The following is a 57,671-nucleotide window of genomic DNA, read 5'->3' as shown; positions in this document are numbered from 1 at the left end:
TTTCAAAAAATCCAAAAAGATAAATTACCTATAAATATCAAAGAATACATTATTCCATATTTTTGGGGAAAACTAGGTTTTTTATATAATAAACAAAAAATTACTAAAGACCAAATCAGCAAACATTGGACACAATTATTACAAAATAATGATTATAAAGTAGCATTATATAATAACCCTTTTGAAGGAATATTTATTGGATTAAAAGCAACCCAAGGTAATATAAGTCAAGCTAATCCAACAGAAATTAATAAAGCTAAAAATTGGTTATTAAATTTAAAACAAAAAAATAAAAATTTATTTTTTGTTACAGATCAAATTTTAGATAATATGCGTATAGCAAATCAAGAACGTTACGATATAGCTGTTACTTATTCAGGAGATGCTAGATATCTAATGCAACAAAATCCGAATCTTGAATATTATGATTTCAATGATCACGAAAATAATATTTATCAAACAAATATTTGGGTAGATAGTTTAGTTTTACCCAAAGGTAGTAATACTAAAGGAGCATATGATTTTATCAATTTTTTATTAAAAAATGATAATCTCAAACAAAACACTTCTTTTGTAGGATATGATTCTCCTTACCAAAACATAAACGAAAATAATAACTCATTAAAAATAAATATAAACGACAAAGACAATATATATAAATATAATGTCCAAACTAAAAAACAAATCAATGATGCTTGGAATGAAGTTTATGCCTATCCTAGGCCACAAGATAAATATTTATTATTATTATGTTTTTTAATTATCATAATTTGTCTAATAATAAAATTCAAAATAAATTGGCCTAAAAATAATAAATTTTTAATCAATAAATATAAATAAATTAAAAAAAATAATCTCTAAAATTTTAATATAAAAATCAAAATTATATTTTTAATTTTTTATAATTTTAAAGATTCCTTAATTTTTTTTAAATCACTCAATTTTTTCAAAATTTGCTTCGCTTCATTAAATAATTTGTAAAAATTAAAACATTTATTATACATATTATTAATAAACTCTAAATCTCTATAAACTTCTATAACTTTAGAATGTTGATAAGTATAATATACCAAAAAAAAAGCTTTATCCGCATTAGAACAATAAAGTTGAGCTTGAATTTGCGCATAATAAAATTTTGGTATTTTATCATTTAAAAAAAATTCTTTCCAAGAAGCAGTATCGCAGGAAATAGGACATTTAATCTCTAAAATACTTCGAGATTCAGAATTCCAACCATCTAAAGAAGCAGACATAAATTGTTTTACAAAAACAGCTGGAACAAAATTCATTTGACGAACTGAATTAAAAAAAAATCTAGCTTCAGGTTCTAAACGACGTCCACGACGCATAGCTTCATTTACTTCTATTTTCTCTTGGAATAATTTTCTTTTAAATAATAACTTAACACTTTCAAAAGGATTTAAACCCATTATAGCCGCTACTTCAGAAGCATTAATATAATTATTTCTATGTTCATGCCAAGATATAGAATCTTGTTGAATATCTATTAATTTACTTGAATCATCTGACATATAAAAATTAATATCCTTCTCTTTTATAAACTTAAACAAATAGTAACCTCTAAAATTGATAATTATAATTTATCAATTAAAAAAAGATTTTTAGCGTTCTGAGTTGTTTGTTGAACGACATCAGAAAAACTTATTTGTCGTAAAAAAGCAATTTTTTCAGCAATAATTTTTAAATAAGCAGGTTCATTACGTTGTGTTTTTTCCAAAGGAAAGGGTGTTAAAAACGGAGAATCAGTCTCTAATAATATTTTTTCTAATGGTATTTTTTGAGCTATTTCATGAGCTATCAAAGCTTTATTATAAGTAACAATACCACCAATACCTACATAAAACCCCAAATCAACAGCCTTTTGGGCCTCTTCTAAATTATTAACTAAACAATGAAAAACCCCTTTAATTTTATTTTTATAAGGTAATAAAATTTTATAAACTTCTTCGAAAGCTTCTCTGGCGTGCAAAATAACAGGTAAATTATATTTAATTGCCAAATCTAATTGAATTTGTAAATTTTTTTTTTGAATAGGTAAAGAAGTTTTATCCCTATATAAATCAATACCAATCTCACCTACTGCTACAACTTGTGGCAATCTTAAATATTGTTGAATAGTCATAGGATCTTCATCATGCCAATAACAAGGATGTATACCGACTGCAATTTTAATGCATTCATATTCTAAAGCTAAATGAAAAGCCTTAGCATTAGTTTTAGAATCTAAACCTGGAACAACAAAATATTTAATTCCTTGATGATGTGCTTTAGCGATAACTTCGTTTAAATCCCCTTCATAGTCATTTAAATTCAAGTGCGTATGAGTATCAATTAATAACATATTTTTAATCACAACACTCCCATTCCCTTGTTTTGCAAATTCAAAAAATAATACAAAACTCACCAAATATAAATTTTTATAATATTTAAAATTAAACTTAACAAAAATAAACCGATCATCCTCAAAAAGATCCAATGCCTAATATTTTGTTAAAATTAACTTTTGTAAATGCGATATAAAAAAATTAAACATTCCGATATTTATTGTTTAAAATATTTCAATCTAAAAAAATATAATTTCGAGTTTTTCCTTAATATTTATATTAACAATATATATAATAATGATACAAATTAAATTTTATGTTTAAATAAATCTAAATTATTATAATCAAATAAATTTTTTGGTAAAGTTATCTCATCAGTTTATAATTTTAAAAACCAACAGTAATCCTTTTAAATTTCTATTTATAAAACAATTTCATAAAATCGATCCTTAAACTTATACCACGGCTAATTAATAATATTTTATTTAAAAAATAATTCGCTGATATATAAATGAAATATTAACAAAAATATATTATAAAATTTTTATATGAATTGAATTTATTATAAACAATTTTTCCAAGAAATTTAATAAATAAACCTGATAATATTAAAATGACTTAAATAAACATTATAATTCTTAAAAATTATTACTATTTAAATTATTCAGGAGGGATTTATTAATCCCCTGAAAATATAAAAATTATTTTAAAAAACAAACATTTATCATTTATAAATGAATAGGTTTATCAACGGCCCCTAAAAAAGTTTCTAAATTTAATTCTGCTAAGGTAGGATGAGGATGAATTACTTCCATAGCATCATATGCTGTGCCATTAAATGCCATTAAAGTACCGCTTTCAGTAATTAATTCTGTAGCATTATAAGCATAAATATGCATACCTAAAATTTTAAGTGTATTTTTTTCAACAATTAACTTGGCAAAACCTTCTAAATCGCCATCAGCATGAGCTTTACCTATAGCTTGAACAGGCATTTTGGATATTTTATAATTTAAATTACGTTCTTTAGCTTGTTGTTCTGTACAGCCAATAGAAGCTATTTCAGGAAAACTATAAATACACGAAGGAACATGTTCATAATTAATAGGTTTTATTTTATCCTGTAAATTTAAAGCATGATGTGTAGCTATAATACCTTCGTGACTTGCAACATGAGCTAACATATATTTACCATTAACATCTCCAATAGCATATACATCCGGTATAGACGTTTGTAAAAAATTATCAGTTAAAATACCATTTCTATCCATAGTTAATTTCAATTTATCCAAACCTATTAAATTTGGTTTGGTTCCCACAGCCATCAAAATAATATCTGTTGTATCGTGATATATTTTTTGTTGATATTCATAATAAACAATATTTTTATCAATTTTAATTACATTAGCTTCTGTCATAATCTTAATATTAGCATTTTTAAGATTTTTAGTATAAGCGGTTATAATATCACTATCCATAGCACTTATAATGGATTTTTGTTTTTCCAAAATAATTACTTCAGCTCCAAATTTATTAAAGATAGTTGCAAATTCGACGCCTATCACTCCTCCACCTATAATAATTATTTTTTTAGGAAAAGTCTCTAATTGCACTAACTCTTTACTAGTATACAAATATTTATCCAAATACGATTCTTTAGCGCCAGGTATAGGAGGTATAAAAGCATGAGAACCGGTTGCTATAATCAGTTTTTTAGTATTCAAAATTTGATTATCTACAACCACTTGATAAGCATTTACAACTTCTGCTACACCTGAATAAAAATCAATTAATTTATTTTTTTTTAAAAGGAAAGCTATACCATTAGTTAAATTTTGAACAATTTTATCTTTACGTTGTAAAATAGATTTCCAATCAAAAGATATTTCGCCTATATTATTCAATCCAAATTTACTAGCATTTTTGCATAAATCCCAAACTTTAGCACTTTTTAAAAAAGCTTTTGTAGGTATACAACCATAATTTAAACAAATACCACCTACTTTATGTTTCTCGATTAAAGCTACTTTAGCACCTAATTGAGCAGCTTTAATAGCCGATACATAACCGCCTGGTCCTCCACCTATAACTAAAATATCATATATTTGTTGCATATCATTAAAAACTCGCTTTACAATTAAAAATAATTTTTTTTGTTTAAATAAATTTAAAAAATCCATTAACGACTATTAACTTGATATTATCATAAAACTAAAAATTACAAAAACATACAAACTAGGATTTTTTAAAAAATTATTAATTTTATAATTCATAAAATTAAAATAAATTTTGTAAAAATTAATAAAAATAAAATATATTAAATATTTTTTATTCAATTAAATTCGATGGGTTGTTAAATAAATCTTTAAAAGCATTTAAAAATCTAGATGCTATACCACCATCTATAATACGATGATCAAAACTCAAAGATAAAGGTAACATATAAGCTTTTCCAATATTACCATCTTCTAAAACAATAGGTTTTAATTTCATTAAACCCATACCTAAAATAGCTACTTGAGGAAAATAAATCACGGGAGTACCATAAGAAACTCCAAAAGTACCCCAATTACTTAAAGTAAAAGTTCCATCATTAATATCTTTATAAACTAATTTTTTATCACGAGTACGCTGAGATAAATCTTGAATCGATTCTGCAATCTTCCAAATATTTAAACTATCAGTGTCTTTAATATTAGGAACAATTAAACCGTCATCAGTATCTACAGCTATACCCAAATTAATATATTTTTTAATTATAATTTCGTCCTTTTGATCATCAAAAGTAGAATTGAAGATAGGAAATTTTATTAATAATTTAACTAAAGCTTTGGCAACAAAAGCTAAATAAGTAAGTTTTATGGTTGATGTTGGATTTTGCGATTTCAAATCTTGTCTCAAATCCACAACTTTATTCATATTAAATTCTTCCATTAAAGTAACATCTGGAATAATAGCTTTGGCGATAGACATTTGCTTTGCTATAGTTTTACGTAAATTAGAAATTTTCTTAACTTCGATTTTTTCAAGATCTTTAATTGTGTTATTTTTTTTATCTAAATCTTGCATATATTTTTATCCCTTTTATATTGTTTATTTTATAAATATTATATTTATTCTTTAACTTCTATCTCTATAACGGCTAAAACCTGATCTAACTCTACTTGATCAGAAGGAGAACATTTTATTTCTAAAATAACACCATCTACAGGAGATAATAATGTATCAGATAATTTATCATTTTCAATTTCGAATAATCCTTGACCTTCTTTAACTATATCTCCAACTTTACAAAGGCATTTGGTAATAGTTCCTTCGTGTAAACCTTCACCTAAATCATGAAATTTAAATTCATATTTTTGTATTTTTTTATGTTCCATAATAAATAAACCTACTTTTTTTTCTTGAATTTTTTTATATAAATATAACTATAATAATTTCTCTTTTATATTATAAAGAAAACAAAATACTAATAATAATTAAAGTTAGAATTATTTATTCAATTTATTAAACATCTTTTTAATATAATAAATAATTTTAGCAGGATTTAAAATTTGATGATATTCTCCTCTAGCTAAAGGCGTTATAATATCATAACCAGTAATACGAATAGGAGCAACTTTTAAAGCATCGAATGCATATTCATTTATTAAAGTAATTATTTCTCCTGCTGGGCCATAAGTTTTAGTAGCTTCATGAGCTACTACTAATCTACCAGTTTTTTTAACAGATTGAATAATAGTTTCTTGATCTATAGGAGTAATACTTCTTAAATCGATTAATTCCACAGAAATATTATTTTGTTCTAAAGATTCAATAGCGGTTTGAATAACCGGAATAGCAGATGACCACCCTACTACAGTCACATCAGAACCTTCTTTAACTACTCGAGCTTTACCAATTTCTATTTCATAAGGTTCTACAGGAACTTCTTCTCTACGGGAACGATATAAAACTTTTGGTTCTAAAAAAATTACAGGATCATTAGATTTAATAGCGGATAACAATAACCCTTTAGCGTCAATAGGATTAGAAGGTACTACTACATGCAATCCTGGGAAAGAAGCTAACATACCCTCAATAGATTCAGAATGATGTTCTAAAGCTTTAATATTTCCTTGTATTGTAGTTCGAACTACCATAGGAACTGTAAATTTTCCACGAGTACGATTACGTAATCTAACAGCATGACAAAATAGATCTTGTAAAGCTGGAAAAATAAAACCTTCAAATTGTATTTCTGCTATAGGACGGAAACCAGCTAAAGCTAATCCTATACCGCTACCTAAAATACTAGATTCCGAAATAGGGGTATTAAAAACTTTTGAAGATCCGTATTTACTATACAAACCTTTAAGAACTCTAAAAACACCACCTAAATTTTCTACATCTTCCCCGAATAAAACCACTTTTGGGATATTTTCTAAAGCATAATCTAAAGTATGATTAATAGCTTCTAACATATTCATTTTCATAAAAGCCATAATTTTATTTCCCTTCTTCTGTTGATTTTAAAAATGATTCATAATCATGCAACTGCATTTTTAATTGAGGAGTCATTGTTTCATAAGTATGTTCAAAAACCTCTTTCGGTTCAACTATATTAGCATAAGTTAAAATACGTTTATGAGCTTCTTTAATTTTATCAATCACATTTTGTTTAATTTTATTTATCAATTCATCTGTTAAAATATTTTTATTTATTAAATATTTTTGAAATCTTGAAATAGGTTCTTTTTTAAACCATTCTTCTTCTTCAGACTTAGAACGATATAAAGAAGGATTATCATTAGTAGTATGCCCTAATAAACGATATGTATATAATTCTAATAAAGAAGGACCATTACCATTTCTCGCAGATTCAATAAAATGTTTTGCAGCGGTATAAACTGCTAAAATATCATTACCATCAACTCTTATTCCAGGTATACCAAAAGCAATAGCTTTTTGGGCTAAACTTTCAGCATAACAAGCTACTTTTCTAGGTGTAGAAATAGCATATTGATTATTTTGAATAGCGACTACTAAAGGAACTTGAAAAACCGCTGCATAATTTAAACCTGCTGCAAATTCTTCACTTGCAGTACCGCCATCTCCGATAGTTGCTATTGTAACATCCCTTTTATTATCTAATTTACTAGCTAAGGCTAATCCGGCACCTATATTAATAGAACTACCGATAATAATATTAACAGGTAAAATACGTTTTTGAGCTTCTATTGCTGAACCTCGTTCGTTACCATACCAATAAAGTAAAATATTTTCTACAGAAACGCCACGATACAAAAACATACCTAAATCACGAAAATAAGGAGAAATCCAATCGTTATCCGCGCAAGCTGCTGCAATACCTATTTGACAAGCTTCATGACCTGTATTCAAAACATAAGAAAGCATTCGTCCTTGACGCTGATATTGAAAAGCTGCTGTATCAGTCTCTCTAGTGAAAACCATAAATTCATAAATTTTTAACAATTCTTCATTTGATAAATTAGGCTCAAACTCAGAATTAATTACAAAACCTTGTTCATCTAAAACTTGAAACATAGGTTTTTGTTCTACATTATACAAAAAATCATCTATTTTTTTTGACAAAATTATAACTCCTTTATTTTTTTTCAATAACTTAAAATATTCATTTTTAAAAAATTTTTAATTTTAAACCATTTATATTAAACCTTGAATAAATTACACAAAAACCTTGAGTTATCTAATCAAAATTTGAGATAAATTAACTTCAATTAATTGGTTGGTTTCTATTTTGTAATCAATAATTTTTTGTTTTAATTCATCAGAGTTCAAAACCGGTATAACACCGAAATACAAAGACAACCAAGATGCTTCTTTAATATTATCAACTATAGCTAGTATTGGTACTGCAGAATGGAACTTCGAAATAATACAAGCATCTATAAAACTATTTACTAAAATAGCTTTAGTATCTGTAATATTAGCTAACTCAATAGCACCTAATAAAAATTTTTCTCGCCAAGCTTTAGGTTCATAATAATTTAAAAAAACATCATAATCTAAAAATTTTTCCGCACTTTTATTAATATTATACATATATTGAACAGATTCTACAGGATAATTCCCTGAAGCACTTTCGCCAGATAACATAGTAGCGCTTGTACCTTCTCGAACCGCATTGAAAACATCTGAAATTTCAGCTTTAGTTGGACGAGGATTTTTTTGCATAGATTCTAACATTTGAGTGGCTACAATTACCAATTTACCTTTTTGAAGACATTTATCAATAATTTCACTTTGATATAACGGAACTAAAGTACCATCAACTTCAATACCCAAATCACCTCTAGCAACCATAACACCATCCGCAATAGATGAAATTTCATCTATATGATCAATACCTTCTTGATTTTCTATTTTAGCAATAATTTTAATATTATCACATTTATTCAATTCCAAAAGATCTCTAATATCTTGTATATCTTGGGCACTACGAACAAAAGAAGCTGCAATATAATCATAATTTTGTTCAATAGCAAACAAAATATCTTGTTTATCTTTTTTTGATAAAAAAGGGATATTTAATTTAACACCAGGAACATTAACACCTCTACGAGATTTAACTAAATGACTATTTTGAGCTTGCGTAATTAATTCTTTCTTAAGATTATCTTTTTCGATAACTTGTAAAGATAAGTAACCATCGTCAATGTTAATAAAATCGCCTATATTTAGTTCATTATAAAAATTAGGATAAGTTACAGAGAAAATTTTACTATTACCTAAAACTTCCGTTGAAGCAATTCTCACTAAAGAATCCTTTTGTATTAAAACATCACCATCAAAATTATGAGTTCTAATTTCGGGACCTTTAGTATCTAACATTAACGCTACATATCTGTTTAATTCTTGATTAATAGCTCTAATAATAGAAATTATTTTTTTACTCATATCATAATCAGCATGAGAAAAATTAAATCTAGCAACATTTAAACCGCTCAAAATCATTTTTTTCAAAACTGCTTCAGAATAACATGAAGGCCCTAAAGTGCAAATAATTTTTGTTTTATTCATAAATAACTATATCCCGCTTTACTCCAATTTAAATTTAATTTTAAAATTGATTTAAAATTTAAAATTTTGTATTAAAAATTTTAAACACAATTATGATTAAAAACCGATCGTTACTTTAATAATTCAATAAAAATTAAAATTACTACTATATTATAAATCTTTTTTTATTATTTGCAAATCTATTTAAATAGTATATTCTTAAAAAAATAAAAATACTTTACAAAAATTATTTCTAACGAAATATTAACTAACAATCATAATTTAATAAATAATTAATATGATGACATTTAACATAAATTTTTTTTATTATTGAAATAAAGAAATTAAATTAACCACCAATATTAAAATTACAAAAGAAAAAAAATATTTAGTAATAATAAAATTTCTCATATATTTATAACGTAATAAATCTATCCAAAAAGAAATAAATATAATAATTCCATCTATAAAAAACAAAATATAACGCAAATTAAAATTAAATTTTTGATTTAATAGTAAAAATATAATATCAGTGCCACCAGTAGAAGAACCACTAGAAAAAATTAAACCACAACCAATCCCTATACATAAACTTATAATTAAAGAAATAATTGAAAGTTTTAAAACATGATTTTTTTTAATACAAACAGGAAATAAATTGATAAAAAAACTTTTATTTATAGAACATTTAGACAAAAATTTAATAGACCAAGTAAACACTAAATTAAATAAAATAGTAGTAAATAAAAAAAAGAAAGTATTAGGTAACCAAAAACCGCATAAAAACATAATAATTAAACGAGAAATTATAATACCTAAAGGATTGCTAAAAAAATAATTTTGTTTATTTTCCGAACGATTGTAAAAAAAAACTTTATCTAAAAAAAGTAAATTACTTTCTAAACCGCCGACTATAAATTCTTCAGATAAAATAAAAAAATAAACACTAAAAATCAATAATAACAAGCCCAATATAATTTTCAAAATTAAATATATATATAAAAAAAACATATCTTTTAACATCGATTTATAAAAAAAAGATAAACATAACATAATCAAACTAAAAATACATAAACTAACAATAATTTGTATAAATTTACTATTTTTTTTCATTTAAATATATTCAAAACCTACCTTTCTTTTACGTAAATTAATAATTAGATTACTAAAATTATTCGTATTATGGCCAAAATAATTAAACCATAAATCAATATTCTATTTTTTTATCAAGATACTAAAAAACGAATAAATAAATACAAAAGTGACTAATATTAAAAAATATTAGTCACTAAAATGCCTATTTTATTGAAAATTAAATAAAATATATAAAAATAAATTTAATTTTACAATTTATCATCAAAAATATATAAGAATAATAAAAAATGTATTATTTTTAAAAAATAAATTAATTCAATGCATAGCGTAAAATTAAAAATATACTTATATAAAAATCTAAAATAAAATATATTTAACACAAATTAATCGTATCCGATTAAAAAAAATTATTATCAAATAATATTGAAAATAATTCCTTTTTAACTAGTAACATAAAGCTATATTAATTTCAAAGCTACTTTTTATCGTAACTTAAAAAAAAAAAAAATGCAAATATTATAAATAAATGATACTAAAAAACATTAAATCAGTTTTAAATATAATTTAATTATTTTCCTTATAATTTTAAAAGTTCTTTATAATTTTAAAAATAATTAAAAATAACCTTAAAATAATGCAAAATAAACAGTTCATATTATTAAAAAATATTTAAAGAATATATTAAGAAAAATAATAAATCATTATTGTTTATAAAATTACAATTAGAAAATTTAAATTTTTAAATTATAATGTGCAACACAATTATAAATTGTACGTCTGATTTTTATCGATATTTATTCATAAAATTTATTAATTTATATATTTTAAAAATAATTGTTAATATGTTTATAGATTTATAAATTTTTAATATATTAATCAATTATCGAAAACCATAAATTATTTTAAATAATAAAAAAATCTCATACTTTACATTATTTAAAATAATTTAACATAAATAGAATTAATTCCTAGCTAAAATAAAATATTAATATTTTATTAATCAATATTTTAAATCATTTTTATTAATTATAATTAATCTATAAAGACAAATAAATGTTAATAATAAATAGAAATATATAATGTTAACATAAATCAAAAAGGATTGCTTTTTTTATGTTACTGAACAAAATACAAAAACAGCTTACTGATAAAATTATTAAAGTTTTTGATAACCAACAAACTACTTTACTTGTAGCTCCAACAGGCTCAGGAAAAACAATTATGTTTTCTTTTATTTTAAAACATTTTTTTCAAATAAAGTCAATCGAAAAAGCTTGTGTGTTAGTTCATAGAGACGAATTAATGCAACAAAATAAAAAAGCTTTTGAAACTATTAATCCAAATATTACAACATGTTATTTTAATGCAAAAATTAAAAAATGGGATTCTCAAGTAATTTTTGCCATGGTACAAACTTTAGCTAAAAATCTTCCTGAAAATCCTAATATAGATATGTTAATAATAGACGAAGCACATCATTCTGCAGCAAATACTTATAAAATAATTATTGATCATTTTTTGAAATACAATCCTAGTTGTAAAATTCTTGGTGTAACAGCTACTCCTATAAGAGGTGATAAAAAAAAATTAAAAGAAATTTTTCCAGAAATTACAGCCCAAATTACAATCAAAGAATTAATTAAAGCAGGGTTATTAGTGAAACCAGAAGTGTTTATTAGAGATGTCGGTATTAAAGAAAAAATATATAATTTATATCAAAAAAATCAAGAATATGATTTAAATAAAGTGGCAGCAATTATAAATACAACTGTTATTAATTCAGAAGTAATTTCTTATTGGAAAAAATATGCTCAAAATCGTCAAACTGTAATTTTTTGCGCCAATATTAAACATGCTTACGATATTACAGAAACATTTCAAAAAGCCGGAATTAAGGCTCAATTAATTACAGGACATTATAACATCGAAAAACGAAACATTATCTTAAAAAATTTTGATAAAGAAAAAATTCAAGTTATTATCAACGTTAATGTGCTAACAGAAGGATGGGATTGTCAAATTGTTTCCTGTGTAGTGTTGTTACGCCCAAGTTCTTTTAAATCTACCATCGAACAAATGATTGGTCGTGGTTTAAGACTTGTTAACCATACAAAATATCCTCATATTACCAAAAAAGATTGTATTGTATTAGATTTTGGTACATCTATCCAAAATAATCCTAATTTATTCGAATATTTATCTCCATATGATTCCAAAAAGAAAAAAAAATTAACTCAACAGAATTCCAATAATATATCATTAAATACAAGAGAACCAAAAACAATACAGTTCACTAAAGATATTAAAATGAAAAAATATGATATATTAAAAAATTCAAATTTTGAATGGTATGATCTCACAAACAAAGGAAAGCATTATATAGCAGGGTTTCATGCTTGGGCTTATATAACTAATTATAAAGATTTTTATATAGCTATAGGAGGAAAAAAAGAACCAAAAACAGCTAAATGTTTATTTAAAGGAAATGAAGATAATTGTTTTGCTATCGCTAATGATTGGTTAAATTTACACGAAAACGATAAATCGTCTTATAAAACTCAATACTGGAATAAACATCATTATACACCAAAACAACATGATTATTTATTACGTTTATTAAAATTAAGACAAAAAAACCAAAAAATTAACCTCTCTATCTTATGTAATCAAGAAAAAATAAAAAATATGAACAAATACCAAATGTCTAAAATAATAACTTTTCTCATTAAATATAACGAAATTAAAAAAATAATATTCAAAATCATAAAACCTTAAAATTAATACTAAACTTATAATTGTAATTAAATATAAACTAAAAATTAAAAAAATATAAATTAATTGATTTTAGAAAATGAAAAAATAACCTATTAATAATAAATAAGATATCAAATCGTAAAAATTACTAAAAATTTTAACAAATTATTCATTTTAAAAAAATAAAAACCTAAAAATTCAATACATTTCTTGTAAAATTTTCGACAACCACATGATTATTATCTTTAATAATAATCAAATTAGTTTGTACATAAGGAGAAATATCTACAATTCTTTGCGGCGGAATAGCCATAATAAATTGAATCTTTAAAGAATTAAAAAAACACATCATACCTTCTATTCTGGCTTCATCCATATTATTAAAAGCTTCATCAAACAAAACTAAACAACCTTGATTATTTTGTGAACTAGTTATCAATTGTTCAAAACAAATAGACATAATAATATAAAAAGGTACTTGAGTCTCTCCTCCAGATTTTTCACGAAAAATTTTTGAAAACAAAGAATAATTATTATTAATATCTTTAATTTGAATATCATAAGTCATATAGTTACGGTAATCTAAAAAAGATTCTGCTATATCCTCATAACCTTCCTCAAAAGAAATTATTTTATCAAATAATTCTTCTAATAAAGTATTTTCGCACATTAATCCTCTTTCTAATAACTCATTCTGAGATTCATTATTTTCATAACTAGAAATCACATCATAATACTTTTTATAATCAGGGTCATTAGAAGGTTTAATAAGTATTTGATAACTATCATTACCAAAAGGTCTATCATTTAATAATTTATTTAATTTGTGAATTTGTTGTTTAGTATTATCTATACTTTCTTTTAGTTTATTAATAAACTCTTCTTTAAAAATTATTTCTGTTTTATGAGTTAATTCTTTAGCTTCTTGTTCATAAGATGATAAATTTTGAGAATTAATAGAATGATATTCTTGGTAAAAATATTCCAAATTTTCTAATTTAGCTTCAATATGAGAAATGTTATATGTTTTTAAATAAAGCTGCATTTTATTTATTAACTCTATTTGTTGAGTTAATTTTTGTTGTTCTATATTTTTTAAATAATCATTAACTTTACTTAAAATTAATTCGTAATTATCGTTATATTTTTGACAATAATTGTATAAATGTATATTAATTTTATCTTCTATAGCAGGAGAATTAATTTTATTCTTGAAAATATCTAATTTTTGATTTAATTCTGATAAAGTAACTCTTACCTTTATATTTTCAGATTCATAATGATGCAAATTATTCTTTAATTCCGCCATTTTAAATAAAATTTGTTCTAACTGTTCATTATTATTTTTCTTTTGTTCCATCAAAGAAACTAAATTATCTTCTACACATTGAAATCTTAAATCGGATTTTAATTCATTTATTTGTTTATAAATTTTTTTTATTTTATCTTTAATAGAAAATAATTCCGAATATAAATTAAAATTATCAGAACTTAAAATATTAGCTAATTGACTTTTATTCAATAAATTAAGAATTTCTTGATATTTAGATAATTCACTTTTATGTTTGAATATCAAAGATTTAGATTTTTGAATTTCCGACAAAAACAAATTTTCACGCATCTTAATAGAATTATTACCGATATATGGGAATTGATAAAGTTTTGGATTAATTTTTCTTAAAGTATATTGGCTATACACTAAACAATCAGGAGTAATAGCTGTTTTGTGTTTTTTTAAATTTAAAGAATCTAACTCGCATATAATATTAGATAAAAGTAAACGGATATATTTCAAAGCGTTTTGATTACTAGAAGATATTTTAGTAGATAAACTATTAGCATTATCTTTTATTAAAGGTATTTGTGCTACATTAACTAATCCTATGTCATAAAAATTATTATCTAAAGATTGCGGTAAATTTCTATATATTTTTAATGCCTGATCAAAATAATTTTCTTCTATTAACAAATTAAATTTTCTATTTCCCAAAAAACCTTCTATAGCATTTCTCCATAAATTATCATTAATATCTATTAATTCGCATAAAGGATAAATAAATACTGACAAATTATAAAAATCACTTAATTTTTCATTTAAAATTTCAATTAATTTCTGTATGTGCCTAGGATAAACAGATCTAACAGAAGAAAGAACACGACAATCATTTTCTTTTTCGGAAATTTTTTTCTGTAAATCTAAAATAATTTTATTAAAATCATTTTTTTGTATATTAAAATTAATTATTTCTTTTGATATAAACACAGATAGCTTCTCCAAAATAATCTTTAATCTCGGTAAACTTAATTTCGTTTCAGAAAACTCTAAGTTCAAAAAATTACTTATAAAATTAATACTATCTTTATCGATTTCAAATAAAAATAAATCTTGTAACTGTTTTAAATTTGTTAATTCTTGATTAATCTGACTTTGAAATAAATTAATTTTGTTATTTAAGTTTTTTTCAATATTTTGATAAAATACTAAATCTTTTTGCAAATTATTTAAAAATAAATTTTTATCATTAGATTTTAAAACTGCTAATTCATTATTTAAATTTTCTATAGTTAAATTAATTTTTTCTTTCTTAAATAATAATTTTTTTAAACTTAATTCATCCGCTTCTTTCTTAGACTGATAATAATTAAAATAAAAATGATTTTTTTTAATTTGTATCTGATATAAAAGGCATTGATAAATTTGAATTTGGTCTTTTAAATGAATAAATTTTTTATCAGCATCTATAATATTAGTTAAATGAAATAATTTATTTTTTTCAAATTCTATTTGAAGTTCTAATTTTTTTAATTGTTTAAAACTATTTTTTAAACTAGAAATATTTACAGGATTAGGCTCTAATAAAAATTCAAAAACAAAATTTTGTAAATTAAGTGGTTTAAAAGCTAAAGCTTTAGGTAACATTTGAATATATTTAGTCATATTAATGTTTAAATAATTACTTATAGCGTTTTGATATTGCTTTTTAGTATCAAAAAAATTAAAATTAGGAACATATTGGCGTAAAAAAAGAAGAAGTTGTTTTTGTGTTTTTGGTTGATTATCTTCTACACACATACCATTAATAAATTGAATATTTTCTATAAAATAAAATTTTTCTTTTAAATTACTACTACGAGAAAGTTCTAAAACGCATCCGAAAATACTATATTTTTTATTAACATTATCATAAAATTCTAATAAAATATGTGTAATTACATCTTGATCTCTTAAAAATTCTTTATTTTCAGCTCCGATTTTACAACGCATATAACTTTCCAAAGAACGTTTAGCATTAACATTTGCTGCTATGTTAAATTTTACATGATTGCGTTCTCCTATTAAAACATATTGCAAAGCATCTAACAAAGTGGATTTACCAGAACCATTTTCCCCAGAAACCAAAGTATTAGACTCAATATCAATAATCTGAAAAGAAAAAAAATGCCAATTAACTAATTGTATTTTTGTTAATTTTTTCATTTTAATTAGTCACATTCGTAGTAAATAATTCTTGGTAATATTGCAGCATACCTAAATTAATTAAATATAAAATAGTAGGATAAATGCGGATAATTAAATCATTAGGTAGATAATGATTATAATCAGAAAAATCAATAATGTTATACTGTTTAAACAAAAGTAAAGAATTTTTTATTTTTTCTTTTGTTAGTTTATGCATCTCGGTATATCCAATACTTTTTAATTCAAGATAAATATCTTGTAAATAAATTTCCACTTTATGATTTAAAGGCACTAATTCTTTCTTTTTTTGGAATAAAATCCTAAACAAAAATAACAATAAACTTTCTTCTTTTTTAATTCTTAATTTATTTAATTGTTGAACATTTTTAATAAAAATAACTTCATCATGTTTTTGAATTTCTAATTCAAAATCTATTAATTTTAAAAAAGAAATAAACATTTCTTGATGCAATAAAATAAATCTATAATCATTTAAATCAGAATTTTTTTGAGAAGTTAAATAATTAACTTGAAACAATTTATTAACAATACGAGAAAAAATCTCTTTTTCTTTTTCTTTCAAGACTTTAAATTTTTGAGAAAATATTTGCAACTCTTGTGTTTTTTGATCCATAATCCCTTTTTCCTAAAAAACTTTTTCATTAAAAATCTAAAATATAAACTTTATTAAACGTTATAAATTTAAATAAATAAAATGAATTTTCTATTAAAATTTATATAAGTATATTTTTTTGAAAAAAATCATATAATTGATCTGAATCGATATGTGGAGCTATAAATTTAGCTACTTCTTTAGTGCGAGGATATAAACTATTACCCATAGCTATACCAATATCTGCATAAGATAACATTTCAACATCATTACTACCATCTCCTATACAAATTAATTGATAATCAGGATATTTGGATTTAACTTTAGAAATACCATAATATTTATTTACATAATTAACAGTTAAATCTACATGATTTTGCCAAAAACATACATTTAAAAAATTTAAATTATTCATAAAATTTCTAATTTTTTTAACATCCGAACCTAAAGCAACCATAAAATATATCTTAGACATAAATTTTAAATCATAAACCAAATCATAATTTAATTCTTTTTGATAATAATTAACCAAAGATAAATCAGATAAATTAGGATTATACAAAATTACTTCTTTATCAACATTAACACCGGCTAATAAAATATTAAAAGATTTAATTTTATTAACAAAACACTCAATATATTCCCGAGGAATAGGATTTTCATCAATAATACCATCAATTTTAGATATAGTTACAGCGCCATTCATAATTACAAAATATTGGAAACAAGATATTAAATCTCCTAGAACGTTTAAATTACGATAATTCCTACCCGTAGCAATCCCTAAAATAATATCAGGTTTATTTGCCAAGTCTAAAATTAATTTTTTTGTTTGTGGCAAAATTATTTTTTTATCGTTATGATAAAGAGTTTGATCTATATCAAAAAAATATATTCTTTTCATCTCATATTATCGTCCTAATTCTTGTTTTTATAATCACTAAAAATAAAAATTTACTAAAAATAAATAAAATTTAAAACAAAATCGTTGCGTTGTATCAAGCATTTAAAATAATCCAAAATTATAATAAATACATACTAATATAACAATATAAAAAAATTTTAAATTACTTAAATATAAGTTATTTTATAAAATTTTGATAATAATATAAAAAATAAAATCTAAAAATTGTTATATTATTTGTAATTTTAAAAAAACAGAGTAAGATTATTTTAACAAAATTATAAAAAAAACTCATCTAAATATGTCTGTTTAGATAATTACAAAACAAAAAATTTTAAATTTTTTTTAATTTATTTATGCTAAAATAGATTTATGTTGGAGATATTTCGGGAATAAAAATTCCTATAAAATAATCTAAACATTAAAACTATTCGCAATTCCATGAATTTCATTTACATATAGAAATTTTTCATTTTTAAAATAAAATATTTATTTGCAAATAAAATTGCTTTCTTGATAGCCGCTAAACATTATAATAAAATATTAAGCGAAATGCTAAAATAAATTAATAAAATATTAAATTTTAACAAGATATTTTTTTAAAATAAAAAATTAAATTTTGAAACTAGAAATATCTGTTAAAAACGAAAGGGGTATATCCTAAAAATGTCCAATAATCAAATAAAAAAAGACAAAAACAATAAAATATTTGGTTTTAAACCTATTTTTTTTGTAACATTACTTTGTGTATTAGGATTAAACATTTTTTGCATCCACAAATATCCAGACAAAATTAATAAATTTTATCATCCTTTGTTAACTCCTTTATTTTTAATAACTATGTTAGGAATTACTTTAAGTTATATAGGGTCAAAAGTACCTGTTTTAAATAAATTAGGTTTAGGATTTTTACTTTGTATATTCATACCGTCTTATTTAGTTTTTAAAGGTTGGATACCGAGACAACTAGCTGAAAATATAGATAAAGGATTCTTTAATAAACCTAATCAAAATTTCGGAATAGGTATTAATTTTTCGCAATTTTTTATCACCATTGTTATAGCAGGAAGTCTTTTAAGTGTAGATCGTAACTTATTAAGAAGATCTTTAATAAAATTCGTACCTTTAACAATTTTTAGTGTTTTCGTATGCGGTTTCGCTATTGGAGGATTAGGATATTTATTAAATTATAAATGTCCAAGCATATTTGCAAGTCGTAGTCAAGGTTCTATATGGGATGTAATATTTTTTGTATTTGTTCCTTTAACCAATGGAGGTACTAATTTAGGAATTAATGGTTTTGCTAATGGTATTTATCAAGAAGCTTTTAAAACTGAAGCTTCAACTATTAGAACTGCTATCTTAGGACCTTTAGTTTTAGCCCGTACACTAAGTATTTTTATAGCAGGATTACTCTACATCATTTTTGATAAAAGCAAATACAGTGGAAAAGGAAAATTAGAAAAATCTTCTACTCAATTAGATCAAATAAATCAAACAAAAACTACTAAAAATAGTGGCATAATAGATTTTAAAACAATAGGCATGGGATGGTTAATTATTTTTGCACTTTATTCAATAGGTAGCATGATAAATCAATTATTATTCGGTAAAATGGATCCTATGGTTTACATGATTATCTTATTATTGTTGATTAAAATATTTAACTTAATGTCTCAAGAAAATCAAAATGCTGTTACTCAATCTGGAAAATTTATGACAGAAAATTTCACAAGCGCTGTATTAGTGGGTTTAGGATTAACTACAAATTTTGAACAATTAAAATCAACAATTTCAAATCCAAGTGTTTTAATAATTGTATGCGCATCTTTATTAATAGCTACCTTGATTACATTCTTAATAGCGCCAAAATTAGGTTTTTATCCTTTAGAAACAGCTCTAACATCAGGAATTTCTTCTTACAGCATTGGTGGAGCAGGCAATGTAGGAGTTATGACAATATCTCATAGAATGAATTTATTACCTTTTGCTATGATAGCTACCAGATTAACAGGACCTTTAGTATATGTCATCGCAAATATAGCTTTCCGTAGTATATATATGGCATAAAATTCATTTTTATAAAAAATAAAAATTATTTTTTAGTTTAAATTTAAATTTAAAATTAATAAAGATCAACAATATATTAAAAGTTGATCTTTATTTTTTTCTTCTATTAAATTCCCTAAATTACACTTAATGATTTATGTTAAAATTTATTGATTTTTATTTCAAACAATAACAACATAAATAGCATATATTACACAAAAAAATGCAACAATATTTTTAACAAAGATACGAAAACACAAACGACACCATTTAAAAAATTGTTTTTTAAAATTAAACATATTATTACATAAGTTATAATAAATAAAATAAAAAGTAAAAAATATTAAATGCAACGAAGTAATTAAAATAAATAATTTTTTTTTTCTTTCGAAACATGTTTTTATAATTTGCAGTATTAAATATTTTTTTAACATAAAAAAGATCATAACCTATTCTTACAAAATTATTTAAATTTAATTAAGTAGTTTTATATTTTTTAATCAAAATTAATATTATATATAACAAAATTAAAAAATGAATAATTTTATTTAACAAATACAAAAGGAGAATTGCAATTATATATGTTTTACTTATTAACCAATATTATAATCTGTATAATCTGTTATCTTATAGGCTCTATTCCTTTCGGTTTATTAATAGGTTTTTACCATAACAGAAAAATCAATTTATTAGGTTCTAAAAATATTGGGGCATCCAATGTTACAAGAATTTTAGGTTTTAAATACGGTTTATTAACTTTTTTATTAGATTTTATGAAGGGATTTTTGCCTGTTTTTATTTTTAAAAATTATAATTTAAGTTTATTTCCCAAAGAAAAAACAATAATATTAGGGGTGTGTGCTATTTTAGGGCATATGTTTTCTATTTTTAATCATTTCCAAGGAGGAAAAGCTATAGCAACTTCTGTTGGAGTAATTGCAGGGATTCATTTTTGGAGTGGGATTTTAGGTATTATGATTTTTGCAATCTTAGTCAAATTAACCGGTTACGCTTCTTTAGCTTCTTTAATTGCTACAATTATTACTAATATTAATTTATATATAACGAAAACAAATTTATATAACTCTATAATGATGGCAATTATAACTGTTTTAATTTTCATAAAACATAAAAAAAATATTATTAATCTATACCAAGGTACAGAGAATAAATTTAATATTAAAAATAAAAAATAAATTTTAAATTAACAACAAATAATATATAAAATAACAAAAAATCAAAAAAACGTCACAATATCACGATCTGTTAAAGTATCAAAACGATCAAATATAATACGAGTATTTTTATCAAAATAATATTTTTTTAAAAAATCCAAATTTAAAGGCCAATTTTTATATTTTAAAGTTAAAAAAACACGATAAAAAATTTTTTTCTTTATAATTTGAAAAGAACGTTTAGCTATAGAAGGGCCTAAAACAATAGCTATATCAATTGACAAATTATTCTGCAAAATAATCTTAATTTTATTAGCTATATCTTGAACTTTAACAATACTTGGATGCATAATTAAAATTTTACTTATCAAACCGAAAGGAGGATAATCACTAATCTGACGTTCTTGTAAGATTGTTTCATAAAAAAATTCAAAATTATTATTTACAATAGAATCTAAAATATAATGATTAATATTATAAGTTTGTATTATAATACGAGATTTTTTAGGCATATTATATATTAATTGTACTAAAAATTGAAAAGCTTTTTCTGAAGCTGTAAAATGATTTATATTTAATAATTCATCGAATAAAACAATTCCTAATAAACTCATCGGCCAAGAAATACTATTCTTAATTATCATTTTAGTACCTAAACAAATATCTATTTTATTATTATTCAAATTAGATATAATATTTTCATACTCTTTCATATTTAACTTTCGAATGTTATCCGAATCTATACAATAAATACGAGATTCAGGTATCTTTTGTTTTAAAAAATTTTCAACAGATAAAATACCCGAAAACATACTAGAAATAGTTTTTTGTTCGCACAAAGAACAATATTCAAGAAATTTTTCTTTGTGACCACAAAAAGAACATTTTAATATTTTCAAATCAATATAATAATGTAAAATACAACTACAATTAGAGCATTTAGGAATATAACCACAATGTAAACACAAAACCAAACGTGAAAAACCTTTAATATTAATGAATAATAAACTTTTTAATTTTGATTTAATATTTTCCATTAATAATTCAGTTAAAGTCGAAGATAAAGGGGATAAACTCCCTTCTTTTAATTCTTCTTTCATATCAATTAATTGAATATCATATTTATTTTCATTATTTTGTAAATTTAACCAAATATATTCGCCTAGTATTTTAGCTCGATAATAACTTGTTAATGATGGAGATAAACTAGATAAAAGCAATGGTATTCGATTATAATTAGCTCTTACTTGAGCTAATTCTCTAACATCATAATAAGGCATTTTTATTTTTTCAATAAAAGATTCATGATGCTCATCATCTATTATAATAATCCCTAAATTTATAAAAGGAGTAAAAATAGCAATATTATTGCCTATAATCAAATCTGCATTTAATTGTTGTAATTTAGAATTTTTAAAATTATTCTTAATACGGCCATGATTAACGAATATCGTAATATCAGGAAATTGTATTTTAATCTTTCTAACTAAATGTTCAATTAAAATGATTTCAGGCACCAAAATAAGAATTTGTTTTTTGTTAATTAAATTTTCTTGAATTAATTTATAATATATTTTTAATTTATCAGACTCTAAAGAATAAATTAATAAATAATTTTTATATTGATCTAGTACAAATTTATTAAAAATATTTTGTTGCTGTATGGTTAAAGAAATTTTTAACATTTCTTTTTTCTCTGTGTTACTGGTTTGATCATTTAAATTAAAAAAATTATTTTCTATTATTTCTTGAGAAACTAAAGATTTAATATTATCATAAGACAATTGAGAAAGTTCTTTTTTTGGGACAATAGACATTTCAATAATTTTTTCTTTTTTTAATTTTCTTAAAAGGGAAATCTTAAAATTATTTTTAACGTTTAACAAAAAATTTTTTTCGATTAAATACTGTTTTAATTCTAATGGCACCAAATCAGATTTTAAAATAGAAATTTTACGAACATAAGAAGTTAATAAATCTTTAGGCAAAACTGTTCTATAAACAGAAATTTTGGAATTGAAAGGGACTTTAAACAATTCATCCATTAATAAAAAAAATTCTTGATTTAGAAAAGGCACTAAATCAAGAACTTCTATTATTTCTTTATTAGCAAATATACTACTTTCTTTAATAGCAAGAACATAACCCAAACGAACAGTATCTTTGAAAGGAATAATAACTCTAGTACCTACTTGGACTAAATTTAACATATTTTTAGGAATTATATAATCAAAAGATGAAAAATAAGAATTCAAAGATAAATCTATTAAAATTTCAGCAATCATAAAAAGCCTCTAATAACTTAGAAAATTGAAATATAAATTTAAAAACATGTATATAAATATCTATTTAAAAACATTTAGTTATTTAATTTATTTAATAATTCTTCTATACGTTGTCCATGTAAAAGTTCATAATCATATTCAAATATTAAATCAGGAATATAACGAATTTTTTTCCTTATTTTGCCAGCTAAATCTTGACGAATAATTTTTTTATTTTTTTCTAAAGTATTCTTAGCTAAATTTAAAATTTCAGGTTTTTTTTCGATAATAGTATAAAAAATTTTAGCTATTGAACAATCTTTAGTAAGTTTAACGTCCGTAATACTAATAAAACCTATTTGTGAATTTTGAATCACTTTATTAACAATACTAACTAATTCTCTATGAATAATGCTTGACATTCTTTCTAAAATCAAATTACTCATTAACTATTTCCTCCATTCGAGATGCCTCTATTATATCATCCATACGGAAATCATTAAAATTATCAAATACAATACCACATTCACTATCTGTTTTAGCATGATCAATATTATTTTTTAAATGTTTTAAAGAAACAATTTTGCCTTGATAAATTATTTTTTGTTGACGTTTAACTTGAACAGAGGCGCCGTTATAAATAACACCATTAATAACTCGACAACCAGCTATATTATTTTTATCACTTCTATAAAAAACCTGAATAACAACAGCTTTACCTGTAAATTTAAGTTGAAAAATAGGCTTGGATAAAGTTTTTAATTTTTTCGCGATATCTTCCACTAAGCGATATAAAATTTGATAACTTCTAACTTCAACTTTTAGATTATCAGCTAATTTTATTATATTCTGATCCACTAAATTATTAAAATTAATTATAATAGCTTGAAAAGTACTAGCTAACATAATATCATTATCCGTTAAAGCTCCGGTAGCCGTTTTAATAAAATTAATTTTAACTCCATGAAAATCTAAGTTTTTTAATGATTCTGTTATAACCTCAATCATACCTTGAGTATCTGTTTTTAAAATAAAATTTAATATTGAATGAGATACATTTTCCTGTAATAATTCTTCCATAAAATTTTGTTCTAAATTTTTTTGCAATTCTTGGTGTTTTTTTTCTTGAGATTTTTGTTGTCTTATCTCGATAATTTGTTTCGCTATTTTTTCATTAGTAGCAACCATTAATAAATCTCCAGCTTGTGGAACTTGTTTAAAACCATAAATAACCACAGGTTGCGAAGGAAAACATTTTTGAATTTTTTCTTGAATGTCATTTTCTAAGGCTCTAACTTTACCATAAGCATGGCCAGCAACAACAATATCTCCAATTTTTAAAATACCTTGATTAATTATAACAGTAGCTGCGGAACCTTTATTCTTAATCAAACTAGCTTCTAATACAGTACCCAATACATTTTGTTGAGCCTTAATTATCCTTGGACGTTTATTATTTACTAACAAAATAGTTTCTAATAAATTATCAATACCTTTAGTTTTTAATGCAGATATTTCAATATAAAAAGTATCTCCACCCCATTCTTTAGGAATTAAATTATATTCAGATAATTCTGACATAATACGTTCTTTCTGGTTAGGGATTTTGTCTATTTTATTAAGAGCTATAATAATATCAACTTTCGCTTTTTGAGCATGTTTAACAGATTCTAAAGTTTGAGCTTTAACGCCATCATCACAAGCTACAACTAAAACGCAAATATCAGTAATTTGAGCTCCTCGACTGCGCATTTTTGTAAAAGCTTCATGACCCGGACTATCTATAAAAGTAATTTTTTTACCATTATAAACCACTTCATAAGCACCAATTTTTTGAGTAATCCCTCCCGCTTCTTGATCGACAACACGTGTTTTACGAATAACATCTAATAAAGTGGTTTTACCATGATCTACATGGCCCATTATTGTAACAATAGGAGAACGAGTTATTAAATCTTTCGTTGGTACTTGAGATATAAATTCTTCATTAACTATACAATCATCGATAATATTAATATTGAACTTTAAACCTAATAACTCAATTAAATCTCTTGTTAAACATTGATGCACTTTATTTTTTATCCCTAATTTTGTAAGCGCCCCTATTAAAAATTTTTCTGAAATTTTCCAAATTTCAGCCAATTCTTTAATAGTATGATTAGGATTATAAATATAATCACTTGTAAGTAAATTACCAGATTTATCACCTTGTTGATGATCTTCTTTTTTCTTTTTATTTTGCATATAATTATTTTTTCTCCTTTAGATATTTATATTTAACGAATTTTTATATATTAACCGTACATCTATAAGTTAATTATAAAAAAGATAAATTTTACTTTAAAATTAACAAGATAAATAACAGATATAAATTATAAAAATACTTTTTTAATATCAAATCTCAATAAAATCGGAATTAACAAAAAATTTTATCAAAAAATAAAAAGACTAACGTTCTTCATTAGTTTTAATTTCTATTTGCCATTTAGTAACCTGAATAGCTAATCTAAGATTTTGCCCTAATTTACCAATAGCTAAAGCGACTTGATCAGCTGCTACAAAAACCAAAGCATTTTTGTTATCAAAATCTAAATTTATTTGATCTACTTGAGCCGGTTTTAAAGCATTAATTATCAATTTTTCCGCATCTAAGCTCCATTTAAATAAATCTATTTTTTCACCTCTTAAAATATTTAAAATATTTTTAATTCTATGGCCTTGCGCACCAATACAAGCGCCAATAGGATCTACTTGTTTACTATTAGATAATAATCCAAGTTTAACTCGACTAGAAGGAATACGAGCAATAGCCATAATTTGAACAATACCATCTTTAATTTCCGGAATAAAATATTTAAATAATTCGATAATAAATTGATTATTAACACGACTAACTGAAATTTGAAGATGTTTAGGCGTAGTATTGTGAACCCCTGTAATTAAAACAAAAATCTTTTCACCGATATAAAAATTATCATTAGACATTAAATCTTTTTTAAATATAAAAGTCTTAAATTTTTTTTCTAATTCTAAAACAAAAAATTTTAATTTTTCTTCAATTACTTCAGCAATCATTAATTTATTTTCATATTTTTTAAAAAAATTAAAAATATTTTCTCTTTGAAATTTTAATAATTCTTCATTAAATTTATTTTTAAAATCCCGACTACCATAAAAATTAAAATCTTTTTTAGGATCCACTTCAATTTCTAAAATTTCACCTACCTCAACAGAAGGATTAATTTCTTTAGCTTTTTTTAAAGTAATACAATCTTGTTCTTTATTAACAGAAAAATCACATTTTTCATCGACAACTATATATTGTTTATACAAATTCATTTTATCATAATTCGGTTCAAAACAAACTCGACATTTTTTTAGTTTAAAAGTTTTTTTACAACCAGATATTAAAGCTTTCTCTAAAGCATTAACTACTTGATCGAAAGTTATTTCATATTCTTGTGCTATTTGTTCAATATGTTTTAAAAAATTTTTATTTTGCAAATAAATTACCTCTTCCCATAGAAATATAATTCAGATTATCAATTTTTTTATGATTTTAAAATTAAAAAAGTGGTTATTTAAAAAACCACTTTTAAAAAAACTAACTCAATGACATAATAATTAAAAATTATGTAAATTAAGTTAAGTTAATGAAAGTTAAATATTTAATTTTTATAATTTTTCAAAAATTATAATATAACGTAGTTTATCATATTAAATAAATTAAAAAACTAAAATATATATAAAATTTTAAATAAAATTTTTTAAAAAAATTAAAAAAATTAAATGGTACGGATAATGAGATTCGAACTCACAAGAGAAAATTTCTCACATGCCCCTCAAACATGCGCGTCTACCATTCCGCCATATCCGCATTAAAATATCTTTTTTAAGCAAAGATATTTTTTTTAATAAAATTAATTCTCAACTAAAATCAAATAATAATGCATATTATCATTGTTTTTGATTTTATTAATTTCTAAATCATTATAATTATTAAATAAAAATTTTTCCAAACCTATCAAAGAATCATGTTTCTCCAATTGTTGATCATAAAAAATAGTAATTAATTGAGTTGTTTTTGTAATCATTTTTTGTAATAATTCAATAATTAAAATTTCTAAATTATTATTTTTTTTAAAAAAAGTAGAATCTAAAAAAGCTTCAAAATCTGAAGAGAAATTTTCCAATAAATTAACATTTGGATTAAATAAAATTTTGCCTACTAGATTATTTTTAATGTTATCATTCATATGGGAGATATTTTCAGAATAAGATAACGTTTCATCAAAAGCAACAAGAGCATTATAACCTTGAGCTATATTACTAGTATTCATAATACTAATATTGAAGTTATTAAAATTTTTGATCAAATCACTATTAGCTAATATTTCTGGATTATTCGGGAATAAAATAACATCACTAATTTCTAATTTATTTAAAATTTTATTAAAATTGGTCCAAAAAAAGTCCCAAATAATTTCTCGTTGTTCAATAATAATAAGATAATCCACTTTAAAATCTTTTCGAAATATTTCGTTAATAGTTGCATTTGGAGTAGTTGCTATTAGAACATAATTTTTTTTTAAAATTGAATTATCATAAGAAAAATTTTGTTCTTGAAGAAAAATTTTATTTTGTTCCTTAATATTATCAATTTTAGATTTAATCAAAAAACCATATTTTAATAAATTAGTCAAAACTAAACCAGGTTTGTTAGTATGAATATGTATTTTCAATAATTTTTCATTTAATATAACTATTAAAGAATTACCGAATTTAATAAATTGTTTACGTAACTTAGATAAACTTAATTCATTAGACTGATATAACTGAACTACAAACTCGGTACAATAACAATAAGGAATTTTAGAACTACTTATATCAGATATTTCTGTCGCCTTATAATGATCAAAATCTTCTAAAATTTCTTTAGAAAGCAAAAAATCTTTATCAAATTCTTTTAAAGAAAGTTTCGAACCCTGACAACACAACAACATACCTTCAAAAAAATATATTAATCCAGCTGCTCCGCTATCTACAACATTGGATTCTTTTAAAATAGGTAATAGCTCAGGAGTTTTTTCTAAAGATTTTTTAGCATATTTAATGATTTGCTTTAATAATTCTTCAATATTATTAAAAAATTTCTGATCATTAATAGCTTCCAGAGAATCTCGTAAAACAGTTAAAATAGTACCTTCTACAGGAGAAAATATAGAATCATAAGCTTGTTGATAACCGCTAATTAAAGATTGAATAAATTCTTCTATATTAACAAAACTTTTCTTTAATTGAATTAATTTATTAGATAATCCACTAAAAAATTGAGATAAAATAACGCCTGAATTGCCTTTAGAACTCATAATTAAAGCATTAGCCAAAACACGAGAAACTTCGGTAATAGAATTTTCATTCAAATAATAAATATGACGAATACCTTCAGCCATAGTCATATACATATTAGTGCCTGTATCACCGTCAGGAACAGGAAAAACATTCAAATTATTTATTTTTTGACAATTTTTTTTTAAATTAATAGTGCCATTAATAACCATTTCTTTAAAAAGAAGACCATCTATAGTTTGTTCTGATATTGACATTATTCTAAAATCCTTTTTTTCTAAACATGATGAAAAAATAAAAAATCAGATTTTTTTAATTTACAAAAAACAATTATTTTTTTATAAAAGAATTTAAAGCTAAATTCAATAAATTTTATTATTTTTTTAAAACTTATAATGTAAATTAAAAAAATAATTATTTGTATTATTGGATTTAAACTTCAAAACACATTCGAATTACAAATTAAATTTTTGATTATATTTTTTCAAAAATAAAAAAAATAACTATGAATTTTTATAATTAAACCGCTTTTTTTCATCAATAATATAATAACTTTGATCCCAAAATCATAAATTTTAATAATAAAGTTAAAAATTTAAAATTTTTATTTTCCCAAAAATATAATAATATTTCGCATTTAAAATTATAAATATTAACAGTAATATATTACAATAAATATATTTTTTTGTCTAAAAATTATAAGATATCCACTTTATTATATATTAGAAAAAATAATTGATTAATATATATTTATATGTAAAAAACTTTAAAAATAATATTAAAATTATTAATAATGGTTTTAGAATAACTATAGAATAACTATTTTATTTAGATGATAAATTAGAAACATGAATATAACTTTTATTACTAATGAATTGTTTAAAATTAAAATTTTTTAGTTATTCCGATGTTTTATTATCAAAATCATTTAAAAAATTAATCTAAAAAAAGTTAAACAAATTATTAAACAAATTTAAAAGCGAGTAAGTTTAATGAATTTAAAGTTAATCAAAGATTTTCAAACATTTTTAAAAATTGAACGTAATTACTCTAAATCAACAATAATTAATTATACTTCTGACTTAAAAGAGTTTGTATTATTTTGTAATCAAAAAAAAATAGATTTCAATATTCATGAATTAAAAAATCCTATTTTATCTCGTCTATTTTTAGTACATTTAACTTCAAAAAAAAATAAAAATATAACTATTAAAAGAAAAATTTCTACTTTAAGAACTTTTTATAATTTTTTAAAAGATCAACACAATATCAAAAATAATATATTCAAATCATTGCCCAATATTAAAATAAACCATAAAATACCTAAAATTATTGAACCTAATAATATACAAAAATTATTAGATTCTATAAAAATAGACAATAATATAATAAATTACCGAAATTATTTAATAATAGATTTACTTTACAGCTGCGGTTTAAGAGCTCAAGAACTAGCTGACTTAACTATCAATAACATAAACCTTTCTGCTAACCAAATTTTAATTAATGGTAAGGGTTCTAAAGATAGATATATTCCTTTACATCAAAAACTTTCAAATATGTTAAAAAATTACATAATTAATATAAGACCTAAATTAACCCATAATAAAGAAATATTATTTTTAATTACAAATCAACATGGACATAAAATAACTACTAAAGGTATAAGTTTTATTATTAATAAAATATGTCTAAATAATAAATATAAAATTAAAATATCTCCGCATATGTTTCGTCATGCTTTCGCTACAATTTTATTAAATAATGGAGCAGATTTAAGAATAGTACAAGAACTATTAGGACATAACCATTTAAAAACAACTCAAATTTACACTTATATTTCTGATACCGATTTACAAAAAAAATTTATCCATTATCATAATAGAAATAAATTAAAAAAATAAAAAATTCATTAATTCCAAAAAGAAAGAGAAAAAATATAACATGTCAAATAAAAGTTTTTTTGAAGTCGTAAGTTATTATAAAAAAAATAATATTCAATTACCTCAAAGACAAACTCAATATAGTGCAGGATATGATCTAGCAGCTGCTATAGAAATAAATATTCCGCCACAACAAATAGCAATAATACCCACAGGCTTAAAAGTATTTTTACCTTCAAACCAAGTTTTACTCATTTATGCCAGATCTTCTTTATTTATTAAAAAAAAATTAATGTTGACTAATAATGTAGGAGTAATAGATAGTGACTATTATAATAACATCGAAAATGAAGGACATATTTTAATCCCATTATACAATTTTTCTAATCAAATAATTACTATTCATAAAAACGAAAGAATTGCTCAAGGAATATTACAAAATTTTTTACTTACTAAAAATGATAATAATGAAAACCAAATTCGAAAAAATGGCTTCGGTAGTACTCAATAATTTTTACTAAATATAATTGTCAAAATATATAAAATATGTTAAAATGTTAAGGTTAATAAAAAAATACGATTGGAAATTAGGGTAAAAATCAAAAAAATATAATAATACCCTTTTTAATTATGAAATTTTAATAAAAATAAAAAAAATTCCAAGATAAAAAAAAGGAGTAACTTAAAATAAAATAAATATGGGCAATGTAACAAATATTAAACAATTATTAGAAGCTGGTATACATTTTGGACATTCAGCAAAAAAAACACATTATAAAGCTAAAAAATATCTTTTTTGTTTAAAAAATGATGGCATTCCTACAGTAAGAAATAAAATTCATATTATAAATTTAAAAAAAACTGTAGAACATATTGAAATTGCTTATAAAAAAATTGTAGAAATAGTTGCTTCAGGTGGCAAAATTCTTTTTCTGGGTACTAAAAAACAAATACAAGATATCATAAAAACAGAAGCTCAAAGATCGCAACAATATTATGTCAATCAACGTTGGTTAGGTGGTATTTTTACAAATTTTAGCACTATCACCCAAAGAATTAGTTATTTATTAAATCTTTATAAAGAAGAAGAAGAAGGATTATGGGATTATTTAACTAAAAAAGAAATAGCTAAATTAACTAAAAAAAGAAATAAATTAGAAAAAATCTTGGGTGGTATTAAAAGTATGAATAAACTACCTCAGGCTATTATTATAATAGATACACAAAAAGATGCTATAGCTATTGCAGAAGCGAGAAAATTAAATATTACTATTTTTGGAATTATAGATAGTAATTGTGATCCAGATTTAGTAGATTATGTGATTCCCGCTAATAATGATGCTATTAAAGGAGTTAAATTAATAACTTCTATTTTAGCAAACGCTGCTTTAGAAGGCATAAAATTAACCAACAAGACAAATGAATCGGATAAATCATTCCTAATCCAACAAAATAATTTTATCTCTAATTAAAATAATATTTTTTAAAAAACAAAATTTAAGTTTAATATATTAAAAAAAATAATAAAAATAATTTTTTTAAAATTTTTAAAAATTATTATATATAAAAAATAAATAAAATAAAAGAGTTTGTTAAATAAATATGAAACCCGAAATGATAGAAAAAATTAAAAAATTAAGAGAAATTACTAATTTTAGTATATGCGACTGTGCAAAGGCTTTGACAAAAACTCAAGGCAATATAGAAGAAGCTATTGAATTATTAAATAAAGAAAAATATATAGAATATCCAGAAATATTTGATGAACCATTGACAGAAGGCGCAACCCATGTAGCTTGCAACAAAAACAAAGCTGTAATCTTTGAACTCAATATAAAAACAGATTTTGCAGCGCAAAATATACAATTTATAGAATTAATTACAACAATAGAAAAAATTTTATTACAAGTTCCCGATAATATTCGAAAATTAAATGATTTTTTAAATTATAATTTTCAAGGAAAAACAGTAAAACAAATAATAAGTCAAAAAATGACTATTTTTCAAGAACAAATCAGATTGAAACGTATACAAATTGTTTACAAAAAAACTGAAGAAAGTTTTGGTTACTATAAACATCAAAACGGTAAAATTTCAACTTTAATACATTTAACGAAACCTTGTAAAAATGTCGAAAAACATTTGCCTATTCATATTACAGAATCAAATCCAAAATCAAAAGAAATTTTATTACAACAAGAAATGTACAATAACTCTAAAATCAAAGTTCAAGAATATTTACAAAAAAATAATACAAATATTATTGTTTTTTACCGTTTCGCTTTAAATAATTAAAAAAAATCTATTTTAATGAAATAATTATTAATAAAATACTTAAAATATTTTATTTTATTAATTAAAAGATCATAAAATTAAAATTTTAAACAAAATATATTTAACAATTTATCAATTTATAAAAATATATAATTTTTATTAAAATGGAGAGCTATAATGTTAAGCAAAATTCTTTTAAAATTAAGTGGAGAAGCGTTAAAAGGAGAAAAAGTAACTATTGATCCACAAAAAGTAAAAGAAATTGCTAAAGAAATTAAAGAAATTAAAGAATTAGGTGTACAAATTGTTATCATTATTGGTGCAGGTAATATTTGGCGAGGAATCACTGGACAAACTCTAGGAATGAAAAGAGATCAATCAGATTATATGGGGATGTTGGGTACTATTGTGAACGCTTTAGCTTTACAAGATGCTTTAGAAAATTTAAATATTGAAACTCGTGTAATGACATCATTTCAAGTACTTGCAGTAGCTGAACCTTATATCAAAAAAAGAGCCGATCATCATTTAGATAAAAAACGTGTTATCATTTTAAGCGGGGGTATTGGAGTACCTTTTTTTTCTACAGATACTGCAGCCGCTTTAAGAGCCGCTGAATTAGGTATTAATATAATATTAATGGCTAAAAATAATGTTAAAGGAGTTTATACATCCGATCCTAAACATAATCAAAAAGCAATTTTTTTAGAAAAAATAGAACATAAAGAGATTATATCTCAAAGGCTAAATGTTATGGATATAACAGCTGTTTCTTTATGTTGGGAAAATAGAATAGATATTATAGTTTTTGATATGAATGAAAAGGGTAATATTAAAAAAGTAATTTTAGAAGAAAAAATAGGAACTTTAATCACTTCTAAGGAGAATTAAAATGCAAGATTATAATCAACAAATAGAAATTTTACTAAAAGAAATAAACGAGAAAATGAACTCTCAAATTAAAGTTATGAATGAAAAATTCAAATATATAAGAACCGGAACCGCTAATCCACAAATATTAGATAAAGTCTATATAGAATATTATAACCAAACACAACCTTTAAGACATTTTAGTTCTATTTATGTAGCCGAAGGTAATCAATTACATATTAAACCTTTTGATCCCAATTTAATCACAAATATTAAAACAGCTATTTTAAAATTAAACATAGGAATAAATCCTAAAGTTGAAAATAATATTATAAAATTGATTTTTCCAAAACCTTCCGAAGAACAACGTATTCAGTTAACATCTAAAATTAAACAAAACGCAGAAGAAGCTAAAATTGGTATCCGAAATATCAGAAGACAAACTAACGAAAAAATTAAAAAAATAAAACTTAATCAAGACTGGGAAACAACAATAATCAAACAAATACAAACAATTCACGATAAATTTATTAAATTAATAGATGAATTAACCAATCAAAAAAATAAAGAATTATTAAAATATTAACAAATATTTTATAAAATAAATATAAGTATGAATATCAAAAAAATACAAAAAAAAATATATGTAGGAATAACAATACTAATAATAACTATTGTATGGTTAAGTATTTTAATATATATAGATAAAAATCAAAAAACAGATTTATTAATTTATAATGGTATTTTATTCCTTATAACGTTTATTTATTTATCTTTTCGTGAAGTCATTAAAAAAATCAAAATCTCAAACCAAATAATAAAATTTAGCAATACCAAAAATATACTTAATTTATTATTTTTTTTTATCTTGAATATTGTTTATGGATTTTATTTAATAAAAATAATTTTAAAACATCTGTACCATCAACAAATTATTAAAATACAAAATCGTCCTATCTTGCATAATTATATTAAAAAAATTTTTTTCTTAAATAATCTAAATTTAAACAACATCCCCAATAATTCAATAATATTATTTATATTTTTAATGATCATTTGTTTTTTATATATTTATTTTATATATAAAAAAAAATTTAAAACAATTCAATTAAGTTATACATTAAATTATTTAATAATAATAAAAGGATTATATTATCTTATATCTAATATAAACAATTTTATAATGTTCAATATATCTTTATACATAAGTTTTTGTTATATATTTTTTTTTATACATAAAAATAATTATCTTTTATATAATGAATTATTTAAAAATATAGCTATTTTTATATACATTTTATTAGGAAGCATTTCTATATTTAGTTTAATGCTAATTAACCCAAAAATAATCTTATATTTATTTATTATTACTATTTCAAGCGATAGTTTTGCATTTTTAGGAGGAGTTTTTTGGGGTAAAACGCCATTGTGTTATCATATCAGTCCCAATAAAACTAAAGAAGGATTTTTGTGCGGAATATTATTCACTCTTATAATTATTAATACCTTTTTTAATGTTATGAATAAAATATCGTATTTTATAGTTTTCTCAATATTAACCATTATAAGTAGTATAATTTCTCAAATAGGGGACCTTATAGTTTCTAAATTTAAAAGAAATTTAAACATTAAAGATTTTAGCAACTTCATTCCAGAGCATGGAGGTTTATTAGATCGTTTTGATTCTATTCTATTTTTATCTATCTTTATAATATTAATAATAATAAGTCCTTGGTCACAATCAATCAACCAATTGTTCTATATGATTTAACAATAAAACACAGATATAAATCGAATAATTAAAAAAAATTTTTTAATATAAATCAAAAAATATTTAAATAAATATTCTATTTAAATATTTTCAAATATTATTAACTATTATTATAAAATATTTTTTGATTTTTTGTTATTATTCAAAAATATATCGATTAATCTCATAATTATTAAATTTTTTTTATTTTTGACACATTTATTAAATAATATATTAATATTATTTATTCAAAAAAAATTAAAAAAATTATTATTAATTTCTTTATCCGAAACAGTTATTAGCATATGCATATAAATGTTATTAAATTATTTTAATAATAAATGATTCATATCGAATTATAAATAAATATTAATTATTATTAATAAATAAAATTATTATTTTAATAAAAATTACAAAAAACAGCCTAAAATAATAATTTTTATTCTTAAAAAATAAAAAATTTTAATTATTTTATATGCTGTTTTATATAATTATATATACATATTGTCTATTAAATTTAGTTTAAAGTTTTTATTATTTAAAACCTATTAAATTTGATTAAAGTTATAAACTCAAAATTAAATATCCAAAATAATATAATATAGTTTTAAAAATTTTTTAATTGATAATTAAATTAAAAATATAATAAAAATAAATAAAACATTTTATATTGAACATTGTTAATTTATTAAAGATAAAAAATCCTTAATATAAAAACCATTATACTCTTTGAAAATTCATTTTTTTCAAAGCACGCGCAGAAACAAAAACTTTTTGAATTTGCCCTTTATCGTTGATAATGCGAACTTTCTGTAAGTTAGCTTTCCATTTTCTTTTAGTGGCATTCATAGCATGACTACGTTTATTACCGCATAAAATAGCTTTACCTGTTAAATAACATTTTGCCATTTAATATTGACCTCCTTTTTTCTATTTATATTAAATTATATAAAAAATGATGATATCCCGATTTATAAAAACTAATAAACCGGAATAATTTAAATTCTTTTGTCTCTAATTCTCGTATATTCTAATAATAAAAGAAGAAAATCCGTAAATAAAGAAATAAAAATTATATGAAAAGAAAAAGCTAAAGGCCACTCATATTTTTTATCCAATTTCAAACGAGTTAAATATTCTACTTCCTGAAAATTTTGAACTAAATTTAAAGAAGCCAATACAATAGTTCCAAAAATAGCTAGAGTCGATAACACAGTATTGTCCATGAAAATATTTATAGTCCATGTAGAAAATACAAATACAGTCAATATAATTAAAAATGTTAACAATCTAGAATTAACTTTTATAATATTAAAAGAATATAAAACATTCATAAGTACAAAAATAAAACAAACACATATTAAAGCAAACATAAAAACAGGCAATAAAATAAAATTGTTCACATCCATTACAACAAATGCACTACCAAGCAAAATACCTTCAAATAGAGCATATAAAATAGAAACTGTACGTAAACTATTATATTTGGCAAAGCAACTATAAAAAAGCAATCCAATACATAAAGCAGTTGAACAAGAGATACAGAAAAAAGCAATTTTTAAAGGATTAAAAAAAATTGATAAATTAAATATTAAACGAAAACTAAATATACCAGAAAACAAACTAATTAAAAGCAAAAATAAAGTTTTAATTATGACGCCTGTTTTATTAGCATAATCATTTGTAAAATAATTATTTTCTTTTTGAGATTTAGAAACATTAATAATATTAGTTAAAACAAAATTTTTTTTCATAATATTGATAAAAATATCAAAAACCTTTCTATTTAATGTTTTATTTATATATAATAATCAAATACTAAAGTACTAATAAATACTAAAAATCAGTTTAAAGACAGCAATAAAAATAAATTAATTATAAATAAAGTCTTAGATTTTATAAAATATTTAACTCTTTTAGTTTGAAAAAAATATAAAATTTAATTATATAAAAATTTATCAAATATTAAATAATGATAATACAACTGTGCAAATTATAACATTTTTTGATTCAAATATCAAAAAAATTTTAATTTTGCAATTTAATTAGTAAAACGTTAATTTTTAATTAATATAAATTAGTTAATAATTTAAAATCAAAAAATATCTTATAGTTAAAATTTCTCTAATATAACAATATACTGCAACATTGACTAGAAATTATATCATATAATAGCTAAAATTTTTATTTTTATTAAAACAATTTTTTTTAATTAATCAAAAAGAAAAAAATATTAATGACTTCATTCATTTCAAAAAAACCTCTTAAAAAAATAAAAACAATTTATTAATTTCAAAGTAATAAATTATAATTAGTGTATCATTTATAACATTAATTATATTTTTTATTCATAAAAAAAGCTATTTATTAAATAGCCTAAATTATATAAAAAACCACTTTTATATAAAAAAACGAATTAGTTATTTTTAATTTAATTAAATATTTTTGTTAACAGGAGGGAAATAATCCATTGTTACCGCATGCCACTCGTCTCCAGGTAAACGCTGATACACACTTTCTTCTAAATGTTGTTTAGTTTTAAAATTAATATAACATTTTAGTCTTAAATTTGCATCAGAACCTTCATAAATAATATTAATATTACCTTTTTCATCTACACCATCTAAATAACCTAAAAATTTAAATTCAATATCAATTCCATTAATTTTTCTAAATAAACTAGTTGGTATATTAGTATTTTCAATATTTTTTTTAGGTTTATCAATGTATTTGGATAAATATGATTCATTGGAATAATTATTTAATGATTGTCTACTTTTATATAATTTAAACGCAAAAGTAATAATGGATATTAAAGTAAAAAACAAAAAAATAATTAATAAAAACAATATAAAACCAGATAAATGATTTATTTTTTTAGATTTTAAAATCATTTTTAACCTCTTATCTCTCTACAATATATTTTATTTAAAAATTAAAAATAAAAATAATTATTGCTTTTTTAAGCATTATTGCACAGATGAGATATTTAAATATAATAGTTAATATAAATTTTATTAAATAATATTTTCAAAAATAATTTCTTTTTTATAAAAATAATCATATAAATAATAATTTTATTCGTTTTTATTGTTTAAAAAATAATAATTTTATAAACTAAAAAGAAATTTTTTTGAAATAATTTCATAAAAATTTATAAATTTGAGAACAACTAAATTATACCATATTTATAATTTGATAATCCTAAAAATACCTTATAAAAAACCAAAAATTTTTAAAAATAAAAAAACTAATTATAATTTTATAAATACATAAAATATAATCTGTTGAATATTTTTATTTAAATAAATATTAAAATATATGATAAAATTGTCAAATGAAAATCAATTTAATAACTTCAATATAAAATATAAAATAATATATTATTCGGTTTGACATTAAAATAAATATGTGTTAAAATTAAGCTAAAATTGTTATAGTGATAATCGTTAATTTATTTAACTATACAAGTTATATCGGATATCATAAATATTATTTACATCTCGCAAAAATTAAAAAAATTTTTTTAATTGTTATTAAAAAAATAAAATTTTTGGAAATTTAAAAAATTAATATCAATTAATATATTTTTATAATTTTAATTTAAAAGTAAACCAAAAAAATAAAATATTATTTTCAAAATTCAAAAAAAATATAATTAATCTTAAAAATATTTTGCAATTTATAATAAATATAAAATTTACCTATAAATATAGTATTTAGAAAGGTGTATTAAATTTAAACAAATTAAATTTAGACTTAGAATTAAGAATGATAAATTTTTTACCCAATAAAAATCGTAATTGGTTTATATTTATGCTTTTTTTTACTATAATAAATATTTATATTATTTTTTATGCAATGTCGGTATATCCCCGCAATAATATAGATGAAAAAATAATTATTACTTCTACGACTAATTTACTAAATGATTTAGTTAATCATTTAATAGGAAATGTTGATGAAAAGGAAAATCCAAAAAATAAAAAATATCAAAAAATTAATAATATTAAAAATTATGTTTTAATGGGTCCTGGAGTTGATCCTCATAATTATAAAATGAAACAATCAGATAGAATAGCTATAAAAAAAGCTAATTTAATTGTAACTAACGGATTACATTTAGAATCTAAAATGACAGACTCATTTTCTTTAATAGCTCCTAATTCTAATATATGGTCCGCTTCTCAAGCTATTAAAAATGATCAATTAATTATAGACGAAAAAACAGGTCAAAAAGATCCTCATATTTGGTTTAGTATCGATTTATGGCAACAAGTTTTGAAAAATCTAAAAGAACAATTGCAATCGAAATTATCTAAATCACAAGATCTCAAATCACTAGAAAATAATTTTAATTTATACCAAGAACAATTAAATTATTTAAAACAATATACTAAAAAAATTTTCGAAAATAGAGAAATTATACTAATTACAGCTCACGATGCCTTCTCTTATTTAGCTAAAGAAAATCAATTTAAAGGATTATATTCTATACAAGGGATATCAACACAAACCGAAACCTCTCCTCGTGATATCGAAAAAATAGCTAAAATTATAACAGAATACCAAGTAAAAGCTATTTTTATAGAATCATCAGTTCCACATAATTATCTTGATAGTTTAATAGAAGCGGTAAACAATTATAAACCCAATTTTAAAATAAAAATTAGTGACCAAGAATTATATTCAGATTCATTAGGTACCGAAGAAGATCCAAATTATAAACAATTACCAGACACAAATCAGTATTTTAAAATGTCTAGTTATATAGGTACTTTTTTACATAATATTGATATTATTAGTCAGGAGTTAAAATAAAATGAAAACACAAGAAATAGCTATTCAAATAAAAGATTTAACTGTTTCTTATCAATACCAAAAACCTGTTCTTTGGGATATAGATTTAGAAATTATAAAAGGTTCTTTTACCGCTATACTAGGTCCTAACGGAGCCGGCAAATCAACTTTAATTAAAACTTTAATAGAACTTATTCCAAAAATTTCAGGAGAAATTTTATTTTTCGGACAACCTTATAAAAATATACAAAAAAAAATAGTTTATGTACCGCAAAGAAATGAAGCTTACTGGAATTTTCCAACAACAGTTTTAGATATAGTTTTAATGGGAAGATATGGACATCTAGGATGGTTTAAAAGGCCAACTGAAAAAGATCAAAAAATCGCTATTCAAGCATTAAAACAAGTAGATATGTTAGATTTTAAAGAACGTCAAATTTCAGAATTATCCGGAGGACAACAACAAAGAATTTTTTTAGCAAGATCTTTAGCGCAACAAGGAGAAATTTATCTATTAGATGAACCTTTACAAGGTATTGATTTACAAACAGAAAAAAAAATAATTTCCATTTTGAAAACATTACAAAAAGAAGGAAAAACAATTATATTAATACATCATGATTTAAATACAGTTAAAGAATATTTTGATCATATTGTTTTACTTAATTTATACAAAATAGCTAGCGGTAAAACTATAAAATGTTTTACATCTGATAATATTAATCGAACTTTTCAAAATAATCCAAAAGGACGGAAAATAAACGAAATATTATGAATATTACAGAATTTTGGAACTATACCAATATTAAAATCTTTACAGGAGCTGCTTTATTAGGTTGCGCTTCAGGAATCATAGGAATTATTATGATTTTACGCAAACAATGTTTGTTAGGTGATACTATTGCGCACACTATTTTACCTGGTATTGTAGTAATGTATTTATTAACTCAAAAAACAAATGAATGGGTTTTATGGATAGGCGCTATTATATCTTCGATCGTAGCTATAGGATTAATAGAATTAATTAAAAAATATTCCATTTTGCCAATAGACGCGATTTTATCGCTAATTTTATCTTCTTTATTTGGATTAGGTAATATTTTAATAGCTCTAGCTCAAAAAATATCTTCTAGCAATAAAATTGCCGTTTTAGAAAAATTTATATTAGGGCAAATAGCTCTTATTTCTTATAATAATGTTGTTTATATAACTATAGCGACTATTATCACTAGCGTTATTATTATTTTTTTATGGAAAGAATTCAAAATATTTATTTTCGATTCTATATTTACTCGTAGTATTGGTTTTAATATTAAATTAATTAATTTTATTCTAAATATATTATTAATTAGCATTATTATAATTAGTTTGAAATTAATGGGGGTTATTTTAACTAGCTCATTTATAACTTTACCCGGAATAATTTCTTTACAATTCAGTAATAAGCTTCATATTAACGCCATCTTATCAGCTATAATCACTGCTATCGTTAGCTTAATAGGTATTTTTGTTAGTTACCAAATACCAAATATACCTACAGGACCTATTATTATAATAATTACCGATGTTTTAATCATAGCTACATTTTTATTATCACCAAAAAAAAGTTTAATAACTAAATACCTCCGACACAAAAAATATCTAAAAAATCTACAAAAATTCAAATCATTAATTAATATTTATTTAAAAAATACATGTAATAAAAAAATTAATTTAGAAAAATTTTTATTTCAACAAAAATATCTTATTTGTATAAATAAAAAAATTATGATTACTTCTAAAGGCGAAAAAATAATTCAAAAATTAATTAATAAGGAAATTTAAAATATGATGATAAAATATTTAAATCAAATCGCCAACAAATTTGAATGGGATGTATTTTTAATTTTAACTATAACTTCATTAGCTTTAGCTAGTTTAGGTATTTTTTTAGTATTAAAAAAAATGACTATGACAGTAGATGCTATTAGCCATACTGTATTATTAGGTATAGTAATAGCTTTTTTAATAACTGGCAATTTAGATTCACCCTGGTTAATGGTAGGAGCTATTTTAATTGGATTAATTACTGTTATTTTAATAGAAATACTAAAAAAACATGCTCAAATTTCATCAGACGGAGCTATTAGCATAATTTTAACATTTTTATTTTCAATAGCTATTATTATAATTAGCAACTACACACGTAATGTACACATAGATACAGACGCAGTATTTTTAGGTAATGTAGAATTAATTAACTTAAAACAAATATATAAAATCCTGCCAATTTTAATTATTAACCTAATATTTATTTTTTTATTTTTTAAAGAAATTAAAATTTTCATTTTTGATCCATGCTTATGTTCATTACTAGGTTTTTCGACAATAATTATTAATTACTTATTAATGACTTTAGTTTCTTTAACAGTAGTTGTTTGCTTCGATATCGTCGGTTCTATTATGGTAATAGCTTGTATGATAGGACCAGCTATGACTGCTATTCTTTTAACATCCACTTTGTGGTCGGGATTTTTATTATCTTTATGGATAAGTTTGATAAATACTAATTTAGGATATTTTTTGGGTATATTATGGGATATTCCTATAGCTAGTTTAATAGCCATTATTACTTTAATACATTTTTTATTAGTTTTAATTTTTGAACAAAGAAAAGGTATAATAACAACAATTATAAAAAATCATCAACAGAAAAAAAATTTTTTAATGTTAAATTTATTAATTCATTTGGAAAATCATCAAAATCAACCATTTAAACAACAATTAATAATTATACAAAAAGATTTAAAATGGAATAATAAAATTTTCAAACAATGTATAAAAAAAGCTTTTAAATATAATTATGTTGTACATAATTATGATAAAATCATCATTAGTCCTCTAGGAAAACATTTTATACAATCCCAAACCACAAGATAATAATTTACTTTACTTTAAAAACAAAAAATGTTAGAATGAAATCGTCCATAGATAAAATAATACTGAAGAATAAACATTTAACAAAAGGGGGACTATTTTTTTGTTGAAATTAATAAAAAATAGTATTTTATTCTTCTCAGTGAGTTTAACTTGTCTATTAACCATTTTCACTATTAACAATTCTAAAATGTCTATAAAAGCTTATGATAAAGGTCAATATTTTGACCAAGTTGTATCTTCAGCTATAGATAAAAAGGAAAAAATTTTATCTTTAATGCAATATAATATAATAGAAGATACCCAAGATCTACCATCGCATCCAGTTAAAATAGCAGCACAAACTTACATTAATTATATTTTCCAAGATGAATTTGGTGTTGAAGAATGGACAGGATCAGAGGCATTCGATAAATCATATAAAAGTGATGATAATTTGCCAACAAACTATTATACAACTATATTACCTGATGAAATAAACAGAGAATTTATAACAGTATTATTTGCTCAAATAAAAACATCAGTAAGCAATCAAGTAAGAGACGAAGTTATGAAATTTCTTACAACTCAATATATTAATGACCAAATAGTTCGCGCTATAAATTTCTTTTTAAACAAATAATTCAAATAAATAATTTTAAAAAAATTTAAATAAAACTATTTATAGTCTAAAAAGCTATAAATAGTTTTTATTTATTTTATTAAAAAAATTTTAACTACCTGATACATTTAATAAACCAACATATACACTAGAACTGCCAAATCCAAAAATTTGAAATTTAAAATCATTAGCAATATCTTTAATATTATTTAATAAATAAAACTATTTATAGTCTAAAAAGCTATAAATAGTTTTTATTTATTTTATTAAAAAAATTTTAACTACCTGATACATTTAATAAACCAACATATACACTAGAACTGCCAAATCCAAAAATTTGAAATTTAAAATCATTAGCAATATCTTTAATATTATTTAATAAATCAAAAAAATTACCAGAAATAACCACCATATTAAACGGATCTTTTATAAAACCATTCTTAATACAAAAGCCTGAAGCTTGCAAACTAAAAGATCCACTGATCTCATCTATACCTGCATGCCAACCCACTATAGAATTTACATAAATACCATCATGAACGGCATATAATAATTCTGATAAAGATTTATCACCGGATTTCAAATAACAATTGCTCATAGCAATAGAGCCATTAAAACTATTGCCTTGTGGTGATACATCAAAAAGTTTAGCAGTTTGTAAATTATGGATAAAAGTATTTAAAATCCCTTGAGTAATAATATTTTTGCTTTGACAAGCGACTCCTTCGTCATCAAAAATCGGATTAAAAAAAGCTGTCGATATAAAAGGATCATCTATAATAGTTACTTTAGGATTAGCGATTAATTTGCCTTGACTATATTTATATTTACTCAAATTACGATAAACATATAAAGCATTAAAAATATTTTGAAAATTTGATAATAATTCTGCAAACACTTCATTAGAAAAAACTACATGATAAAGTTTAGATGGTAAAGTTTTAGAGCCAATTTGATTCTCTCCTAATTCTAATAAACCTTTAACATAAATAGACAAGTCAAAATCTTCAAATTTTTTTACAGGAAACGATTTAGTAATTTCTTCTTGAGTTTTATTATCGCCAAAAATACAATTAGTTTCTAATAAAGCGTAACTATTACATTGTTGCAATTTTAATCCTAAAGAATTAACTATTTTTTGACACCAAAAAATTTCACTATACAACAAATTACATTTTTTAGTAAAATACTGACTAACTAATAAACCTTGATAACATTCTTGCAATAATTTAATTTTATAATCATAAGGTATTGACTCAAAATTGAAATTTTTTTCTAAAATTGTTTTATATTTTTGAGATCCCGAAAACAAAAAATCTTTTTCATTAAAATTTAAAATTTCTATTTTTTGTTTTAAACGTTTTAAAACTTGATCTATGAAAAAATCATTATCTAAATCATCAATTTTTTCTAAATAAATAGAAGTTTTTTTGTTTTTACATAAACCATAAATAAGATAACTAGTCGAATGATTAGCTGTAAATTGTTCTATATTTCCATCTTCTAAATTAATATCAAATTTTCGCTGTTCATATATTATAATTTCTAATCCATCTAAACCTTGTAATTGACTTTTTTGAAACCATTTTTGATAATTCATTGCATATTCACCTTTTTTTGATCAACTACCACTAACAAGCATTTCTGTTATACGGATAGTTGGTTGACCTAGATCTACCGGAATATCTCCTGAAATGGATCCGCAATAACCTTGCACTAATTGAACATCTTTACCAACACGATCAATTTTAAACAAAATTTCTTGTCCTTTGCCAATCAACATCATACCTTTAATAGGTGTTGTTATTTTACCATTTTGAATTAAATAACCAACATTTACCATAAAATTGAATTCTCCTGTATTTGGATCAACAGTTCCACCTCCCAAATATTTAGCATAAAAACCATAATCAGTTTCTTGAATAATTTTTTCCGGATCATGAGGCCCTGCAGAAATATAAGTAGAATTCATACGCGAAGTAGGCGAATACTTATAAGATTCTCGTCTACCAGATCCTGTAGATGGCATATTTAATTTATAACCATTGCGCATATCTACTAAATAAGATTTCAAAATACCATTACTGATTAAAAGATTTGTTTGTGTTAAATGGCCTTCATCATCAATTTTAGTAGCTCCCCAAGCTTCAAATATATTACCATTATCAAATGCAGTAACAAGAGGAGAAGCTATTTTTTGACCCATTTTGTCACAAAAAGGCGATAATCCTCTAGCTACTGATGTTGCTTCTAAAGAATGCCCGCATGCTTCATGGAAAATAACTCCACCAGAACCATTATTAATTACAACAGTCATCGTTTGAGCTTTAATTGATTGTGCTGATAACATTTCAACAGATTGTTTGGCTACTTGTTGAGATATTTCTTGTAAATCTAAAGAATTTAAAAAAACTCCAGTAGATCCTTTACCAAAACTTCTACTAAACTCTTGTATATTAGATTCGTTTTGTGCAACAGAAGTTAAACTCAAATTAACATAATAACGATTATCATAACGAGAAATACCTCGACTATTAACTATCCAAACTTTTTGAAATTTATTTTCTAAATTGACTAAACTTTTAATTACAAGAGAATCTGTTTGACGAATTACACGAGAACAATATAACATCTTTTCAATTTTTTGTTGCCAAGTAATATCATCTAAAGGTTTTTGTGATATATTTTGTTCAAAATCAAAATTTTTTGATAAAATTTTATTTTTATTTTTTAATAAAGGTTTATATTGCAAAATTAAATCTATAATATGTTGGTAAATTATTTTATTAGTATATAAATAAATTTCTTGATTATTGCTTAATAATCTAATACCTAAACCATAAATATGATGTTCACGCGAACCCACTACATTTTGATCAATAACTTTCCACAAATCAGAAGAAGTATCCTCAAAAAAGAATTCAACAAAATCAATGCCTTCGCCTAAAGATAAATTAAAAATATTTTTAATTTCTTCGATATTTAACATGCAATATTTTTCTTCTTTCATATACTAAATTTTATATAATAATAGTTATTTTATTATTAAAAAACTAAAAAATTTCAAAAAATAATTACTTAATTGATTGCAAATTTTCATTTTTTAACATTCGCAAACCATTTAAAAGAACTAAAATAGTGCTAATTTCATGCAAAAAAACGGCAAATGGTAAAAACAAACTAGTAAAAAAATTGCTAATAGTTAAAATAATAATAACACTAATCGCAAAAATCATATTTTGACAAACTATATTATTCAATCTAACAGCTACTTTATGAGTCTGAATAATTTTAATTAAATTATTTTTCATTAAAACGACATCTGCAATATCTGCAATTGCATCTGCACCTTCTTGCAAAGCAATTCCTACATCAGCATTAGCCAAAGCAAGGGCATCATTAACGCCATCCCCTACCATAGCTACACCCGTGTACCTTGTTTTTAACTCTTTAATTTTTGCTAATTTATCTTCTGGCAAACATTCTGCAAAAACATAATCCAGATTTAAACATTTTGCTACATTTTGAGCTGTTTTATAATTATCACCCGTTAAAACAACTGTTTTAATATTAAGATCTCGAAAATAATTTATTATATTAGAACATTCTGGACGTAAAACATCAAAAATCGCCATAACCATTACAACAGTATTATCACAACTAAAATAAAGCACAGTATAACCGTCTTCTAAAAATGATTGTATTTTTGTTTCCAATTCTGAAGAAATTTTATTATTCACATAACAACTCTTTAAATCGCTATATTTAGCTACTTTATAATGTTTATCTTGATAAAAAGATTCAATGCCAATGCCAATCAAATTATTTACCTCTATATCAGAATAATCCTTATTAAAATTTTCTCCAGTAACAAAAAAATCTTTTAAATATTTTTTAATAGATATAGCTAAAGGATGATTAGATTTCTGTTCCATATAATAAAAAATAGATAAAAATTTATTTTTTTCATCTTCATTCAAAGAATTATCAAATAAACATTCTTTCACTATAGGTTTACCAATTGTTAAAGTTCCAGTTTTATCAAAAACAATAGCTTTAATATTAGCTAAAAAACTTAAAGCATTTCCGTTTTTTAATAAAATTCTTTGTTTAGCTAAATAAGAAACAGCAGATAAAGTAGCTGGAATATCGGCCACAACCAAAGCACAAGGGGAAGCGACGGTTACAAAAACTATAATTTTTTCAAAAATTTTATTAAACGAATAATATTCCCAACCTTTAATAATATTAATTAAAGGAAAAAATAATAAAATTAAAAAAGATATTAACAACACAAATTTTACATAAATTGGTTCTAAACGTTTAATTAAAGTCGCCTTTTTAGAAACATTATTCTTTAACTCATTAGATAACTTAATAATTCTAGAAAACAAATTCTGATCTGCATTAGCAGTAATTCTAATAACTAAAGTATTATTAAGATTAATATTGCTTCCATAAACCTTATCGCCTTTTTTTTTATCAACAGGTATACTTTCTCCAGTAATATTCGATTCATCAACGCAAGAGTTACCTGAAACTACTATACCATCAGAAGGAATTTGATCACCACTTAAAACAATAACTTCATCTCCGATATTTAATTTTTCTATTTCTATTAATTGAAAATTACCTTCACTATCTCTTAAACGTGCCTGTGTAGGGGCGATTTTTAAAAGGTTTCGAATTTCTTTATGACTTTTAGTTTCTATATATTCTTCTAAAAAATTAGAAGTTGCAAAAATAATAATTAATAAAATAGCTTCATTAAAATTATGTAAAAAAACAGCTCCTAAAGCGCCCAATAACATTAAAATATGTATATTTGGAGTAAATTTACGTTTTTGCTTTGTAATACGATAAGTATCTAATAAACCTTCAATAATAACATGATAACCCGTACAACCCAAAATTAACAAAGTAATTACTTGTTTAAATAATAAAGATTCATGATCATTCAAATTAAAAGATTTAAATACTACTACAGGAACAAAACAGAAAAAATACAAAAATAAGCCCCAAATAAAAAGTAAAAAATGCTTAAAATTATTATTGTAACCCGAATCAAAATGTTTTTTAGCATCTGCATTAGAGTTATAAATATTATTATGTTTTTTCAAAATATATACCATTAACCCCTATAAAATGTGATAGAAAAATATATAAACTTAAAAATTAATTTATATATTTTTCTAATTTTTGCAACAAAAAAATAATTAAAATAAATATTTTAGAGTAGATTTTTTAAATGTAAATCTAAATTATAAAATCAAAAAATCTTATAAATTTGTTTTTTTTGAAAGAAAATTAATCACAATTATAACTTTCTTCATTATTAGAATCATAATTTTGATTATTTTCTACATGATCATTTGAATTTTCTTCTGATTTTGATTCAACTTGATTCGAATCAGTTAAATCAACATTATTAGCAGAAGTTTTTGCATAAAATTCTTCTAAAACTCTTTCATTTAACATATTTCTAGTGTGAGTATTAGTAGGATGAGCTATATCTTTGAAAGTTCCTGTACTCAATCTGGAACTAGGCATAGCAATAAAATAACCTTTGTTACCGCGAATTATTCTAACACCATGAATTACAAAACAATCATCTATAAATACACTTGAAACAGCTTTTAATCTTGGATGCTCTTTATCATTAAGTTTTATTCTAACACCAGTAATTTTCATTACATACCATCCTATTATTTTTTAAAAATTTTTAAAAATTAACTTTTTTAATAAACTTAATTACTGTAAAAAATTATAAACCTTTTTTTTAATTTACACAATCTTTTATGGGATTATTTTATCACAATTTATGCACAATATTACATTAAATCAACTAATGCACTATTTAGTAATAATAAAATTCTTGATTATTACCGCTTAAAATAACTCCAAAATAATTTCGCTATTTTTTGCAAATCTTCAACATTTATTTCTTCGGCTCTAATATTTAAAGATATTTGATTGTTGATAAAAAAACTAATAATTTCGGATTTAGATATATTTAAATAATCTTGAAAATTATTAATCAATTGTTTTCGTTTTTGTTTAAAAGCAATTTTTACAAATTTAATAAAATCACCATATAAAAAATTTTTTTTTGTTTCAGATAATTCTTTTTTAATAAATTTCAAAACTATTCCATCTACTTTTGGTTGAGGATAAAAATTAGTTTTTTTAACTATCTTTACCACTTCAATAAAAGCCAAAGATTGACATATAACACTTAAAGAATTGTAATTTTTAACAAAAGGATGGGATAATATCCTCCATGCTAATTCTTTTTGTAACATAATAACAAAACTTTTAATTCGTGATATATCAAAAATTCTAAATAAAACAGAAGAAACAATATGATAAGGTAGATTACCTACTAAAACTACTTCTTCTTGTTCACTATCAAAATATTTTTTAAAATCTTTTTCTATATCTCGTTTTAAAAAATTATCATAAATAATATTAATATTACTATGTTCAGCGAATAATAAAAATTTTTTCAAAGTGTAATCAATTTCGTAAGCTAAAACCTTTTTTGCTTTTAAAACTAATAATTTTGTTAAAGCACCTTGACCAGGTCCAATTTCTATTACATTTTTATTGACTATATTAGCAGATTCTACAATTAAATTTAAAATATTAAAATTATTCAAAAAATTTTGACCATATTTTTTTTTAAAAATATGTTTTTCATTTTTAATCATTTAAAATCACGATAATAAAAAAAATTACGAATCTCTTTATAAGAATTTCGGTACATTATATTATTAATAATAAAAGATTCAATACTTAAAGGTTTTACAATATTATTTGCACTATGATTAAAGCCAATTAAAATTTGTTCTCCAATATTATCAACTTCCTCACGATAAGTATCTCTTAAAATATAATCATCATAATAGTAAGTATAATAAGCAGAATCATTTTTATACTTACACTCTATTTCTTTAATAAATTCATAATTTTTAGAAATATTAGGAATACATTTCCAAAAACAAATACGACGATGTAAAAAATCTTGACAAAGATTAGATAAAATAACATCTTTACTATCTTGAAAAGAGATAATCAAACTATTAATATAAAAATCATCAATTTTCGAATATAATTCTAATGATTCTTTATTAGAAAAAAAATTTTTTAATAAACTAATGTCAGATTCAAATTGATATTTTTTAGTAATTAAAAATCTAATTCTGACAAAAATTTGTTCTAAAATAATAGCAAATAATACAATTTTAGGATGACAATATACTTGTCTATACATATAATAACGACTCATTAAATAATTTTCAATGCTCGAAAGACCGCTATTTCGGAACAAAATTACTAATTCACCTGAAGGAAAATTCGAAGTTTGTGGAACTTGATAAGCGTTAGTAATATCCATAATACGAATTAAACGATCAGAATCAATATAACCATAGCTAACGCCAGCAAAAAAAGAATCTCTTTTTAAATAATCTAAACGATCAAAATCTAATTGACTTGTTAAAAGTTGTTTTAATAAAGTAAATTTTTGACTATTTTTATCATTTTTAATCACTTTTGCGACGTCATATTTAAAATTTTCATCTATTCTATCTAATATAGAAAAAATTTCTTTATCATTAATAATCATTTGAATAGTTTTATCTTCATGTTTAACATCAAAAACTCTTTCAAAAATATGAGAATAAGAACTATGTCCAATATCATGTAATAAAGATGCAACCAATAAAATTAATTTATTCCTTAAAGAAAATTTTTTTTCTATTAATTGAAATTTATGAAATTCTAAAAAACGTCTAGATAATTCATAAACACCTAAACTATGGGTAAAACGCGAATGTTCAGCGCCAGGAAAAATCATATGAGCACATCCTAATTGCTTAATACGCCTTAATCTTTGAAAAAGACGAGTATTAATTAACTCTTCCAAAAATAAATATTCTAAATAAATGTATCCATAAACAGGATCTTTAATAACTTCAGTCTTTGTAAATTTTCTTGGTTCTTCTGACCAAAATGATTCTAAAAACACAGATATAAACTCTTTCTTCTGTGTAAATAATTTTTGAATTTTATTTAAATAAAATAAATCATATACACTACAAAATAAAATCTATTATTGATATCAATTTATAAATTCAATCATATCAAATTATATTTTATTTATGATTAAATTTTAAAAATAAATTCATAATTAAAATTACTGTTTCAATATCAAAAAAATAATATTATTTAAATTTTTATTAAATTTACACAGATAAATATTTTAAAATCTTTAAAATAATCGAAAAATTAAATAATTTCAATTATACATTTTTAAATTTATGTTTTAATTAATTCTACTAAATCACCATTTTTTAAATGGAATGCTGCGGCATCATCCGTATCTATATGTAATTCTAAACTAAAATCTTTATTTACACGACACAAAACATTTTGCAAAATACCAGCTTTAATACCGCCTACTCGAACACTAACTACTTGTTTATCAGCTAAACATAAATTTTTAGCCTCTTCATCGGATAAATGTATATGTCTATCCGAAATAATAACACCTTCTTTAATAAATAATTTTCCACACGGACCAATTAAAGTAGCACTAGCAGAATTTTGAATATCACCTGAACTCCTAACGGGAGCGCCAAATTTATTTCTAATATTATCACTATTACTAATTTCAATTTGTGTAAATTTTCTTAAAGGCCCTAATATGCGAACATTTTTAAGAATTTGATTATCAGAACTAATGACATCAATTTTTTCTTTAGCTGCAAATTGACCTTTTTGAGTTAAATCTTTAAACCAATTTAGTTTATAGTTTTTACCAAATAAAATCTCTAAAGCTTCTAAAGACAAATGAGCATGTCTACCAGAAACCCCTACAGGTATCATTTGTTTTTTTGACATAATTATAATTCCTTCTATTTTTTAAAATTATTTTTGATATATTTTAAGATTTAATAATAATGTTTATATTAAAAAGTACTTTTATTTTACATAAAAATTAGAATTACAATTCTTAATTCAAATCTAGATAATTAATAAAAATACAGTTTATTGACAATCTCCTCTAACTAACATACATTATAATATTTTTTACAAATGGTATCAACTATAAAAACAATAGCTTTTAAATAATCATTTAAACGAGTAAAATGTTATAATTAAATAATAAAATTTAAAAATTATTTTATAATAAAAAAATTTTTTAGTAAGGTGAAAAACATATATGAAAGTCGGAATTATAGGATTACCCAATGTAGGTAAATCAAGTTTGTTTAATGCATTAACTGGATTAAATATTTTAGAAGCTAATTATCCTTTTGCCACTATACAACCTAATATAGCTATGATAGAAGTTCCTGATGAACGTTTAGAATATATTGCTAATTTTTTTAAATCTCAAAAAATTATCAAAACTCAAATACAATTTGTAGACATTGCCGGTTTAGTTCCTGGAGCATCTAAAGGAGAAGGTTTAGGAAATCAATTTCTTAATCATATTCGTAATGTTGATATTCTTTGTCATGTTGTAAAATGTTTCGAAGATAACAAAATAATACATATTCACGAAAAAATTGATCCTGTTTTAGAAAGCCAAATGGTTGAAACAGAATTAATTTTATCAGATCTAGAGCAAATAGAACAACGCTTAACTAAAATAAATAACTCCAAAAAAAAAACACAACAAGAGGCAAAATTAGAAATACAAATTTTGCAAAAAATTAAACAAAATCTAAGTAAAAATATTTCAGCTAATGAATTAAATTTAACAGAAGAAGAATTTCAAATAATAAAAAATTTTAATTTATTAACTCTTAAACCTATGATTTATATAGGTAATTTTCCAGAAAATAAAAATAATTGTTGGGATGAAAATATTTTTTTTAAACAAATGAATAAATATAGTTTACAAACAAATAGAAAATTTATTCCTATTTGTATTATCGAAGCTAAAAAAAATTACTCTCCTTCTGAATTAGATAATAATATAACAAATAAAGATAATAATGAGCAAAAAATTTTTTCATCTAAATATGCTTTAGAACAAATAATCAAAAACAGTTATCAACTTTTGAATTTGCAAACATATTTTACTGCAGGTCCAAAAGAAACAAGAAGTTGGTCTTTTCTTAAAGGTTCTACAGCTCCTCAATGCGCTAAATCAATACATACAGATTTTCAAAAAGGCTTTATCCGAGCAGAAGTTGTTAATTATAATGAAATTATAAAATATAGCAATATTAATCAAATAAAAGAAAAAGGTAAATTACGTTCAGAAGGTAAAAATTATATAGTTCAAGATGGTGATATTATAAATTTTAAATTTCGTGTCTAAATCCATCTAACTCCATAAAATATATTATTGATGTATTTATTGATTGTTAATTGTTATTAATACAAAAGGAAATGTAATATAAAAAATGAATCAAAAAGATAAAAATTATACTAATACCTTGTCTATGCCCAAAACTGATTTTCCAATGAGAGGCAATTTACCTCAAAAAGAAATAGAAATAGAACAATTTTGGAATAAAATTAACTTATATCAAAAAAATTTAATAAAAAATAATCAAAATCCAACATTTATTCTACATGATGGCCCTCCTTACGCTAATGGCGATATACATATAGGTCACGCCTTAAATAAAATTTTAAAAGATTTTATATTACGATTTAAAACTATGCAAGGATATAATGCTCCTTACATACCTGGATGGGATACACATGGATTGCCAATAGAAATTGCAGTTTTAAAAAAAAATTCTAAAAATAAAAATTTACCTAAAAATATTTTTAACGAAGAATGTAAAAAATTTGCTTTGAATTTTGTTCAAAAACAAAAAGAAAATTTCAAAAGATTAGGTATTTTAGGAAATTGGGATAATCCTTATTTAACTTGCGATAACAAATATATATCGAATCAAATTCGAATTTTCGCAAAAATGTTAGAAAAAAAATTAATTTTTAAAAAATTAAAACCTGTTTATTGGTCTACTTACTTAAACTCATCTTTAGCTGAATCAGAAATAGAATATCATAAACACCAAACTTGGTCTATTTTTACAACCTTTCAAATAATAAATAATAAACATGAGCATTTTTGGGAAAATGTACAAATAATAATTTGGACTACTAACCCTTGGACTTTATCTTCGAATGAAGCGGTTTGTGTAAACCCAAAAGCTAAATATTATTTAATTAAAGTTAATCAAAATAAAAAATATATTATAGGAGCCCAGGTTTTAACAAAATTACAAATTAAGTTTAATTGGAATAAAATTGATATTATAAAAGTATTCACTGGTAAAGAATTAGAAAATTTACAATACAAAAATATTTTATTTAACAAAATTAAACAAATCATTTTAGGCGAATTTGTCTCTGATCAGGAAGGTACTGGTTTAGTTAGTATCTCGCCAGGACACGGGCAAGAAGATTTTATAATAGGTCAAAAATATAATTTGAAAACAACTTTTAGCATCGATAAAAAAGGTAATATGACTGAATTATCTCCTCAATACCAAGGGATTTTTTTTCAAAAAGCTAATGATTTAATAATAGAAGATTTACAAAAACAAGGAATTTTAATTAAATCAGAAATAATAGAGCATTTATATCCGCATGATAATCGTATTAATAAACCCATTGTTTTCTTGGCTTTATCGCAATGGTTTATAGATATTCAAAGTATAAAACCAGAATTATTAAAAGAAATTGAAAATATTAAATGGTTTCCTCATTGGGGAGAACACAAAATGCAAAATATGATAATAAATCGTGAAGATTGGAATATCAGTAGACAAAGAAAATGGGGAGTACCTATTCCGATATTGTATGATGAGAATCAAAACCCCATTATTGATATCAATATGATAAATCATTTTGCAGATTTATTTGAAAAATATGGAAAAAATATTTGGTATGAATGGGAAATTTCAGAATTATTACCTACAAATTATCTCCAAAAAAATAAAAAATATCATTTATTTACTAAAGATCTAGATATTATAGATGTTTGGTTTGATTCTGGAACCTCATATAATGTAATGCAAAATATTTCTTCAAATTTTTTTCCAGCTGATTTATACTTAGAAGGTTCAGATCAGTATAGAGGATGGTTTAATTCATCTTTAATTACTTCGGTAGCTACATTCAATAAAGCAGCTTATCGACAAATTATTACTCATGGATTTGTTTTAGATGGTAAAGGACAAAAAATGAGTAAATCCAAAAACAACATTATAGAACCCCAAAAAATAATAAAACAAAGCGGAGCTGATGTATTAAGGTTATGGGTAGCTAGCACTAATTATAAAAATGATGTAAAAATAGATTGTGCTATTTTAAAACAAATAGAAGAAAAATACCGTAAAATACGTAATACTTTAAGATTTATGTTAGGCAATTTATATGATTTTAATATAAAAACAGATTATATTATTTTACAAAATAGAACTTCTTTGCATAAATTAATAATTTTAGAATTTAAACAAATAATTAAACAAATTATAGAATCATACGAAAGTTATAATTTTGAAAAAATTATAAGCTTATTATATCCTTTTATAACTATTAGAATAAGTGCTTTTTATTTAGATTTTACTAAAGATATTTTATATATCGAAATGCCGAATTGTAAAGAAAGAAGAACTATTCAATCTAATATATACGATTTACTTTTAGATTTACTAATTATTTTAACTCCTATTTTACCTCACACAACATCAGAAGCCTATAATCATTTAAATGTTAAAAGTTCTAAACAAGAAGATATTTACTTAGAAAATATGCCTACCATACAACAAATAGATGATTTTATAAATAAATTTACGCCAAAAGATGTTAATTTAGAAGAACAAAAAGCTTATCAAAAATTTTTAGAATTAAGAGATATAATATTAAAAAAATTAGAAAATGCTAGACAAAAACAAATTATTAATAAATCTCTAGAAGCTAAAATAATTTTAGAATTGACCACAGAATATTTAAATATAATAGAAACATTAAAAATCCAAGATTGTTTACATCAATTATTAATTGTTTCAGAAATTAATATTATAAAATCATCTAAACTTGAAATTAAAATTATTAAAGCTACAGGAAAAACTTGCCCTCGTTGCTGGAATGTAACAAATTATAATAATTCTAACGAATTATGTAATCGATGTAACTCAGTAATAAAACAATTGAAAACCGTATTAATATAATCATCCCAAAAAAATAAAATAAAAAAATAGGAGTAAAAATAAATTTTACTCCTATATTTTTTAAAATAATTTTTGGTTGTTGATAATTAATTTACAGTTAAAACAGGCACAGGAACAACCCAAACATTCGGTAAATTTTGTTTAAAATTATTAGAATTTATCAATTTATTCATAATAATCTCGCCATATTTATGATTTAATTTATCTATTTTTTGTTTTAATTCAGTAATATCATTTGTAATTTGTGTTTCAGACATATCAGAAGTAGCAATAATTTGAGATTTTAAATAACCTAATTCTTTTAATAATTGTTTTTGTTCTGATTCTAATGCAACAGG

General features: G+C 22.5%; 47 protein-coding genes and 1 tRNA gene (1 of these 48 running past the window's edge). 18 read left to right on the top strand and 30 right to left on the bottom strand.

Going from position 1 to position 57,671, the window contains the following annotated elements; all coding sequences use genetic code 11:
* Positions 1-840, top strand: partial view of an ABC transporter substrate-binding protein gene (locus tag KHD59_RS00240; RefSeq protein ID WP_213680288.1) — the 3' portion only. It extends 351 nt beyond the left edge of the window; only the last 840 of its 1,191 coding nucleotides appear in the window; its start codon lies beyond the left edge, outside the window; it ends in the stop codon at positions 838-840.
* A 59-nt stretch (positions 841-899) separates the two neighbouring features.
* Here the strand turns inward: KHD59_RS00240 and KHD59_RS00235 are convergent, their stop codons facing one another.
* The 9 genes from KHD59_RS00235 to KHD59_RS00195 form a co-directional block, all read right to left on the bottom strand.
* Positions 900-1,532 (bottom strand): lambda-exonuclease family protein, encoded by a 633-nt coding sequence (locus tag KHD59_RS00235; RefSeq protein WP_213680287.1) that lies wholly within the window; start codon positions 1,530-1,532, stop codon positions 900-902.
* A gap of 62 nt (positions 1,533-1,594) precedes the next feature.
* On the bottom strand, positions 1,595-2,374 hold the full coding sequence (locus tag KHD59_RS00230) for a TatD family hydrolase (protein WP_004995334.1): 780 nt from the start codon (positions 2,372-2,374) through the stop codon (positions 1,595-1,597).
* 699 nt (positions 2,375-3,073) lie between these two features.
* Entirely contained in the window at positions 3,074-4,459 is a 1,386-nt protein-coding gene (gene lpdA, locus KHD59_RS00225) for a dihydrolipoyl dehydrogenase (RefSeq protein ID WP_213680300.1), read from the bottom strand.
* Positions 4,460-4,673: 214 nt separating this feature from the next.
* Positions 4,674-5,414, bottom strand: coding sequence for a dihydrolipoamide acetyltransferase family protein (locus KHD59_RS00220; RefSeq protein ID WP_213680286.1), 741 nt, complete (start codon positions 5,412-5,414; stop codon positions 4,674-4,676).
* Between the two features lie 44 nt (positions 5,415-5,458).
* Complete coding sequence (locus tag KHD59_RS00215) at positions 5,459-5,725, bottom strand: biotin/lipoyl-containing protein (protein ID WP_004995315.1); 267 nt, start codon at positions 5,723-5,725, stop codon at positions 5,459-5,461.
* A 111-nt stretch (positions 5,726-5,836) separates the two neighbouring features.
* Positions 5,837-6,829 carry an alpha-ketoacid dehydrogenase subunit beta gene (locus KHD59_RS00210; protein ID WP_004995314.1) on the bottom strand — a complete coding sequence of 331 codons (993 nt, stop codon included), beginning with the start codon at positions 6,827-6,829 and terminating at the stop codon, positions 5,837-5,839.
* Between the two features lie 4 nt (positions 6,830-6,833).
* Entirely contained in the window at positions 6,834-7,946 is a 1,113-nt protein-coding gene (gene pdhA, locus KHD59_RS00205) for a pyruvate dehydrogenase (acetyl-transferring) E1 component subunit alpha (RefSeq protein WP_425326531.1), read from the bottom strand.
* Between the two features lie 105 nt (positions 7,947-8,051).
* Positions 8,052-9,389, bottom strand: a complete 1,338-nt coding sequence (gene pyk / locus KHD59_RS00200; protein ID WP_213680285.1) for a pyruvate kinase — start codon at positions 9,387-9,389, stop codon at positions 8,052-8,054.
* 306 nt (positions 9,390-9,695) lie between these two features.
* Positions 9,696-10,481: a YitT family protein gene (locus KHD59_RS00195; RefSeq protein WP_193622181.1), complete on the bottom strand. Its 786-nt coding sequence runs from the start codon at positions 10,479-10,481 to the stop codon at positions 9,696-9,698.
* A 1,095-nt stretch (positions 10,482-11,576) separates the two neighbouring features.
* On the opposite strand from KHD59_RS00195, the gene KHD59_RS00190 reads away from it, so the two are divergent.
* Positions 11,577-13,238: a DEAD/DEAH box helicase gene (locus KHD59_RS00190; protein WP_213680284.1), complete on the top strand. Its 1,662-nt coding sequence runs from the start codon at positions 11,577-11,579 to the stop codon at positions 13,236-13,238.
* Positions 13,239-13,407: 169 nt separating this feature from the next.
* Here KHD59_RS00190 and KHD59_RS00185 read toward each other — a convergent pair whose 3' ends face one another.
* The 3 genes from KHD59_RS00185 to KHD59_RS00175 form a co-directional block, all read right to left on the bottom strand.
* On the bottom strand, positions 13,408-16,695 hold the full coding sequence (locus tag KHD59_RS00185; RefSeq protein WP_213680283.1) for an ATP-binding protein: 3,288 nt from the start codon (positions 16,693-16,695) through the stop codon (positions 13,408-13,410).
* 1 nt (position 16,696) lies between these two features.
* Entirely contained in the window at positions 16,697-17,311 is a 615-nt protein-coding gene (locus KHD59_RS00180; RefSeq protein ID WP_213680282.1) for a DUF4194 domain-containing protein, read from the bottom strand.
* A gap of 100 nt (positions 17,312-17,411) precedes the next feature.
* Positions 17,412-18,194: an HAD-IIB family hydrolase gene (locus KHD59_RS00175; RefSeq protein WP_213680281.1), complete on the bottom strand. Its 783-nt coding sequence runs from the start codon at positions 18,192-18,194 to the stop codon at positions 17,412-17,414.
* A gap of 666 nt (positions 18,195-18,860) precedes the next feature.
* Here KHD59_RS00175 and KHD59_RS00170 point away from each other — a divergent pair.
* Complete coding sequence (locus KHD59_RS00170) at positions 18,861-20,264, top strand: 2-hydroxycarboxylate transporter family protein (RefSeq protein ID WP_193622115.1); 1,404 nt, start codon at positions 18,861-18,863, stop codon at positions 20,262-20,264.
* A 161-nt stretch (positions 20,265-20,425) separates the two neighbouring features.
* Here KHD59_RS00170 and KHD59_RS00165 read toward each other — a convergent pair whose 3' ends face one another.
* Positions 20,426-20,677 carry a hypothetical protein gene (locus KHD59_RS00165; protein ID WP_004995295.1) on the bottom strand — a complete coding sequence of 84 codons (252 nt, stop codon included), beginning with the start codon at positions 20,675-20,677 and terminating at the stop codon, positions 20,426-20,428.
* A 147-nt stretch (positions 20,678-20,824) separates the two neighbouring features.
* Here KHD59_RS00165 and plsY point away from each other — a divergent pair, with 147 nt between their 5' ends.
* Positions 20,825-21,439, top strand: coding sequence for a glycerol-3-phosphate 1-O-acyltransferase PlsY (plsY, locus tag KHD59_RS00160; protein ID WP_213680280.1), 615 nt, complete (start codon positions 20,825-20,827; stop codon positions 21,437-21,439).
* A 41-nt stretch (positions 21,440-21,480) separates the two neighbouring features.
* On the opposite strand, the gene priA is transcribed toward plsY, so the two are convergent.
* The 6 genes from priA to KHD59_RS00130 all read right to left on the bottom strand — a co-directional run bounded on the left by priA (position 21,481) and on the right by KHD59_RS00130 (position 29,288).
* Positions 21,481-23,703 (bottom strand): replication restart helicase PriA, encoded by a 2,223-nt coding sequence (gene priA, locus KHD59_RS00155; protein ID WP_213680279.1) that lies wholly within the window; start codon positions 23,701-23,703, stop codon positions 21,481-21,483.
* Positions 23,704-23,777: 74 nt separating this feature from the next.
* A complete protein-coding gene (rbfA, locus tag KHD59_RS00150; RefSeq protein ID WP_213680278.1) occupies positions 23,778-24,128 on the bottom strand; it encodes a 30S ribosome-binding factor RbfA in 351 nt (116 codons plus the stop codon).
* Positions 24,121-25,926, bottom strand: a complete 1,806-nt coding sequence (infB, locus tag KHD59_RS00145; RefSeq protein WP_004995286.1) for a translation initiation factor IF-2 — start codon at positions 25,924-25,926, stop codon at positions 24,121-24,123. The genes rbfA and infB overlap by 8 nt, the downstream gene beginning before the upstream one ends.
* Before the next feature lie 204 nt (positions 25,927-26,130).
* Positions 26,131-27,186, bottom strand: a complete 1,056-nt coding sequence (gene nusA / locus KHD59_RS00140) for a transcription termination factor NusA (protein ID WP_004995285.1) — start codon at positions 27,184-27,186, stop codon at positions 26,131-26,133.
* A 286-nt stretch (positions 27,187-27,472) separates the two neighbouring features.
* A tRNA-Leu gene (locus KHD59_RS00135) sits at positions 27,473-27,559 on the bottom strand.
* A gap of 43 nt (positions 27,560-27,602) precedes the next feature.
* Positions 27,603-29,288, bottom strand: coding sequence for a DAK2 domain-containing protein (locus KHD59_RS00130; RefSeq protein ID WP_193622158.1), 1,686 nt, complete (start codon positions 29,286-29,288; stop codon positions 27,603-27,605).
* Between the two features lie 735 nt (positions 29,289-30,023).
* Here KHD59_RS00130 and KHD59_RS00125 point away from each other — a divergent pair.
* The 7 genes from KHD59_RS00125 to KHD59_RS00095 all read left to right on the top strand — a co-directional run bounded on the left by KHD59_RS00125 (position 30,024) and on the right by KHD59_RS00095 (position 35,829).
* On the top strand, positions 30,024-30,935 hold the full coding sequence (locus tag KHD59_RS00125) for a tyrosine-type recombinase/integrase (RefSeq protein WP_193622147.1): 912 nt from the start codon (positions 30,024-30,026) through the stop codon (positions 30,933-30,935).
* A 40-nt stretch (positions 30,936-30,975) separates the two neighbouring features.
* Positions 30,976-31,425 (top strand): dUTP diphosphatase, encoded by a 450-nt coding sequence (gene dut, locus KHD59_RS00120; RefSeq protein ID WP_193622148.1) that lies wholly within the window; start codon positions 30,976-30,978, stop codon positions 31,423-31,425.
* A gap of 187 nt (positions 31,426-31,612) precedes the next feature.
* A complete protein-coding gene (gene rpsB, locus KHD59_RS00115) occupies positions 31,613-32,386 on the top strand; it encodes a 30S ribosomal protein S2 (RefSeq protein ID WP_213680277.1) in 774 nt (257 codons plus the stop codon).
* Positions 32,387-32,516: 130 nt separating this feature from the next.
* Positions 32,517-33,209, top strand: coding sequence for a translation elongation factor Ts (gene tsf / locus KHD59_RS00110; RefSeq protein ID WP_213680276.1), 693 nt, complete (start codon positions 32,517-32,519; stop codon positions 33,207-33,209).
* Positions 33,210-33,365: 156 nt separating this feature from the next.
* The gene (gene pyrH / locus KHD59_RS00105) at positions 33,366-34,079 is read left to right on the top strand and encodes a UMP kinase (RefSeq protein WP_004995266.1); all 714 of its coding nucleotides are present in this window, start codon (positions 33,366-33,368) and stop codon (positions 34,077-34,079) included.
* A gap of 1 nt (position 34,080) precedes the next feature.
* A complete protein-coding gene (locus tag KHD59_RS00100) occupies positions 34,081-34,644 on the top strand; it encodes a ribosome-recycling factor (RefSeq protein ID WP_238120191.1) in 564 nt (187 codons plus the stop codon).
* 27 nt (positions 34,645-34,671) lie between these two features.
* Entirely contained in the window at positions 34,672-35,829 is a 1,158-nt protein-coding gene (locus tag KHD59_RS00095) for a phosphatidate cytidylyltransferase (protein ID WP_051049965.1), read from the top strand.
* A 699-nt stretch (positions 35,830-36,528) separates the two neighbouring features.
* Here KHD59_RS00095 and rpmB read toward each other — a convergent pair.
* The 3 genes from rpmB to KHD59_RS00080 all read right to left on the bottom strand — a co-directional run bounded on the left by rpmB (position 36,529) and on the right by KHD59_RS00080 (position 38,702).
* Complete coding sequence (gene rpmB, locus KHD59_RS00090) at positions 36,529-36,717, bottom strand: 50S ribosomal protein L28 (RefSeq protein ID WP_004995261.1); 189 nt, start codon at positions 36,715-36,717, stop codon at positions 36,529-36,531.
* A gap of 89 nt (positions 36,718-36,806) precedes the next feature.
* Positions 36,807-37,562, bottom strand: a complete 756-nt coding sequence (locus KHD59_RS00085) for a Bax inhibitor-1/YccA family membrane protein (RefSeq protein WP_213680275.1) — start codon at positions 37,560-37,562, stop codon at positions 36,807-36,809.
* Between the two features lie 681 nt (positions 37,563-38,243).
* Entirely contained in the window at positions 38,244-38,702 is a 459-nt protein-coding gene (locus KHD59_RS00080; RefSeq protein WP_193622208.1) for a hypothetical protein, read from the bottom strand.
* Positions 38,703-39,624: 922 nt separating this feature from the next.
* Between KHD59_RS00080 and KHD59_RS00075 the strand changes: the two genes are divergently transcribed.
* The 5 genes from KHD59_RS00075 to KHD59_RS00055 all read left to right on the top strand — a co-directional run bounded on the left by KHD59_RS00075 (position 39,625) and on the right by KHD59_RS00055 (position 44,146).
* Entirely contained in the window at positions 39,625-40,629 is a 1,005-nt protein-coding gene (locus tag KHD59_RS00075) for a metal ABC transporter solute-binding protein, Zn/Mn family (protein WP_213680274.1), read from the top strand.
* Between the two features lies 1 nt (position 40,630).
* Positions 40,631-41,383, top strand: a complete 753-nt coding sequence (locus KHD59_RS00070; RefSeq protein ID WP_004995256.1) for a metal ABC transporter ATP-binding protein — start codon at positions 40,631-40,633, stop codon at positions 41,381-41,383.
* On the top strand, positions 41,380-42,432 hold the full coding sequence (locus tag KHD59_RS00065; RefSeq protein WP_213680273.1) for a metal ABC transporter permease: 1,053 nt from the start codon (positions 41,380-41,382) through the stop codon (positions 42,430-42,432). The genes KHD59_RS00070 and KHD59_RS00065 overlap by 4 nt, the downstream gene beginning before the upstream one ends.
* A gap of 3 nt (positions 42,433-42,435) precedes the next feature.
* Positions 42,436-43,527, top strand: a complete 1,092-nt coding sequence (locus KHD59_RS00060; RefSeq protein ID WP_213680272.1) for a metal ABC transporter permease — start codon at positions 42,436-42,438, stop codon at positions 43,525-43,527.
* Positions 43,528-43,627: 100 nt separating this feature from the next.
* On the top strand, positions 43,628-44,146 hold the full coding sequence (locus tag KHD59_RS00055) for a hypothetical protein (RefSeq protein ID WP_213680271.1): 519 nt from the start codon (positions 43,628-43,630) through the stop codon (positions 44,144-44,146).
* A gap of 256 nt (positions 44,147-44,402) precedes the next feature.
* Here KHD59_RS00055 and KHD59_RS00050 read toward each other — a convergent pair whose 3' ends face one another.
* The 7 genes from KHD59_RS00050 to pduL form a co-directional block, all read right to left on the bottom strand.
* Positions 44,403-45,725 carry a TldD/PmbA family protein gene (locus KHD59_RS00050; protein WP_213680270.1) on the bottom strand — a complete coding sequence of 441 codons (1,323 nt, stop codon included), beginning with the start codon at positions 45,723-45,725 and terminating at the stop codon, positions 44,403-44,405.
* Between the two features lie 21 nt (positions 45,726-45,746).
* Entirely contained in the window at positions 45,747-47,135 is a 1,389-nt protein-coding gene (locus KHD59_RS00045) for a TldD/PmbA family protein (protein WP_213680269.1), read from the bottom strand.
* 64 nt (positions 47,136-47,199) lie between these two features.
* On the bottom strand, positions 47,200-49,257 hold the full coding sequence (locus KHD59_RS00040) for a heavy metal translocating P-type ATPase (protein WP_213680268.1): 2,058 nt from the start codon (positions 49,255-49,257) through the stop codon (positions 47,200-47,202).
* Between the two features lie 175 nt (positions 49,258-49,432).
* Entirely contained in the window at positions 49,433-49,816 is a 384-nt protein-coding gene (locus KHD59_RS00035) for a septation protein SpoVG family protein (protein WP_004995240.1), read from the bottom strand.
* A gap of 191 nt (positions 49,817-50,007) precedes the next feature.
* Positions 50,008-50,835, bottom strand: coding sequence for a 16S rRNA (adenine(1518)-N(6)/adenine(1519)-N(6))-dimethyltransferase RsmA (gene rsmA, locus KHD59_RS00030; protein WP_004995238.1), 828 nt, complete (start codon positions 50,833-50,835; stop codon positions 50,008-50,010).
* The gene (locus KHD59_RS00025; protein ID WP_213680267.1) at positions 50,832-52,154 is read right to left on the bottom strand and encodes an HD domain-containing protein; all 1,323 of its coding nucleotides are present in this window, start codon (positions 52,152-52,154) and stop codon (positions 50,832-50,834) included. Before KHD59_RS00025 ends, rsmA begins: the two co-directional genes overlap by 4 nt.
* Before the next feature lie 290 nt (positions 52,155-52,444).
* Entirely contained in the window at positions 52,445-53,029 is a 585-nt protein-coding gene (gene pduL / locus KHD59_RS00020; protein ID WP_004995233.1) for a phosphate propanoyltransferase, read from the bottom strand.
* 322 nt (positions 53,030-53,351) lie between these two features.
* On the opposite strand from pduL, the gene ychF reads away from it, so the two are divergent.
* Together ychF and ileS are read left to right on the top strand one after the other, a co-directional pair.
* Complete coding sequence (gene ychF / locus KHD59_RS00015; RefSeq protein ID WP_213680266.1) at positions 53,352-54,461, top strand: redox-regulated ATPase YchF; 1,110 nt, start codon at positions 53,352-53,354, stop codon at positions 54,459-54,461.
* Between the two features lie 85 nt (positions 54,462-54,546).
* Positions 54,547-57,333: an isoleucine--tRNA ligase gene (gene ileS / locus KHD59_RS00010; protein ID WP_213680265.1), complete on the top strand. Its 2,787-nt coding sequence runs from the start codon at positions 54,547-54,549 to the stop codon at positions 57,331-57,333.
* Between the two features lie 86 nt (positions 57,334-57,419).
* Here ileS and KHD59_RS00005 read toward each other — a convergent pair.
* On the bottom strand, positions 57,420-57,671 hold a 252-nt coding region (locus tag KHD59_RS00005; protein ID WP_238120190.1), incomplete at its 5' end, for a hypothetical protein.

It is taken from the genome of Sesame phyllody phytoplasma (assembly GCF_018390775.2).
In the GTDB taxonomy this organism is placed as follows: domain Bacteria; phylum Bacillota_I; class Bacilli_A; order Acholeplasmatales; family Acholeplasmataceae; genus Phytoplasma; species Phytoplasma australasiaticum.
The sequence above is the reverse complement of the archived record's forward strand: the minus strand, read 5'-3'. Positions and strand labels throughout refer to the sequence as shown.

Excerpts from the sequence above, each read along its gene's own strand:
- pyk (WP_213680285.1), bottom strand. The coding sequence starts at position 9,389 with ATGAATAAAACAAAAATTATTTGCACTTTAGGGCCTTCATGTTATTCT.
- plsY (WP_213680280.1), top strand. The coding sequence starts at position 20,825 with ATGTTTTACTTATTAACCAATATTATAATCTGTATAATCTGTTATCTT.
- KHD59_RS00035 (WP_004995240.1), bottom strand. The coding sequence starts at position 49,816 with ATGAAAATTACTGGTGTTAGAATAAAACTTAATGATAAAGAGCATCCA.
- infB (WP_004995286.1), bottom strand. The coding sequence starts at position 25,926 with ATGCAAAATAAAAAGAAAAAAGAAGATCATCAACAAGGTGATAAATCT.
- ileS (WP_213680265.1), top strand. The coding sequence starts at position 54,547 with ATGAATCAAAAAGATAAAAATTATACTAATACCTTGTCTATGCCCAAA.
- KHD59_RS00215 (WP_004995315.1), bottom strand. The coding sequence starts at position 5,725 with ATGGAACATAAAAAAATACAAAAATATGAATTTAAATTTCATGATTTA.
- rpmB (WP_004995261.1), bottom strand. The coding sequence starts at position 36,717 with ATGGCAAAATGTTATTTAACAGGTAAAGCTATTTTATGCGGTAATAAA.
- KHD59_RS00085 (WP_213680275.1), bottom strand. The coding sequence starts at position 37,562 with ATGAAAAAAAATTTTGTTTTAACTAATATTATTAATGTTTCTAAATCT.
- KHD59_RS00070 (WP_004995256.1), top strand. The coding sequence starts at position 40,631 with ATGAAAACACAAGAAATAGCTATTCAAATAAAAGATTTAACTGTTTCT.
- KHD59_RS00040 (WP_213680268.1), bottom strand. The coding sequence starts at position 49,257 with ATGGTATATATTTTGAAAAAACATAATAATATTTATAACTCTAATGCA.
- pduL (WP_004995233.1), bottom strand. The coding sequence starts at position 53,029 with ATGTCAAAAAAACAAATGATACCTGTAGGGGTTTCTGGTAGACATGCT.
- KHD59_RS00100 (WP_238120191.1), top strand. The coding sequence starts at position 34,081 with ATGCAAGATTATAATCAACAAATAGAAATTTTACTAAAAGAAATAAAC.
- KHD59_RS00095 (WP_051049965.1), top strand. The coding sequence starts at position 34,672 with ATGAATATCAAAAAAATACAAAAAAAAATATATGTAGGAATAACAATA.
- rbfA (WP_213680278.1), bottom strand. The coding sequence starts at position 24,128 with ATGAGTAATTTGATTTTAGAAAGAATGTCAAGCATTATTCATAGAGAA.
- KHD59_RS00165 (WP_004995295.1), bottom strand. The coding sequence starts at position 20,677 with ATGTTAAAAAAATATTTAATACTGCAAATTATAAAAACATGTTTCGAA.
- lpdA (WP_213680300.1), bottom strand. The coding sequence starts at position 4,459 with ATGCAACAAATATATGATATTTTAGTTATAGGTGGAGGACCAGGCGGT.
- KHD59_RS00175 (WP_213680281.1), bottom strand. The coding sequence starts at position 18,194 with ATGAAAAGAATATATTTTTTTGATATAGATCAAACTCTTTATCATAAC.
- KHD59_RS00130 (WP_193622158.1), bottom strand. The coding sequence starts at position 29,288 with ATGTCAATATCAGAACAAACTATAGATGGTCTTCTTTTTAAAGAAATG.
- KHD59_RS00080 (WP_193622208.1), bottom strand. The coding sequence starts at position 38,702 with ATGATTTTAAAATCTAAAAAAATAAATCATTTATCTGGTTTTATATTG.
- KHD59_RS00060 (WP_213680272.1), top strand. The coding sequence starts at position 42,436 with ATGATGATAAAATATTTAAATCAAATCGCCAACAAATTTGAATGGGAT.
- KHD59_RS00170 (WP_193622115.1), top strand. The coding sequence starts at position 18,861 with ATGTCCAATAATCAAATAAAAAAAGACAAAAACAATAAAATATTTGGT.
- KHD59_RS00075 (WP_213680274.1), top strand. The coding sequence starts at position 39,625 with ATGCTTTTTTTTACTATAATAAATATTTATATTATTTTTTATGCAATG.
- pyrH (WP_004995266.1), top strand. The coding sequence starts at position 33,366 with ATGTTAAGCAAAATTCTTTTAAAATTAAGTGGAGAAGCGTTAAAAGGA.
- ychF (WP_213680266.1), top strand. The coding sequence starts at position 53,352 with ATGAAAGTCGGAATTATAGGATTACCCAATGTAGGTAAATCAAGTTTG.
- KHD59_RS00190 (WP_213680284.1), top strand. The coding sequence starts at position 11,577 with ATGTTACTGAACAAAATACAAAAACAGCTTACTGATAAAATTATTAAA.
- KHD59_RS00195 (WP_193622181.1), bottom strand. The coding sequence starts at position 10,481 with ATGAAAAAAAATAGTAAATTTATACAAATTATTGTTAGTTTATGTATT.
- tsf (WP_213680276.1), top strand. The coding sequence starts at position 32,517 with ATGAAACCCGAAATGATAGAAAAAATTAAAAAATTAAGAGAAATTACT.
- rsmA (WP_004995238.1), bottom strand. The coding sequence starts at position 50,835 with ATGATTAAAAATGAAAAACATATTTTTAAAAAAAAATATGGTCAAAAT.
- priA (WP_213680279.1), bottom strand. The coding sequence starts at position 23,703 with ATGATTGCTGAAATTTTAATAGATTTATCTTTGAATTCTTATTTTTCA.
- rpsB (WP_213680277.1), top strand. The coding sequence starts at position 31,613 with ATGGGCAATGTAACAAATATTAAACAATTATTAGAAGCTGGTATACAT.
- KHD59_RS00185 (WP_213680283.1), bottom strand. The coding sequence starts at position 16,695 with ATGAAAAAATTAACAAAAATACAATTAGTTAATTGGCATTTTTTTTCT.
- KHD59_RS00050 (WP_213680270.1), bottom strand. The coding sequence starts at position 45,725 with ATGAATTATCAAAAATGGTTTCAAAAAAGTCAATTACAAGGTTTAGAT.
- KHD59_RS00210 (WP_004995314.1), bottom strand. The coding sequence starts at position 6,829 with ATGGCTTTTATGAAAATGAATATGTTAGAAGCTATTAATCATACTTTA.
- dut (WP_193622148.1), top strand. The coding sequence starts at position 30,976 with ATGTCAAATAAAAGTTTTTTTGAAGTCGTAAGTTATTATAAAAAAAAT.
- KHD59_RS00045 (WP_213680269.1), bottom strand. The coding sequence starts at position 47,135 with ATGAAAGAAGAAAAATATTGCATGTTAAATATCGAAGAAATTAAAAAT.
- KHD59_RS00220 (WP_213680286.1), bottom strand. The coding sequence starts at position 5,414 with ATGCAAGATTTAGATAAAAAAAATAACACAATTAAAGATCTTGAAAAA.
- KHD59_RS00125 (WP_193622147.1), top strand. The coding sequence starts at position 30,024 with ATGAATTTAAAGTTAATCAAAGATTTTCAAACATTTTTAAAAATTGAA.
- KHD59_RS00180 (WP_213680282.1), bottom strand. The coding sequence starts at position 17,311 with ATGGATCAAAAAACACAAGAGTTGCAAATATTTTCTCAAAAATTTAAA.
- KHD59_RS00235 (WP_213680287.1), bottom strand. The coding sequence starts at position 1,532 with ATGTCAGATGATTCAAGTAAATTAATAGATATTCAACAAGATTCTATA.
- KHD59_RS00065 (WP_213680273.1), top strand. The coding sequence starts at position 41,380 with ATGAATATTACAGAATTTTGGAACTATACCAATATTAAAATCTTTACA.